Genomic DNA, 55850 nt, shown 5'->3' with positions numbered 1-55850 from the left:
AGCGGATCGGCCGCGCGTTCGGCGGGATCGTCCGCCGACGCCTGCACCGCCTGTTCGATCGCGCTCGCTTCGGCGCGCAGCGTCTTCACCATCGCCATCAGGTCGTCGAGCCGCGCGCGCATCGCGCGGGCGCTTGCCTGTTCCGCGGCGATCCGCTGCTCGGCCGCCTCGCGGCGGCTCGTGTGCAGCGCGAGCCGTTCGTCGCGCGCGGCCAGTGCTTCGCGCAGTTCGTGTACTTCGTCGCGCAATACGCTTTCGGCCGCCAACGGCTGCGCGTGCTGGCGCGCGGCGAGGGCATCCCGCTCCTGCAGCGCCGCGTCGCGCTGCGCGCTCATGTCGTGCAGGCGCACCTGCTGCCGCTCGAGCTTCGCGTGCAGCGCCGCATTCTCTTCCTCCAGCGCAACCAGCCGCCGGATATCGGCGCGATTGGCCGCGCCGACCAGGTGCGACAGCATGTGCAGGTCGCCGAACGCGGCCTGGCGCACGCCCATCGTCGTGCGCGGATGCGTCATCAGCGCCCAGTACGCGGGCGGAATGTCGCCGCTTGTCAGTGCATCTTTCCAGCGCGCGAGGAGTTCGTCCGCATCCTTCGCGCTGTCGAATGCGCGGATCGCGCCGGCATAACGCTCGTCGAGCGCCTTGTGCAAGGCCTTCGCGCCGGCCGTGCCGCCGATCGCGAGCTCGACGGCCGCGTGATGGATGTCGAGGTCGGTCGCGTGCTGGCGGTCGAGGTCGGTGAACTTCGGTACGAGCCTGCGCAGTTCATGCGTGGTCAGGCAGGTGCCGATGATCGAGCAGTGCAGGTTCGCATCGAGCTCGGACAGGCGCGCGCGGCGCTTCAGCTCGGTCAGTTGCGCGCGCGACGGCGCGCAGCATGCGTCGACCCGCGTGCCGGTTGCCGCGGGCAGGTTACCGCCGGGCGACGAGAGATCCGCCGTGCGGGCAAGGCGAAAGGGCGGAGCGTGCATGTTGACCTCTGTCCGGCGTGGTCGAGCCGGAGACGGATGCGCGAAAGATTCGCGAAATATACCACGGAATATAACGCACGAAATTCCGGGGAAATCACGGGGTAACGCGGCGTGGCGCGGTCAGCAGAGCGCGGTTGAATGGTCGGTGAGCGAGCGTACGGACGGGGCCTCGGGCGAAACGGGGAGCGACGCCGGCGCGTGACGCTCCATCACGTACTCGACGCACAGCCCGACGAACAGCAGGTCGACGCGCTCCAGCCCGGCGACCGCGTCGTGCATCGCGGCCGGGTCGTTGCTGAACGAATCGGAGAACACGTCGTCGCGCGTGCGTTCGAGACGGCGCGCGTGGCCGATCGCCCGTTCGAGTTCGGGCAGGCGCGTGAAGCGGGCGGCGCGGGCCTCGTCTTCGAGTGTCGACAGCAGTTCACGAAAGCCCAGGGCGGACAGCGCATCGTCCGGCGCGTCGTCGACGTGCGCGGCCGAGAACATCCGGATGAAGCGCACGACGCTGCCGCGCAGGCGCCGGAATGCGTCGACGACATCGGTGACCTGCTGCGCACGCGCGTCGCTCGACAGCGGCCTGAGCGCGCGGATCTTGCGCGCGAGCGGCTGTTCCCGTGCGGCGCGCTGCGGGGCGCGATCCGTCGGCGTGCGGGGCATGGTGAGTCTCCGGAAGTGCAGGTATCGATATATTCTACGGAATATATCGAATGCGGAGAAAAAGACGGCACCGCGGATGAGACACGGTGCCGTCAACGGCCTGAGCGGCCGACTGGTCAGTCGATGTTGCTCACGGCCGTTCCGAACGCGGCCATGAAGCGGCGGTACACGCTGTCGGGCACGAGGATGTGCACGGTGGCCGCGCACATCCGGCCCGCACGCGTGAACGCGTGCGCCTAATGCTGCCGCGTGACCGCCGCCGGCAGCACGGCGGCCCGGGCACTGGCCGTCTCGTCCATCGTCGTCCGGCCGCCGTCCCGAAAGAACGCCTGCTCGGCGGCATTGTTCATCACGAGGATGCTGATGCGGCGATTGGTCGGCTCGTCCGCCACATTCTTGTCGAGCGGCAGCACATCCGCGAGCCCGCGCACCTGGAGCAGCTTGTCTTCCCGCAATCCGCCCGCAACCAGCGCGCGCCGCGCGGCGTTCGCGCGATCGCTGGAGAGCTCCCAGTTCGAATAGCCCGTGGGGCCGTCGGGATACGGCGTCGAATCGGTATGCCCCGCGATCGACACGCGGTTCTCGACGTCGTCGAGTGCCGTACCGATCTGGGCGAGGATCGCAGTGGCATAGCTTTCGGGTTGCGCACTGCCCGACGCGAACATGGGGCGCTTGAGGGAATCGACGATCTCGATGCGCAAACCTTCGTGGGTGATCGCGATCCGGATCTGGTCCTGGTACGCGCGCAACGACGGGCTTTGCGCAATCACGGCGGTCAGCTTCGCCTTCAGGCGTTCGAGCTTTTGCGTATCGACGATCGCGGCGAGTGCGGCGGGCGCGCTGGCCGGCACCGGCTGCGCTTTCGAGTCGATCGCCGGCGCCGGGTCGGACAGGTCGCGGCCGCCCCCTTGCACGACGCTCGGACGCGGTGCCTGCGCATCCTTCCCACCGGACAGGAGTGTCGACAGCGGCGTGTTGAAGTAATCCTCGATCCCCTGCTTGTCGTACTTGGAAACGGAGCCGAGCAACCACATCAGCAGGAAGAACGCCATCATCGCCGTGACGAAATCGGCGTAGGCGATCTTCCATGCGCCGCCGTGGTGGGCGTCGTGGTCCTCGCCTTTCCTGCGGCGCACGACGACGAGCGGGGCCTGTTTCGACGGATTGGAGCGACTGTCGGCCATGGCGCCCCCGTTACGCGGCCTTGGGCGACTTCGTCGCGCGGACGGCCTCGTCGAGCTCCTTGAAGCTCGGGCGATCGGCCGTGAACAGCACCTTGCGGCCGAATTCCACCGCCACCGCCGGCGCGTAGCCGCTCATCGACGCGAGCAGCACGGCCTTCACGCACTGGAACGGCTTGGCCGCCGCGCGGCCCTTCGCATGGAGCAGATCCGCGAGCGGGCCGACGAAGCCATACGCGAGCAGGATGCCGAGGAAGGTGCCGACGAGCGCGCCGGCGATCATCTTGCCGAGCACGGCGGGCGGCGCGCCGACCGAGCCCATCGTATGCACGACCCCCATCACCGCGGCGACGATGCCGAATGCCGGCAGGCCGTCCGCCATCTTCTGGATCGCGTTGGCCGCGACCGATGCCTCCGCGTGGTGCGTATGCAGTTCTTCATCCATCAGGTCCTGCATTTCCAGCACGTTCACGTTGCCGCCCGACATCATCCGCAAGTAATCGACGATGAAGTCGAGCAGGTGATGGTCACCGAGCACGTGCGAATACTTCTGGAACAGCGGGCTTTGCTCGGGCGCGTCGACGTCGGCCTCGAGCGCCATCATGCCGTCCTTGCGGGCCTTCTGCAGCAGCTCGTACAACAGGGCGATCAACTCGACGTATTGCTGCTTCGTATAGCCGCCGCCCTTGAAACAGGTCGGCAGGCTCTTGATCGTCTTCTTCAGCGTCGTGACCGGATTGCTGACGACGAACGCGCCCAGTGCGGCGCCGAAAATGCATAGCAGCTCGAACGGTTGCAACAAGGCCGGCAAATGTCCGCCCACGCCGACAAAACTGCCGATCACCGACCCGATGACGACGATCCACCCGATGGCTACAAACATGATTCCCTCGTTCGCGACTTGCGCTGCTGCATGCGTTGTTCAAAAGCGAGCGGGAGGTCCGGCTATCCCGCTCCATGCCCGCGACGGCCCCGGGTCGCTGCGTGTCGGATGCGAACCGGGCCGTCGTCCCGATGCGCTGCAAAACGACGCCAATCGGCGGGTGTTGATGCAATAACGGCGATCGTCCGGACAACTGAAGCCGTGGTTCCACGTATCACGCACGGCGAATGCGTTGCATACGTTTGCGCGCGCCGATGTGCACGGTTTTCTTGATCGAGGTCAAAAAGTGCGCGGCCGTTGCGCGAGGTTCCATATGGATGCGACCCGGAAGCAGGACGGCGCATCACGTCGCCCTCTCCAAAAAGGTGCGTCGCGGAAATCCGGGGAGCGCGGCGCGCATCGGCGGCCGACCGGGGCTGGATCCGTGTGCCGGCAGGGTTTTCATCAGGACATCCGGGGCGCCGCACGATCCATCATGGTGAATGCACTGTCGCAGCCAACCGCAGGAGGGCACACCGTGGCTTCCGATCCCACTCCCTCGACCGCCTTCGTGTTCGCCGGCGGCGGCAGTCTTGGCGCGATCGAGGTCGGCATGCTCCGCGAGCTGGTCGCGAGCGGCGAACGGCCCGATTGCGTCGTCGGCGCGTCGGCGGGCGCGATCAATGCCGCCTATTTCGCCGGCCGGCCGGACGCGGACGGCGTCGCGATGCTCGCCGCGCTGTGGTGCAGGATTCGCCGTCAGGACGTCATGCCGTTCTCGTTGCGCAGCGTCATCGCGATGCTGCTGCGCAACCGGCCGCATCTGGTCGAGGCCGATGCGCTGCGCCGGCTGCTGGAAAAGAACCTGCCGTACCGGCGGATCGAGCAGGCCGCGCTGCCGCTCCACATCGTCGCCACCGACGTGCTGAACGGCCGCGAAGTCGTGCTGTCCGCCGGCTCGGTCGTGGATGCCGTGCAGGCCAGCGTGGCGATTCCCGGTGTGTTTCCGTCGGTCAGCATCGGCGGTGTGGAACTCGTCGACGGCGGCGTCGCGAACAATACGCCGATCTCGGTTGCGATCGCGCTCGGCGTCAAGCGGATCGTCGTGCTGCCGGCCGGGTTCGCCTGTGCGTTGCGTGTCCCGCCGCGCAGCCCGATCGCGCATGCGACGCACGCACTGACGCTCGTGATCGCGCGGCAACTGGTGCGCGATCTGGCGCTGTACGCGGCACGCGCGCAAATCCATGTGGTGCCGCCGCTCTGTCCGCTCGACGTCTCGTCATACGATTACTCACAGTGCGCGCAACTGATCGACAAGGCCGCGGAACGCACGCGCGCATGGATCGATGCGGGCGGGCTCGCGGAGTGTGCGATTCCTGGCGAGCTGCGCGAGCACGATCATGCCGTGGCGCGGTCGCATTGACGGTTGCGCACGCGCCGTGCAAACGCATGACCGACGAATGCCGATTGCCGGGCACGCGCCCTGAAACGCTGGGCAGAACCGCAAAAAAAACGGCACCGTGCGTGGGGCACGGTGCCGCCAACGGCCTGAACGGCCGCGCTGGTCAGTCGATCGCGCGCATCGCGTGGCGCAGTTCCTGATAGCTGCGCAGCCCTGCAACGCCGAGTTCGCGGCCGATGCCGCTGAGCCCGAAGCCGCCCCAGCACACGTGCGGGTAGATGAGCTGCGGCGCATTGATCCACACGAGCCCCGCGCGCACGCGCTGCTGGAATTGCTTCGCGATGGCCGCATCGCGCGTCACGACGGTCGCGACGAGCCCGTAGCGCGTGTCGTTCGCGAGCGCGATCGCTTCGTCGTCGGTGCGGAACGATTTCACGCACGCGACGGGGCCGAACACTTCGTCGGTCCACAGCGGGTTGTCGGCCGCCGGCTCGGCGATCACGACAGGCGCCATGAAGAAGCCGTCGCCGCCGGCATCCGTCACCCGGCCGCTGAAGGCGACGCGTGCGCCCGCATCGATGCCGTGCTGGAGCATCGCTTCGACGCGCGTACGCTGCGCGGCCGAGATCAGCGGCCCCATCGCGACCTGTTCCGCGGCCGGCGGCGCGACGACGAGTGCGCGCACGGCGGTCTCGAACGCCGCCATGAAGCTGCGGTACACGCTGTCGTGCACGAGGATGCGCGCGGTGGCCGAGCACATCTGGCCCGCGTTCGTGAAGGCGCCCGCGACCGCGAGCGACACCGCGACGTCGAGATCGGCGTCGTCGCGCACGATCAGCGACGACTTGCCGCCGAGTTCGAGCGTCACGCGCTTCATGTCGACGGCGGCGGCCTGCATGACCTTGCGGCCGGCCGCCGTGCTGCCGGTAAACGAGATCTTGTCGATCAGCGGATGCGCGGTCAGCGCCGCGCCGACCTCGGCGCCGCCGTTCACGACGTTGACCACGCCGGCCGGCACGCCGGCTTCGGCGACGATGGCGAGCAGCGCGTGTTCGGTGGGCGACGTCAGTTCGGACGGCTTCAGCACGACCGCACAGCCGGCCGCGAGCGCGGGCGCGAGCTTCCACGCGGTCGTGACCATCGGGAAGTTCCACGGCATGACGAGCGCCGCGACGCCGACGGAATCGTAGAAGCGTTCGGCCGTGACGGCGTCGCTCGGCAGCGCGACCGGTTCGGCCGCGAACAGCGCCGGGTCCTCGCACAGCTTCGCGTAGTACGCGAACGTCGCGGCGACGTCGCCGACATCGGCCTCGGCTTCGAACGGCGGCTTGCCGCTCACCTGCATCTGCAGCGCCGCAAGACGATCGCGCGACGCTTCGACGCGCTCGGCGATTTTGGCGAGAATCCGGCCGCGCTCGGCGGGCGGCGTATCGCGCCAGCCGGGGAACGCATCGCGCGCGGCGCGCACCGCGGCGTCGACGTGTGCGGGCGTCGCGAATTCCTGCCAGCCGATCGCGGCACCCGTCGACGCGTCGAAGATCGGTGCGCCGGGCGCGTCGGCCTGCGTGCGCACGGGCTGGCCGGCGATGTGCGCGGCGGGCAGCACGAACGTGGCGGTGGAACGGGAAAGCTCGGCAGTGGACATGACGGTCATCCTGTCGGTCGGGTTAGCGGTAGGCGACGCCCGGCATCACGCAGAGCATCTCGAACGCGAGGTTCGCGCCCGTGAGCGCGGTGGTGCCGGTCGGATCGTAGGGCGGCGCGACTTCGACGAGGTCTGCGCCGACGATGTTCAGGCCCTTCATCCCGCGCACGATCTCGAGGCCCTGCTGTACGGTGAGGCCGCCGATTTCGGGCGTGCCGGTGCCGGGTGCGAACGACGGATCGAGGCCGTCGATGTCGAAGCTCAGGTAGACCGGCGTGTCGCCGACGCGTTCGCGCACCTGCGCCATCAGCGGCGCGAGCGACTTGTTCCAGCATTCTTCGGCCTGCACGACGGTGAAGCCCTGCTGGCGGCACCAGTCGAAATCGTCCGCGTGGTAGCCGGTGCCGCGCAGGCCGATCTGCGTGACCTTGTCGCATTGCAGCAGCCCGTCTTCCACCGCGCGGCGGAACGGCGTGCCGTGCGCGATCTTCTCGCCGAACATCGTGTCGTTCACGTCCGCGTGCGCATCGACGTGCACGACGGCGACCTTGCCGTACTTCTTGTGCAGTGCGCGCAGGATCGGCCACGCGATCGTGTGGTCGCCGCCGAGCGTGATCGGCCGGCAGCCGTTCGCGACGATCTCGTCATAGGCTTCCTCGATGCGGCGCACCGAGTCCTTCAGGTCGTACGGGTTGGTCGCGACGTCGCCGATGTCGGCCACCTGCAGCGAATCGAACGGCGCCGCGCGCGTGGCCATGTTGTACGGGCGCAGCAGCACGGATTCGGTGCGGATCTGGCGCGGGCCGAAGCGCGAGCCCGAGCGATTCGACGTGCCGAGATCGAGCGGCACGCCGACGAAGCACACGTCGAGGCCGTCGGTCGTCGCGGCTTGCGGCAGCCGCATCATCGTGGCGATGCCGCCAAAGCGCGGCATCTCGTTGCCGCCCATCGGTTGATTCAGTTCGCGGGGCATGGGCCGTCTCCTTTCTTGTGAGGTCAAGCGATCGGCCGATGGTAGAGGAGAACGCCCGCGCGAAGATTTTGAAGTCGCAACGTTTACATCGACGGGCTTCGATGCAAGTAGCGCCGCCGCATCGACGCGGCGCAACCGAACGCGACCGCGCGGTGAGGCCGGGCGTGTCAGCGCGGGATGGCGGGCGGCGCGGCGCCGTCGTGCGGGCCGGTAGAAGGGAACGCGGTGGATGCCGAACCCCATGCGGCGAGCTCGCGCTTGGTGCGCACGCCGAGCTTCGAGAACGCGCGCTTCACGTACGACTCGGCCGACGCGACGCGCACGCCGAGGATTTCGGCCGTCTCCGGCACGGTCTTGCCGGAGAGCAGGTGCTTGCAGGTTTCGTATTCGCGCTTCGACAGCTTCACGCCGTCGGCCGCGATTCGCGTATCGAACTGCGCGAGCGGATGGACTTCGGGTGTCGGATGCGCGACGCGCCGCGCGGCCGTGGTCGACGCATGCAGTTCGAGCAGCGGGAACAGCATGTCGCTGATGCTGCGAAAGCGGTTCATCTCGGCGAGCGTGAACGGCGGCCGGTCGCGGCCGCGCTCCAGCGCGATCGAATGCTGCGCATAGCGCGTGCCGCGTGCGAGCACGCATTCGTGGCCGATATGCACGTCGTCGAACAGCCGCTGGCGGAATTCGCCGGGCGGGATCGCCGCAATGTCGCGAACAACCAGCATCGTGCCTGTCTTGCCGCGCAGCCCCGCGAACAGCGGGTCGCTGTCGAGAAAACGCTCGTAGTAGAGCGTCATCACGTCGGAGATTTCGGTGGATTCGGTATCGATGCCACTGCTGCCGATCCATTCGCATCGATAGCCGGTAGGCATCGAGCCGTCGACGCGCGAACGCTCGACATGCGCGACGTCGAGCGGCACCACGTCATTGAGCAGTTGCGTGAGGCGCGGCACGAAGTGCGGCGTGCCGACCGTCTCGATCAGCTCGCCCAGCGCCTTGAACGACACGTTGAAACGGTCGTCGTCGCGGTGGAAGGGGTTCACGTTGAGCAGCATGCGGTTCCCCGGGTGAAAGGCGGCGCGATTGTAGCGTTCGCAACCGAAAACGTCATTAAGGGGAAACACCGTCGGTTGTCCTGCCGACCCGTTTGCCCCGGAAAACACCGCTTGTCCCCCCCGGAGGGGGGCATACCGGGGCAGTGTAAATGAGTAACTTTGTCTCTGCTTTTTTCAATCAAGAGACGAAAGATTCAGATGACCAAACTGATCAAGGACATCCTGCCGCTCGGCGCAGGCATTGGCGAATTCACGAAGCTCGACTTCGGGATGGACGAAAGCGACTGGCGCGCGGCGGAAGGCAAGAGCGGCAACTACCTCATCGGCTGGTGGGAAGGGAAAGTCGGCTCGGTGGAGTTTCCGGAAACCGCGGCCGACGAAGCCGTGTGGCTCGTCGAGGGCCGGATCGCGCTGACCGACGTCGAAGGCAACCGCAAGGAATTCACGCCGGGCCAGGGCTACCTGCTGCCGGCCGGTTTCGCGGGCCGCTGGGAGACGATCGAGGACGCGAAGAAGTTCTACGTGCTGCTCGAGAAGTCGTGATGTCCGGAGCCGCCGCCGTGGTGTCGTCGTCCGTGTGACGCGCGCCCGGCGGCGGTTTCGCTTTTCGCGTGTGATGGCTGGGATCATGGAAATGGAAGTCAAAACAAGAGAGACTGCACCGGAGCAGGCGCAAGCCACGCGTGGCGCGCCGGTCGCATTGGGCGTCGAGGCGGCGCTCGCGAATACGAAGCTGTTCCCGTACTGGCTCGACAACCCGGCGGCGCCTGCGACCGAGCCGGAGCTCGTCGGCGACGTGACGGCCGACCTGCTGATCGTCGGCGGCGGCTTTACGGGGCTGTGGTCGGCGGTGCAGGCGAAGGAACAGATGCCGCACCTGAACGTGGTGCTGATCGAGGCCGGCAAGGTGGCGCACGGCGCATCGGGCCGCGCGGGCGGGATCATCTCGACGTCGGTGATGCACGGGCTGCCGAACGCGGTGCGCGTGTTCCCGAACGACATCGCGCAGCTCGAGGAATTCGGCCATCACAACCTCGACGGCTTCGAGGACACGCTGAAGCGCTACGACATCGACGCCGACATCGAGTGGAACGGCGAAATGACGGTGGCGGTCGACCCCGAGCACATCGCGCACCTGAAGGGCGACTACGACCTGCATCGCGAGTACGGCCACAACGTCGTGCTGCTGAACCGCGACGAAACGCTCGAACAACTGAATTCGCCGCTGTTCGCGGGTGCGCTGTGGTCGCGCAACCGCAGCGGCATCGTGCATCCGGCGAAGCTCGCGTGGGGGCTGAAGCGCGCGGCGCTGAAGCTCGGCGTGAAGCTGTACGAGCACACGCCGCTCGTGACCGTGACCGACGAAGGCAGCACGGTGTTCGTGAAGACGCCGAAGGGCAGCGTGCGTGCCCCGCGCGTCGTGTTCGGCAGCGGCACCGCGAAAGTCGGGATTCCCGATATCAACCGCCGTGTGATGCAGGTGCGCGACCACGTGCTCGCGACCGAGCCGCTCAGCGACGAGCAGCTTGCGCGGATCGGCTGGAAGAACCGCCAGGGCGTGTACGACACGCGCACGCAGCTCAACTATTTCCGCCTGACGAAGAACAACAACATCATCTTCGGCGGGCTGGTGAGCTATCACTTCGACGGCGACCCGGAGCCGCATCAGGACGGCCAGCGCGAAACGTACTACCGGCTCGCGGAAGCGTTCTACCGCACGTTCCCGCAACTGAGCGATGTGCGCTTCTCGCACGCGTGGGGCGGACCGATCGACTACTGCTCGCGCGGCTCGGTGTTCGCGAAGCGCTATCTCGGCGACAAGGCCGTGTTCGTCGCCGGCTATACGGGCTTCGGCGTCGCGGCGAGCCGGTTCGGCGCGTTCATGGGGCTGAACATCCTGTTCGATCGCGACAGCCCCGAGCGCAAGCTCGACATCGCGAACCAGAGCCCGAGCTACATCCCGCCGGAACCGATGCGCTGGATGGCCGCGAAGATCACGTTTCATGCATTCGACGGCGCGGATGCGGAAGGCGGCTGGAAGCGCGCGTGGATCAGCGGCATCAAGGCGATGGGCTTCCCGATGTAAGCGATGACGCGGTGGCACGGCACCACGCCGGGCCGCCGCCGTAGCGACACCAAAAACGATCCCCAGAGGAGACGGTCCGCACCGCGGACACGGAGAGAGACACCAGATGAATGTAGTCAACCTGCAGGATGAAGCGCGACAGGAAAGCGCGCTATTCGTCGTCGTGATGCTGCTGCTCGGCATGCTCGGGCCGACGGTCTTCCTCGGCCTGCCCGCGATCGTCGGGCAGGTCGAGCGTCATTGGGGCTTCGGCGAAGCGGCGCTCGGGCTGTCGAGTTTCATCGAGGTGCTCGGCGAATCGACGGGCACGCTGCTCGTCGCGTTCGTGCTCGGCCGCCAGCCGGTCCGCTGGGTGCTCGCGGGCGCGGTGACGCTCGCGGCCGGCGCGAACCTCGGCACGCTCGCGACGCACGGGCTGGTTGCGTATTCGGCGTTGCAGTTCATCGCGGGCGTCGGCTCGGGCGGGCTGAACGGCATCGCGCTGCGCTACCTGTCGTATTCGCGCGCGCCGGAACGCAATCTCGGGATCATGCTGATGGGGCAGGTGACGTGGAGCATGGTGTTGCTCGCCTACATCTTCCCGATGCTGAGCGACACATGGGGCGCGCACGGGGTGTTCGGCTTCGTCGCGTGCGTGCTCGGCATGTTCGTGCTCGCGACGCCGCTGTTTCGCCGCGGCGAGACGATGGCTGCACCGACGCCGGCCGGCGTCGCCGGTCGCATCGACCGCAAGGGCGCGATGCTCGTGCTGTGCGCGCAGCTCGCGCTGTACGGCGGCGTCGGCGTCGTGTGGACCTTCCTCGAGAAGATCGGTACGGCTGCGGGCCTGAGCGGCAAGTCGGTGTCGCTCGTGCTCGGTGCGGCGAACATCGCGAGCCTCGTGATCTGCGCGGCGATGCCGAAACTCGGCGCGGGCGCGGGCCTGCGCCGCTGGGCGCTCGTGAACCTCGGCGGCTGCGCGGTCGCGGCCGTGCTGCTCGCGCTGCCGGCATCGGCCGCGACGTTCACGCTCGGTGCGATCGTGTTCATCGGCTGCTGGACCGGCGGCGCGCTGCTGATCTACGCGACGATTCCGCAGTACGACCTGGTCGGAAAATCGGCCGCGCTGTCGCCGGGCTGCGTCGCGCTCGGCTACGGCGTCGGCTCGGTCGCGGGCGGTTCGCTGATCGAGAGCGCGGGCACGCAGTCGGCGCTGATCGCGGCGATCGTGCTGTGCGCGGTGGCGTTCCTCTGCTACCGGCGGCTGCGGCCGGCCGTGTTCGGCATGGAACGCGCGCTCGCGGTGGCATCTGAATGACGGTGGCGACGCGTGCGGCTGCCGATGGCGGCGCGCGTCCGGTTCGGTTCATCGGCGAAGGCGGCCGGCGTGGCGTGCGATGCGCGACGTGCTGGCCGGCCGGGTAACGCGCACACGCGCAGCGGCTTGAAGCATGTTCTCGAATACTTCCGATCTCGATCTCCGGCTCATCCGGGTCTTTCTGGCCGTCGTCGACGCACGCGGCATCACGGCTGCCGAGGCGTCGCTCGGCGTGCGGCAGTCGACGATCAGCACGCAGCTGTCGGCGCTCGAAGCGCGCGTCGGCTTCAAGCTGTGCGATCGCGGGCGCGGCGGCTTTCGCCTGACGTCGAAGGGCGAACGCTTCGCGGCCACCGCCCGCACGCTCGTCGCGGCGACCTCCGAATTCGTCGCGCGGGTGCGCGACATCGACCGCAAGCTGGTCGGCACGCTGTCGATCGGCCTGATCGGCCAGGCGCCGCTCGTCGAGAACGCGCGCGTGGCCGATGCGATCGGCGCGTTCCGCAAGCGCGACCAGGCCGTCACGTTCGCGATGAAGGTCGCATCGCCGCAGGAGCTCGAGGAAAGCCTCGTCAACAACCAGCTCGATCTCGCGATCGGTTATTTCTGGCATCGCGTGCCGGGGCTGCTCTATACGCCGCTCTTTACCGAGCAGCAGGTGATCTACTGCGGGCGCGGGCATCCGCTGTTCCATGCGTCGCGGCCCGTGACGGCGGACGACCTGCAGCTTCACGACTGGGTCTGGCGCACCTATCCGGTGCCGGAGGAGCAGTATCCGCTGCCCGAGCGGCGCGTGACCGCGAGCGCGGACAGCATCGAGGCCGCGACGATCCTGATCCTGTCGGGCGGCCATCTCGGCTACCTGCCCGCGCACTACGCGGAGCCGTTCGAGCAGCGCGGGCTCGTGAAGGCCGTCGGCCGCACGACGTTCAGCTTCGACGTGCCGCTGCATCTCGCGATGAAGCGCAGCGCGAGCGACAAGCCGATCGTCGACGCGTTCTGCGAGGACCTGCTGCGCGCGTTCAACATCAAGGCGGCCGCGCTGGCCGCATAAGCCCGCGCCGCGCGTTCAGCAGTCGACCAGCACCCAGTCGAACAGCTCGCGGCGCGTGCGCACGCCGAGCTTTGCGAACGCGCGCTTCACATACGACTCGGCCGTCGACAGCTTCACGTCGAGCTGCTGCGCGGCCTCGGGCACCGAGCGCCCGCACAGCATCAGCCGGCAGATCTCGTGCTCGCGGCGCGACAACTGCACGTCCTGCCGTTCCAAGCGCGCGTCGAAGCTCGCCTGCGACGTGGCATTCACCGTCCCCGACGCCACGCGCCGCGCCGCGCAGCTACGCGCATGCAGCTCGAACATCGGGAACAGCAGGTCCACCATCTGCCTGAAGTGGAACAGCTCGTCCATCGTGAACGCGGGCCGCCCGACGGTGCGCGCAAGCCCGAGTGCGTATTGCAGGTGCGCGCTGCCGTGCACGAGCATGCATTCCTGCGCGATGCCCGGCTCATCGAAGATCCGGCGGCGGAACTCGCCTTGCGCGATCCCTTCCACGTGACGCTGCACCAGCAGCGTGCCGGCCTTGCCGCGCAGCGGCGCGACCAGCGGATCGACCTGACAGTAGTCCTGGTAGTAGACATCCATCACGCGCAACGTATCGGCCGCGAAGCGCAGGCTGCCGCTGCCGAGCCATTCGACGACGAAACCCGACGTGCTGCCCGTATCGGCGCGCCAGCGTTCGAGGTGCACGGCGTCGGCGTCGATGCTGTCGTTGACGAACTCCGTGACCGCGCCGACGAAATCCGGCGTGCCGACTGCGCGCAGCGTCGCGCCGAGCGTGTCGGGGCGCACGCCGATCAGGTAGTGGCCGCGGGCGGCCGGGTCGGGCTGGAGAAGTCGCATGGTCGGGCGTGGGCGGTCAGGGGACAGTGCGACGTTACGCGAACGCCGCATGCGCGTCAGCCGGGAAATCACCGGATTCGCGCTGCGCATTTCACACGTTGTCCCCAAAACGACGACAAGAACGGGCGCGCTGTGGCCGGAATGCGCCCGAGCCCCCGCAGCGGGGGGGCATACCCGCACGAATCGTCTGCCTATAGTGAAAGCACTTCGAAAACCTGATCAACAGAAAGGACAGGCCATGCAGATGCAACCGACGCCCGCCGCCAAGGATTCGACGCCGGCGGATTTCGTTCTCACCAACGCGAAGGTCTACACCGTCGACCCGCACAAGCCCTGGGCGCAGGCCGTCGCCGTGCGCGACGGCCGGATCGTCCACGTCGGCGATACGGCGGCCGTGCAGGCGTACGTCGGTGCGGACACGAAGGTCGTCGACGCGGCCGGCCGGCTCGTGCTGCCGGGCTTCGTCGAATCGCACTGGCACTTCGAGACGACCGCGTTCGCGTTCCAGGCGTTCGTGAACTACGAGGATCCGCAGAAGGTGCTCGGTGCGCTGCGCGATTACGTCGAATCGCATCCGGACGAGCCGGCGATCACCGGGATGGGCTGGGTGCAGGCGACGATTCCGCCGGCGCTGCTGCGCAAGGAGACGCTCGACGCGATCTGCGCGGATCGCCCGGTGTGCCTGCTGTCGACCGATTTCCATTCGATGTGGGTGAACTCGAAGGCGCTGGAGATCGCCGGCATCGATGCATCGACGCCGCCCGTGCAGGAGGGCGCGAGCTGGTTCGAGAAGGATGCGGTGACGGGCGAGCCGACCGGCCTGATCGTCGACGGCGCCGCGTATTCGTTGCTGATGCAGCGGATCAGCGCGGCCGGCCTGCTGCCGACCGGCATCGACCTGTACCTGAAGTCGATCCCGCCGTGGCAGAAGAAACTGTGCGCGGCCGGCGTGACGACCGTGTTCGACGCGGGCTTCTTCGATCCGAGCGGCGACCAGTCGCTCCTGTACGAGACGCTGCAGACGATGGAGCGCGCGGGCGACCTGAAGCTGCGCGTGGTGGGCAGCGTCGCGGTGATCGGCGAGATCGACGATCCGGTCGGCACGCTCGTCAAATACCGCGAGCAGTACGATTCGCCGCTCGTGAAGGCGCGTGCGCTGAAGCTGTTCCTCGACGGCACCGAGGCGAACCACACCGCCTACCTGCTCGAGCCGTACGCGGATCGCCCCGATACCTGCGGCGCGCCGACGATGCCGGCCGACACGTTCAACCGCTACCTGGTCGAAGCCGATCGCGTGAGCGCGAACGTGATGGTCCACTGCGTCGGCGACGCGGCCGTGCGGATGGCGCTTGACGGCTTCGACGCGGTCAACCGCACGAACCCGCCGCGCGACCGCCGCCACGTGATCACGCACGCGTTCCTCACGCATCCGGACGACATCCCGCGCTTCCGCCGCGCGGGCGTGATGGCGAACACGCAGCTGCAGTGGGGCGTGGTCGACGCGTACACCGAGCAGTTGCGCGATCACTACGGCCACGCGCGCTGGAGCAACATGTACAAGTTCCGCACGTTCCTCGACGAAGGCGTGACGGTGTCGATCGGCATGGACGGCCTCGCGTGCCAGTGCCGCTGCCAGCACAAGCCGCTCGAACACATCGAGTCGGGCCATACGCGCCAGCTCGCGGGCGAGCCCGATGCACCGGTATTTCCGGATATCGCCGAGCGCCTGAGCATTCCGCAGCTGATCGCCGCGTACACGATCCACGGCGCGTACCAGCTCGGGATGGAGCACGAGGTCGGCTCGCTCACGCCCGGCAAGCGCGCGGACCTGGTCGTGCTGGAAAACGACCTGTTCGAAGTCGGCCAGTACGACATCGGCCGCATCGACGTCGCGCTGACGATGATGGACGGCCGCATCACGCACGTGGGCGAGGACTTCGGCGTGCGCATGGACGTGCAGGCATCCTGAGCGATCCTGGGCTGACCTGACGAAGCGATGACGAATGCTTTCAAATCGCTTCCGTGTTGTGCCGATCGGGGCCTCCGTCCGGAACCGGATGCCCCGATTGTGCAGCGTGTCCCCCTATTGGCAGGGCAGACCGGCCAATTTCCTCTGGCTACATTTTTCCGGACCGAAGCACACACCGTTCATCGCGAGCGGATCATGATATCGACGGAGGAAACCATGGCAGGGGATTGGAACAAGCATCTGAGAACGGCATGCGCGGCGCTCGCGCTGGGCGGCGTCCTGTGGGCCGGCGTGCCGGTCGCGCACGCGGCGGATGTCGTCAACGTGTACAACTGGGGCAACTCGATCGGCAAGGCGACGATCGCGAACTTCGAGAAGGCGACCGGCATCAAGGTGGTCTACCAGGAGTTCGATTCGAACGAGACGCTGCAGGCGAAGCTGCTGTCGGGCACGTCGGGCTACGACGTCGTCGTGCCGTCCGACATCTTCTGGGCGCGGCAGCTGCAGGCCGGCATCTACCGCAAGATCGACAAGAGCCAGGTGCCGAACTACGGGCTGCTCGATCCGGAAATCATGAAGGTGCTCGCGAAGGACGATCCGGGCAACCAGTTCGGCCTTCCGTGGACATGGGGCACCGACGGGCTCGGGATGAACGTCGAGAAGGTGAAGGCTGCGCTCGGCAACGACGCGCCGCTCGACAGCTGGGCGCTGCTGTTCGATCCGAAGTATGCGCAGAAGCTGAAGCACTGCGGCATTTCGGTGCTCGATTCGCCGGTCGATGCGTTCGGGATGGCGTTCGTCTACCTGAAGAAGGACCCGAACACGACGAACCCGGCCGACTACCAGGCCGCATACGAGCTGCTGAAGACGGTACGGCCGTACATCACGCAGTTCAATTCGAGCAGCTACATCAACGATCTCGCGGGCGGCGACATCTGCCTCGCGCTCGGCTGGTCGGGCGACGTGAACTCCGCGCGGATCGCGGCCGCTTCCGCGAAGAAGCCGTATCACATCAAGTACGTGATCCCCACCGAGGGCAGCGCGATGTGGTTCGACATGATGGCGGTGCCGAAGGATGCGCCGCATCCGGACGCCGCGCTGAAGTTCGTCAACTTCGTGCTGTCGGAGAAGGAGAGCGCGAACCTGACCAACGACACGTCGTACCCGTCGGCCGTGCCGTCGTCGAAGCGTCTCGTGCGCGCCGAAGTGACGAGCGATCCGGCCGTGTTCCCGCCCGCCGACGTGATCCGCAAGCTGAGCCTCAGCAAGCCGGTTCCGCCTGAGCTGATGCGTCTGCAGAACCGTCTCTGGACGAAGCTGAAGACCGAGTAAGCCGGCCCCTCTTTCCCGCCTACCTTTCGCGCGCCCCGCCGCTCATCGCGGCGGGCGGGGGCGCGCTCGTCCCGACGACCACCCACCCCATGAAAATCAAACACATGACGGCGCTGTGCCTGCTTGCGTTCGAAGCAGCCTCGGCATTCGCGCACACGCCGCAGGCGACCGATGCGAGCAAGATGAAGGCGCTGCAGGCGCAGGTCACCGCGCTGCAGCAGCAGGTGAACGAGCTGCGCTCGAGCATGCTGGCGGCGAAGCCTGCCGGCGCGGCAACGACTGCGACTGCCAATGCCGCCTCGGGCGGCGCGAAGATCGGTTCGATCAACACGGCAGCGGCCGCCACGCCGGCCGCCGATTCGACACCTGCATTCACGAACGACGACCTGCAGCAGATGCGCGAGCAGATCGCGAACGCGTCGCTGAAGGTCGACTCGCTGCAGGAAGCGGCGACCACCGGCCCGCTCGCGGGCCTGAGCATCACCGGCTATGTCGATCCCGTGTACCTGTTCAACCGCGCGCAGCGCACGTCCGGCTTCCAGTTCCTGAACCACGACCCGGGCGCGTACGACTACTACAACAGCACGATCGGCGACCTCTATCTCGACATCAAGAAGACCTTCGGCGTCGGCCCGATGGCGCCAGCGGCGGAGATCGTGATCCAGCCGAACCGCGGCTTCGGCAACGTGTTCAGCAATTCGCACGGCGGCATCGGCAACAACATCGTCACGCAGGCGGTGGTCACGGTGCCGCTCAGCACGACGCGCACCTTCGAGATCGGGATGATGCCGAGCCTAGCCGGCTACGAAGTGCAGCCGTCGAACCAGATGCTGACGCTCACGCACGGGCTGCTGTACGACTTCAGCGAGCCGGGCAACCTGATCGGCGTCGGGCTGAAGGGTTCCAACGCGGCGATGACGCGCTTCTGGCAGGTCGTGATCGGCAACGAGGTGCTGCGCACGGCCGGCGCGATCGCGAACGCGGCGAACAACACGACGAAGACCAACTGGACGCCGACGATCACCGCGCGCTTCGACAACGCGACGTCGACCGCCTTCGACTTCGGCATCTCCGGGATGCTCGGCCGGCAGTCGCTGTTCTCGCCGTGCGCGCAGGCGGGCGGCTACGGCTACCAGTGCAACGGTTCGTCGCCGACCGGCCTCTACAAGTACGTGGAAGCCGACGTGACCTATACGCACGACAAGACGCAGGTCAACGCGCAGGTCGACTACGGCGAGTTGCAGAAGGGCGCATGGAACGGCGGCACCGCGCGCTGGTACGGGATGTCGTTGCTCGGCCATACGAAGTGGACGACGTCGTGGGTCGGCCGCATGGGCGCGACGCTGCGCGTCGACTACCTGAACAACACGTCGAACGGCGGTGGCGGCACGAACATCCAGTACGGGCTCGCGGGCGGCAATCCGTCGGTGAACGGGTCGAGCGGCTTCGGCATCGATCCGGCGTGCTTCCGGGGCTCGTCGACGAACGGCACCGAGTGCAAGGGCGCGCAGCGCTACGCGATCACGGCCGACCTGCTGTTCTATCCGACGCAGCAGATCACCGTGAAGGTCGAATACCGCCACGACGCGGCGAACCATCCCGTGTTCCTGAAGAGCAACGGCACGTACGCGCGCAGTAACGACCTGGCCGGGATGCAGTTCATCTATTCGTTCTGATCATTCTGATCGTGCTCGCCGTTCCGGCCGGTGTGCGTGCCGGCCGATCGGCTGCGCGACGCATCACGTTCCGGGCCGCGCGGGCCCGGAACTTTCAACACAGGAGAGTTGACCTTGAAGCTGCACACCTTCGTGACCGACATCACCGATCCGCGCGAGCGCGGCCGCCTGATCGGCGAGCGCTTCGCGCCGGAGATCCGCGAGACGGTCGCGCTGTATCTCGCGTTCTTCCCGAAGCTCGGCATCGCGCCGCAGCGCGCGCGGGAGATTGGCGAAGCGAGCCTGGCCGCGCTCGGCGCGTGGTGCCCGCGTCTCGCCGCCGAAGTCGAGGCGATCGCCGATGGCGTCGACCTGCCGCGCTGGCAGCTCGCATGCCTGAACGCGCGCACCGAGATTCTCGCGACCGCGCCTGCGTCGACCGAAGGCGAGTGCTCGACGACGGTCTACGCGCCGGCCGGCCCGCACGCGCCGCGCACGCTGCAGACGTGGGACTGGCACGACAGCCTCGCGCCGCAGGGGCTGCTGATGCAGGTCGCGACGCCGCACGGCCGCACCGTCAAGCTGTTCTCCGAATTCGGGATGCTGGCGAAGCTCGGCGTGAACAGCGCGGGCCTCGGGCTGCACTTCAACATCCTGCATCACGCGAGCGACAACGACAGCGCCGGGGTACCGGTGCATGCGATCGCGCGTCGCCTGCTCGAAGATGCGACGACGGTGCAGGAAGCGATCGACATTGCCCGCACCGCGCGCGTGAGTGCATCGACGGTGCTGACCGTGTTCACACGACATGACGCGAATCCGCGCGCGGCGAGCATCGAGCTGAGCCCGTCAGGTGTCGGCGTGGTGGTACCGCGTCCGGACGGCTGGCTGCTGCATACGAATCACTTCCTCGATCGCGCGCTGAGCGGTGGCGAGTGCATGCCCGACAGCTCGACCACGCGTGAGCGCTTTGCGCACCTGAACGATGTCGTGAGCGGGATGACCAGCGCCGATGTGCGCGAGCGCGCGGCGGCGATGTGCGGGGCGGCCGGCGACCAGGCCGTCGTGTGTTTCCATCCGGACCTGTCGATGCCCGACACCGAGCGCTGGGAAACGCTGCTGAGCGTGGGCATCGATACCGATGCGTGCGCGCTCGACTACGTGGCCGGCAATCCGCACGATCTCGCGCGCGACGGGGCTCAGAGGTTCTGACGCGACGCGCGACGCGCGGGCCGCGGTAGCGGTAAAGCAGGGCGGCACGCGCGTGCCGCCCTCGCGACGCTTATGCGTCGATGCGCTCGACCTTTCCTACGAGCAGCCCGTACGACAGGCTGCCGGCGAGCGCCATTGCCGCGATGTAGGTGATCGCGCGCGAGAAGTCCGCGCCGTTCACCAGCAGCCCGATCACGATCGGCGTCGCGATCGCGGACAGGTTGCCGATCAGGTTGAACACGCCGCCGGTGAGGCCGAGCAGCCGCGCGGGCGCGAGCCCCGACACGAGCGACCACGTGATCGACGCGAAGCCGTTGCCGAAGAATGCGATCGTCATGAACGCGATCACCCAGCCGGTCGACGTGACGTAGTTCGCGCCGATGATGCAGGTCGAGATCAGCAGCCCCGAGATGATCGGCAGCTTGCGCGCGAAGCCCTGCGATGCGCCGCGGCGCATCAGCCAGTCCGACAGCACGCCCGAGCACAGCACGCCGACGAACGCGGCGAGGAACGGCAGCGACGCGAGGAAGCCCGACTTGATGAAATCCATGCCTCGATACTTGACGAGGTAGGTCGGGAACCACGTGAGGAAGAACCACAGCGTCGAGTTCAGCGCGAACTGGCCGAGATAGATGCCCCACAGCTTGCGCCGGCCGAGCACGACGCCGAGGTCGCGCCACGTCGACGGCGCGCGTTCGGTGCGCGCCGCGATGCGGTCTTCGAGATCGACGAGGCCGCCGCCGTCGCGGATCAGCGCGATCTCGGCCGCGTTGACGCCGCGAAACGCGCGCGGCTCGCGATACACCGCATACCAGATCGCGGCCCACGCGATGCCGGCGAGGCCGGTCGCGACGAACACCATGTGCCAGCCGAGATGCACCTGCAGCCATGCGAGCACCGGCGTGAGGAATGCGAGGCCGACGAACTGGCCCGACGTGTAGCCGCCGATCGCGCTTGCGCGTTCGCGGGTCGGGAACCACGTCGTCACCACGCGGTTGTTGATCGGGTAGGCCGGCGCCTCGAGCGCGCCGACCGCGAGACGCAGCACGATCAGCCCGACGAACGAGCCCGCGAAACCGAGCAGCAGCGTCGCGGCCGACCACAGCGCCAGCGCACCCGCATACAGCACGCGCGGCGACACCTTGTCGACGAGCCAGCCGCCCGGGATCTGCATCAGCGCGTAGGTCCAGCCGAACGCGGAGAACACGAGGCCCGCGCGCACCGGATCGATGTTCAGCTCCTTGAACAGCGCGGGCGCGGCGATCGACAGGTTGCTGCGGTCGAGATAGTTGATCACGACCGTGATGAACAGCAGCGCGAGGATCAGCAGCCGCTTGCGGCTCGGTGGCGTTGCCTGCGCCGCCGCTGCACGGGCGGCGGGATCGGATGCGATGCCGGCGCGCGCGGGCTGGTGTTCCTGCGGGTTGGCGTGGGTGCGCGACGCGGAATGGGCCACGGTTGTCTCCTGTGTTCTGTGCCCGGCCGTCGCCCGCGAGCGGGGCGGCCGAATCGAATGGCGTTGGGGCGAACGTTAGAGCCGTGGCGCGCGGCGCGTCAACATTTGAACAGGTATCCCTATTAATGGGACGTGATGCGCTCAATATGTGGGAAAGAGCGGCGACCGCTTCGCCGCGTGCATCAGTTGCCCGTCACTTCCTTCGCGCTGCCCCAGCCTTGCACCGCGCCCGCATGCGGATTGCGATACCGCACCTTCAGCCACTGGAAATTGACGCTCGCGTCGATCAGCTCCAACGTGTCGCCCGCGACGACGTAGCGGCGAGTGGGCGCGTCGGTCATCGCGTCGTGCAGCGGCAGGCGCGCCGGGTGCACCTTGAACGTGACGGTGCCGCCGACGTAGGCGTCGGGGCGGCGCGACACGCGTTTGCCTTGCGCGTCGTAGGTCAGCAGCATCGACGACGGGCCGGAATCGACATCGATCGCGACGCGCAGGTCGTCCGGTATCGCTTCGCCGGACGGGGCGTGAGCGGGACCGACGTGCCCGGACTTTGCCGGGTAGTCACGATACCGGTACCTTTGCTGGCCTTGTTCGGGATCGGCGCGGTTGCAAGAATGGCCGCTCCATTCCTGCTCGCTGGTGAGATTGACGATGAAGACATTCAAGCCCGGTTTCGCCCTGTGTGCCGCCATGATCGCTGTCGGGACGGCGAGGGCCGGTGATTTCTCGATCGAAAGCGCGGAGCTCGCTGGCGGCGCGTTCGATCACGCGCAGGTATCGAGCAGCTTTGGCTGCCACGGCCAGAACATTTCGCCATCCATAAGATGGACGGATGCGCCGGCGGGCACGCAAAGCTACCTGCTGACGATGTTCGATGCCGACGCACCGACGGGCTCAGGGTTCTGGCACTGGGTCGTTGCCGACATACCGGCGTCGGCCCGTGGCATCGCGCCCGGCTCGGGCAATGACGTTGCCCGGCTGCCGGCGGGTGCTGTCCCGATGAAGAACGACACCGGCCACGCCGGCTATCTCGGCCCGTGCCCGGCGCAAGGCGAGACACATCGCTACGTCATCACGCTGACCGCGCTCAAGGTGGCGAAGCTGCCGGTCGAGCGTGACGCGACGCCGGCGGTCGTCGGCTTCATCGCGCACGACCAGGCCATCGCGAAGGCGACGATGACCGTGCGATTGAGCCGTTAGCCGCGCGTGCTGTCGTCCTGAAAGCCGTTCTTGCCGACGAAGATCTCCTTCAGCGCAGCGCGCAGCGCGACCGGATCGTATTGACCGGGCGCGAGATGGATCACGTAGCGCGTCTGGCCGTCGAGACGCGCGGCGAGGGCGGGTTCGATCTCGACGTCGATCGTGTCGTCCGTCAGGCGCACCGACAGATCCTTGACGCGCACGTTGATCTGGTCGCGCACCATCACTTCGATCAGCGCGTCGTCCGGGAAGCGTGACAACGCGAAGCAATAGTCCTGCTCGGCGTCGTGACAGTAGATGTTGGCGAAGCTCTCGTCGTCGTCGAGATCGGACGTCGCCGCGCCGATGGTGGCGTGAAGTTCCATGAACGGGGTTCCTGCGTAGGGTGGTAGGGGTTATCGAGTTGAATGAAGGGCCGTTTCGATCGCGGCTGCCGCGCCGGGTGTCACGCCGGTATCGCACGACGCGTCGGCATCGCGCGCCTTCAGCCACAGCCCGAATTCGCGCATTACTTCGACGACGGGCCGCAGCCGGTCGCCGTCGGCGGTCAGATCGTACTCGACCCGCACCGGCACTTCCGGGTAGACGGTGCGCCGCACGAGCCCGGCGTCTTCGAGTGCGCGCAGGTCGAGCGTCAGCATGCGCTGCGAGATGCCGGGCATGTCGCGCCGCAGGTCGCTGAAGCGCCGCGGCCCGTCGAGCAGATACGACACCAGCAGCAGCCGCCAGCGGCCGCCGAGCAGGCGCATCGCTTCTTCAACGGAACATCCTGTCGCACTCGTTTTCATCGTGCCGAATCCTGGTCGGTAAATTTTTTGTGACTACGGCACAAACGACTGCCGTCTTCTCAGCCCTGCGCCGATGCGAGATATTAGCGCCCGCGTCGCGGCGAATCGATACATGGACAACACATCAAGGAAACGCATGAAGCTCTATCACGCTCCCGGAAGCTGTTCGCAGGCCATCTGCATCGTGCTGCGCGAAGGCGGCATCGACGCGGAGATCATCAAGGTCGACGCGCGCAAGCATGTCATTGAAGACGGGCGCAATTACTACGATGTGACCGAACTCGGCTACGTGCCGCTGCTCGAACTCGACGACGGCACGCTGCTGCGCGAAGGGCCGGTGATCGCGCAGTATCTCGCGGATTTGCGTCCGGATGCGGGGCTCGCGCCCGCCTACGGCACGCTCGCGCGCTATCGGCTGATGGAGTGGCTCAACTTCCTCGGCACCGAGATCCACAAGGGCTTCATCCCGCTGCTGTATGCGGTGCAGGCGGGGAAATACGTCGACCCGGCGAGAACGAAGCTCGACAGCCGTTTCGCCTGGATCGACCGTCAGCTTGAAGGCAACGCGTTCGTCACGGGCGACACGTTCACGGTCGCCGATGCGTACCTGTTCGCGCTGACGGGGTGGGGCAAGGCCGAATGGATGCGCTCGGTGTACCACGCGGATATCGACCTGACCCGGTATGCGCATCTGCGTGCGTGGTACGAGCGGGTGCGGGCGCGGCCGGCGGTGCGGGCAGTGCTGGAGGCGGAGGGGCTGGCGCGGTAGCAGGCGGCGGCGGTCGCGGAGTCGGCGCGTCTTTCCGCTTCATCGACGCGCCGCCACACAGCAAATCCCCGCGCTATAATCCCCGCCATGAAATTCCTCCGGACCATCATCCTGCTGCTGCTCTGCGCGGTGCTGCCCATCAGCGGGCTGGCAGCCAGCGGCCTGGCCGGGGAATGTCCGATGATGCAGCAGGGCATGTCGATGTCGATGTCGATGGACATGGACGCCGGCATGTCAGCCGACATGCCGGGCTGCGATTCGATGATGAAGTCGCCGGCCGGCAAGTCCCATGCGAAAGCGAAGGGCATGGCCTGCAAGCTGACGGCGCAATGCCAGTTCGGCAGTCTTTATCATCCGGCCGCTCGTGCCGAAGTCAGTCGTCCCGCTGCATTCGCCAGCACCGTCGCGTTCCACTACGCGCAACTCCTCCCGGTCCGCGACCCGAACGGGTTGTGGCGCCCTCCACGCATCAGCTGATCCCGATCCGATAGGTTCGCCGCATTCGCGGTGAGGTTCGTCCTGTATCAGGACGTGGAATCCCTATGGGGTTCCGCCGTTGGGGTTAAGCCATGTCATTCCATTCCAGCACGCCGCTCGCGCGGCGTGCGCGTCGGCGCGCGCCCATGCTTTGGGCGGCGCTGCTGGTTGCGGGCGCGGTTCACGCGCAGCCATCTCCTTTCACGCTGGACGCCGCGCTGCAGTCCGCCACCGATCATTCCGCTTCGATGCAGGCCGCGCAGGCGTCGGTGCGCGCCAGCTCGGAGGCGGCCGTGAAGGCCGGCCAGCTGCCCGACCCGATGCTCAAGGCCGGCATCGACAACCTGCCGGTCAACGGCGGCCAGCGCTTCACCGTCGGCCAGGACTTCATGACGATGCGCCGCATCGGCATCGAGCAGGAGTGGGTGTCCGGCGACAAGCGGCGCTTGCGGTCGGCGCTCGCCAACGAGCAGGTCGGGCGCGAGCGCGCCGGTTATCTCGCGCAGCTCGCGAGCGTGCGCCAGCAAACCGCGACGGCCTGGCTGAACGCCGTCTACGCGAAGCAGGCGCTCGCGCTGCAGCAGGCGTTGCTCGATCACATGAACCATGAACTCGACGCGACGAAGGCGTCGTATCGCGGCGCGAAGGCGAGCGCGGCCGATGTCGTCCAGGCGCGGGCCATGCTCGCGCAGACGCAGGATCAACTGCTGAAGGCGGAGCAGGTCTACCAGACTTCACTCATTGCGTTGTCGCGCTGGACCGCCGTGCCCGTCGACGACGTCACGGGCGCGCCGCCCGCGCCGGAGTCGTTCGTGTCGTCGCTGCCGCCGGACGAGTTGCGGCTGTCGCAACCGGCGCTGATCACCGCCGCCGACGATATCGCCGTCGCCGAAGCCGAAACGGCCGTCGCGAACAGCGAACGCAGCCCGAACTGGACGTGGGAAGTCGCGTACCAGCAGCGCGGCGGCGCGTATTCGAACATGGTGTCGGTTGGCGTCACGATCCCGCTGCCGATCAATCGCAAGAACCGCCAGAACCGCGACGTCGCCGAGAAGGCCGCGCTCGCGACGAAAGCACGCCTGATGTACGAGGACACGCTGCGCCAGGTGCAGGCCGATATCCGCACGCAGTCCGCGACGCTCGCGAGCGGTCGGGCGCGCATCGCGAATCTCGGCGACGCACTGCTGCCCGCCGCCGACCAGCGCGTGCAACTGGCGAACGCCGCGTACCGCGCCGGTACGGGCTCGCTCGCCGATACGTTCGCTGCGCGCCGCGCGCAACTGGATGCGCAACTGCAGGTGCTCGATCTCCGGCGCGAGGTCTCGCAGACCTGGGCGCAGCTCGAATACCAGGTCGTGCCGTCGACGCTGGCCGCCGCGCAATAAAGGAGAACGACATGACGAAGCAAACACTGGCCCGTGCGGCCTTGCTGGCGTTCGCCGGTGCTGCGCTGCTCGGCGCGGGCTATGTTGCGGGCGCACGCCACGCGGCGACGGCCGCGACGGCAATGGATACCACCGCAGCGGCATCCTCCTCGCCCGACAAAACCGACCCGAAGACCGGCCGCAAGGTGCTGTACTGGCACGACCCGATGGTGCCGAATCAGCACTTCGACAAACCGGGCAAGTCGCCGTTCATGGACATGCAGCTGCAGCCCGTCTATGCGGACGAAGGTGGTGGCGCATCCGGCGTCCGGATCGATCCGGGCCTGCAGCAGAACCTCGGCATCCGCTATGCGACCGCGCGCCGGCAGCAGACGGCGGCCGGATTCGACGCGGTGGGCACCACACAGTTCGACGAATCGCGCGCGGACGTCGTCCAGTCGCGCGTCACCGGCTACATCGACCGTCTCTATGCGCGCGCACCGATGCAGCGCATCGCGAAGGGTGCGCCGGTCGCGTCGCTGTTCGTGCCGGACTGGCTCGCGCCGCAGGAGGAATACCTCGCGCTGAAGCGCGGCGGGATGGACGGCAGCCTGCTCGACGCGTCGCGCGCGCGGATGCGGGCGCTGTCGATCCCTGACGGCATGATCGCGAGCCTCGACCGTACCGGCAAGGCCCAAACGCATGTCGTGCTGACCGCGCCGGAAACCGGCGTCGTCAGCGAGCTGAACGTGCGGGACGGCGCGATGGTCGCGCCCGGGCAGACGCTCGCGAAGATCGCGGGACTATCGACGCTGTGGCTCATCGTCGAGGTGCCGGAAGCGCTTGCGTTGAACGTGCAGCCGGGGATGCCGGTCGACGCGACGTTCGCGGGCGATCCGGCGCAGCATTTCACGGGGCGTATCCGCGAAGTGCTGCCCGGCATCAGCACGAGCAGCCGCACGCTGCAGGCGCGTGTGGAGATCGACAACGCCGCGCTGAAGCTCACGCCCGGCATGCTGATGCGCGTGCGGGTCGCTGCACGACAAACCGTGTCGCGCCTGCTCGTGCCGTCCGAAGCGGTGATCGCGACCGGCAAGCGCTCGATCGTGATCGTGAAGAACCGCGATGGCCGGCTTCAGCCCGTGACCGTGACGGTGGGCAACGACGTCGGCAGCGACACCGAAGTGCTCGGCGGACTGAACGAAGGCGATACGGTCGTCGCATCGGGGCAGTTCCTGATCGATTCCGAGGCGAGCCTGAAAAGCGTGCTGCCGCGGCTGGAAAGCGGCACCGCCGCAAGCGGGGCGGGGGCGATGCCCGCGTCGACACCGAAGGCGGCGGCACCAATCTACGAAACCACCGGCAAGGTCGAGCAGGTCACGGCCGACGACATCACGTTCTCGCATCAGCCCGTTCCGGCGCTCGGCTGGGGCGCGATGACGATGGCGTTCGGCAAGCCGTCGGCCACCGCGTTCCCGGATGTGAAGCCGGGCCAGACGGTGCGCTTCGCGTTCACGCAGAGCGACGACGGCTACCGGCTGACGAAGGTCGAACCGCAGGGAGGCGAACGATGATCGCGCGCATCATTCGCTGGTCGGTCCACAACCGCTTCCTCGTGCTGCTGGCCACCGTGCTGATTGCCGCATGGGGCGTTCATTCGCTGCAGCAGACGCCGCTCGATGCATTGCCCGACCTGTCGGATACGCAGGTGATCGTGAAGGCGTCGTATCCGGGCAAGGCGCCGCAGATCGTCGAGGATCAGGTGACTTATCCGTTGACGACCACGCTGCTCGGCGTGCCCGGCGCGAAAACCGTCCGCGCGTACTCGTCGTTCGGCGACGCGTTCGTCTACGTGCTGTTCGACGACCGCACCGATCCGTACTGGGCGCGCTCGCGCGTGCTCGAATACCTGAGCCAGGTGCAGAGCCGGCTGCCTGCCGGCGCGACGGTCTCGCTCGGGCCGGATGCGACCGGTGTCGGCTGGGTGTACGAGTACGCGCTCGTCGATCGCACCGGCCGTCACGATCTCGGGCAACTGCGCGCGCTCAACGACTGGTTCCTGAAGTTCGAGCTGAAGGCCGTGCCGGACGTGTCGGAAGTCGCGAGCATCGGCGGCATGGTGCAGCAGTACCAGGTCGTGCTCGATCCGGACAAGCTGCGCGCGTACGGCATCACGCAGGCGGAAGTCGCGAACGCGCTCGGCAATGCGAACCAGGCGTCCGGCGGCTCGGTCGTCGAGCTGGCCGAGTCGGAGTACATGGTGCGCTCGACCGGCTACCTGCGCACGCTCGACGATTTCCGGCACGTGGTGCTGCGCACGAACGACACCGGTACGCCGGTGCTGCTCGGCGACGTCGCGCGCATCCAGGTCGGCCCCGCGATGCGGCGCGGGATCGCGGAGCTGAACGGGCAGGGCGAGGTGACGGGCGGCGTCGTCGTGATGCGTTCGGGCAAGAACGCGCTGACCACGATCGAGGGCGTGAAGGCGAAGCTCGCCGACCTCAAGCGTTCGCTGCCGCCCGGCGTCGAGATCGTCACGACCTACGATCGCTCGCAGCTGATCGAGCGCGCGGTGGGCAACCTGAAGGACAAGCTGATCGAGGAGTTCGTGATCGTCGGGCTCGTCTGCGCGGTGTTCCTGTTCCACCTGCGCAGCGCGTTCGTCGCGATCCTGTCGCTGCCGCTCGGCGTGCTGGCCGCGTTCATCGTGATGCGCTACCAGGGCGTGAATGCGAACCTGATGTCGCTCGGCGGGATCGCGATCGCGATCGGCGCGATGATCGACGCGGCGATCGTGATGATCGAGAACGCGCACAAGCATCTCGAAGCGTACGACCACGCGCATCCCGGCGAACCGATCACGCCGGCCAGACGATGGGAGCTCGTCGCGACGTCGGCCGCGGAAGTCGGGCCCGCGCTGTTTTTCTCGCTGCTGATCATCACGCTGTCGTTCATCCCGGTGTTTTCGCTGGAGGGGCAGGAGGGCAAGCTGTTCGCGCCGCTGGCATTCACGAAGACCTACACGATCGCCGCCGCCGCCGGGTTGTCGGTGACGCTGGTGCCGGTGCTGATGGGCTATCTCGTGCGCGGCCGCATTCCGCACGAGCACGCGAACCCGATCAACCGCGTGCTGATCCGCGCGTACCGTCCGCTGCTCGAAGCGACGCTCAGGCGCCCGTGGCTTGCGATCGGCGTCGCGGTCGTCGCGCTGGTGCTGACGGCCGTGCCGGTGTCGCGGCTCGGCGGCGAATTCATGCCGCCGCTCGACGAAGGCGACCTGCTGTACATGCCGACCGCGCTGCCGGGCATCTCGGCCGACAAGGCGAGCGAGCTGCTGCAGCAGACCGACCGACTGATCAAGACGGTGCCCGAGGTCGACACGGTGTTCGGCAAATCGGGCCGCGCCGATACCGCGACCGATCCCGCACCGCTCGAGATGTTCGAGACGACGATCCGGTTCAAGCCGCGCAGCGCATGGCGGCCCGGCATGACGCCGGAGAAGCTCGTCGACGAACTCGACCGCACGGTGAAGGTGCCGGGCCTGTCGAACGTGTGGGTGCCGCCGATCCGCAACCGGCTCGACATGCTGTCCACCGGCATCAAGACGCCGGTCGGCGTGAAGATCTCCGGGCCGGACCTCGCCGGGATCGACGCGATCGCGAAGCAGGTCGAGGCCGCGGTGAAGCCTGTGCCGGGCGTCACGTCCGCGCTCGCGGAACGGCTGAACGGCGGCCGCTACATCGACGTCGACATCGACCGGCTCGCGGCCGCGCGCTACGGGCTGTCGGTGGCCGACATCCAGTCGGTCGTGTCGTCGGCGGTCGGCGGCGACGACGTCGGCGAAGTGATCGCGGGGCGCGAGCGCTTCCCGATCAACATCCGCTACCCGCGCGAGGTGCGCGATTCGGTCGAGAACCTGCGGCAATTGCCGGTCGTTACCGCGCGCGGCGCGCAGATCCGCCTGGGAGACGTCGCGCGCATCGCAATCGCCGACGGGCCGCCGATGATCCGCAGCGAGAACGCGCGACTGTCCGGCTACGTGTACGTCGACATCCGCGGCACCGATCTGCAGAGCGCCGTGCGCGCGATGCAGCAGGCCGTTGCGCAACAGGTCGCGTTGCCGCCCGGCTATTCGATCGCGTGGTCGGGGCAGTTCGAGTATCTCGAGCGCGCGGCGGCCAAGCTGCGCACCGTCGTGCCGGTGACGCTCGTGGTGATCTTCGTGCTGCTGTTCCTCACGTTCGGCTCGGCGGCCGATGCGCTGCTGCTGATGTCGACGGTGCCGTTCGCGCTGGTCGGCGGCTTCTGGCTCGTGTGGGCGCTTGGCCATGCGGTGTCCGTCGCGACGTCGGTGGGCTTCATCGCGCTCGCGGGCGTGGCCGCCGAATTCGGGGTCGTGATGCTGCTGTACCTGAAGGGTGCGCTGCAGCGCCGGCTCGATGCCGGCGAACCGCTGACCGATGCGCTGTTGCTCGACGCGATCCGCGAAGGCGCGGTGCTGCGCGTGCGGCCCAAGGCGATGACGGTGGCCGTCGTGCTCGCCGGCCTCGTGCCGATCATGGTCGGGCACGGCGCCGGGTCAGAAGTCATGCAGCGCATCGCCGCGCCGATGGTCGGCGGCATGGTCACGGCGCCGCTGCTGTCGATGTTCGTCATTCCCGCCGCATGGCTCCTGCTTCAGCGCCGTCGTGCGCGAAGCATGGGCCACGCGCGGCATGCCAATGCAGTTCCTCACGGCACGCACGTGCCATCCATCCCAACCGGAGAATCCCGATGAAGAAGTTGATTACCGTCACCGTTGCTGCTGCCGCCGTTCTTGCTGTCGGCACGGTCGCCACCCCCGCCTTTGCCGCGGGCGACATGGCCGGCATGGACATGTCCGGCATGAAGATGTCGTCGGGCGGCGCGGGCGAGTCGAATGCCGCGCTGACCGACGCCGAAGTGAAGAAGGTCGATGCCGCGAGCGGCAAGATCACGCTGAAGCACGGTGCGCTCGAGAACGTCGGCATGCCGCCGATGACGATGGCGTTCAAGGCGAAGGACGCGATGATGCTCGAGCACGCGCATGCGGGCGACAAGGTCAAGGTGCGGATCGAGAAGGTCGACGGCACGCTGACGATCGTCAAGCTGATGAAGGCGTCCTGATCCGAGGATGCGCCGGTGCATCGCCTGCCCGTGAACCGGGACGGCGGTTGCACCGGCGCCGCGCATGTCGAGCCGGAAGCGGCTCGTGCGGCGGCGTTTGACGGTGCACGACGGGTTGGATACAGGTCGGCAGGGGATCGGCTTCGATATTTAAACAATACTTGAAATATCGAAATGATGGCGCTATCCTTCGCGCCATGGACTCCAATCTCGTCGTGCGCGCGTTGGGCGCGCTTGCTCATGAAGCGCGCCTGGCCATCTTCCGCGCGCTGGTCGTGGCCGGGCCCGAAGGGCTGCCGGCCGGCGCGATCGCGCAGCAGATCGGGCTGTCGCCGTCGAGCCTGTCGTTTCATCTGAAGGATTTGTCGCACGCCGACCTGGTCACTGCGCGCCAGGAAGGCCGGTTCATCTACTACGCGGCGAATTTCGAATCGATGAGCGGGCTCATCGGGTTCCTGACCGAGAACTGCTGCGCCGGCGCTGCCTGTGGCGTACCGGCCGCGCCCGATTGCTGCGGTGATCGCACATGACCGGCTCGAACGTTGCCCCATCGCAAGCCGTGGCGGCGCAGCCCGCCATCGGCTTCTTCGAGCGCTACCTGACCGTGTGGGTAGCGCTGTGCATCGTGCTCGGCATCGCGCTGGGCCTGGCGCTGCCGGAACTCTTTCAGCACATCGGCCGCATGGAATACGCACAGGTCAACCTGCCCGTCGGGCTGTTGATCTGGGTGATGATCGTGCCGATGCTCGTCAAGGTCGACTTCGGCGCGTTGCATGAGGTTCGGCAGCACGTGCGGGGAATCGGCGTCACGCTCGTCGTGAACTGGCTCGTCAAGCCGTTTTCGATGGCGTTGCTCGGCTGGCTGTTCATCCGGCAGCTGTTCGCGCCGATGCTGCCCGCCGACCAGATCGACAGCTATATCGCCGGCCTGATCCTGCTGGCCGCCGCGCCATGCACGGCGATGGTGTTTGTATGGAGCCGGCTGACGGGCGGCGATCCGCTGTTCACGCTGTCGCAGGTCGCGCTCAACGACAGCATCATGGTGATCGCGTTCGCGCCGCTGGTCGGCCTGTTGCTGGGGATGTCCGCGATCACGGTGCCGTGGGCGACGCTGCTCACGTCCGTCGTGCTTTACATCGTCGTCCCGGTGATCCTCGCGCAAGCGTGGCGCAGGCTGTTGCTCGCCAGGGGGCAGGCGGCGTTCGACCGCGCGATGGCGAAGATCGGCCCGTGGTCCATCGCCGCGCTGCTGGCCACGCTGGTGCTGCTGTTCGCGTTCCAGGGCGAGGCGATCCTGAAGCAGCCGCTGGTGATCGCGCTGCTCGCGGTGCCGATCCTGATCCAGGTGTTCTTCAACGCGGCGCTCGCGTACGGGCTCAATCGCGTCGTCGGCGAGAAACACAGCATCGCTTGCCCTTCGGCGTTGATCGGTGCGTCCAATTTCTTCGAGCTTGCAGTCGCGGCTGCCATCAGCCTGTTCGGCTTCCACTCCGGCGCGGCGCTTGCAACCGTCGTCGGCGTGCTGATCGAAGTGCCGGTCATGCTGCTCGTCGTGCGTGTCGTCAACCGGTCGAAGGGCTGGTACGAGCGCGCGTGAAATCATTCAGGAATCCGGATATGACCGACATCACGATCTATCACAACCCCGATTGCGGCACGTCGCGCAATACGCTGGCCCTGATTCGCAACTCGGGCGTCGAGCCTCGCGTCGTGCTTTATCTGGAAACGCCGCCGAGCCAGGATGAATTGCGCGCGCTGATCGCTGCGATGGGCATCCCCGTGCGCGACGTGATGCGTCGCAAGGGGACACCGTATGAAGCGCTCGATCTCGACAATCCGAAATGGAGCGACGACGACCTGATCGGCTTCATGGTCGCCCATCCGATCCTGATCAATCGCCCGATCGTCGTGACGCCACTCGGCACGCGGCTGTGCCGCCCGTCCGAGCAGGTGCTCGATATCCTGCCCGATCCGCAGCAACGGCCGTTTGCGAAGGAAGACGGCGAAATCGTGATCGATGCGGAGGGCAAGCGTGTCTGACAGCCTGAACGCTCTGCCGCAACTCGATGCCACGCTTTTCAGCGTACCGGACGCGAGCCGGCTGCAGCCCGCGCAACCGTCGACGCATCCGCCTCGAATCGTGCTTCTCTACGGGTCATTGCGCACGCGCTCGTTCAGCCGGCTGCTGGTCGAGGAGGCGGCGCGGCTGCTGACGGCCATGGGCGCCGAAGCAAGGATTTTCAATCCGGCCGGCTTGCCGCTGCCCGACGATGCGCCGGAGCACCACCCGAAAGTGGCGGAGCTGCGCGAGCTCGTGCAATGGTCGGAGGGCATGGTGTGGTGCTCGCCCGAGCGGCACGGCGCGATGACCGGCGTGATGAAATCGCAGATCGACTGGATTCCGTTGTCGGTCGGCGCGATACGGCCGACGCAGGGCAAGACGCTGGCGGTCATGCAGGTCAGCGGCGGATCGCAATCGTTCAATGCGGTCAACCAGATGCGGGTGCTCGGGCGCTGGATGCGCATGCTGACCATTCCGAACCAGTCGTCCGTTGCGAAGGCGTTCATGGAATTCGGCGACGACGACAGGATGAAACCGTCCGCGTATTTCGATCGGGTCGTCGACGTCATGGAGGAACTGGTCAAGTTCACGCTGCTGACGCGCGACGTCGGCGTGTATCTGACGGACCGCTACAGCGAGCGCAAGGAAAGCGCCGAACAACTGTCGCAGCGCGTGAACCAGACGCGCATCTGAATCGCTCGGGGGCGGGCGGCGCGGTGGTGCATCGTTCGCGCCGGGGCAGCGGCGTCGTGCCCGGCGCGTCCGGTGAGCAAGATCAGCGCGCCAGCGTGAGGAACAGATACCCCGCATAACCCGCCCCGTTCGCCAGCAACGCCCAGATCGCGAGCCCGCGCGTGCGCGCATTGAAGCGCAGCCACGCCGCCGCCGTGAGCGTGATGATCACGCCGGTCAGCACTTCGGGGCGCGGCTCCCACGGCGTCAGCATGATGCCAATCGCCGGCAGCAGCGTGCCCTGGAACACCATCGCGCCGGTGATGTTGCCGAACGCGAGCGTGTCCTTCTTGCGGCGGATCCACAGCACGCTGTTGACCTTCTCCGGCAATTCCGTCGCGATCGGCACGATGATCAGCGACAGCAGCAGTGCCGATACGCCGAGTACGTGCGACACGCCCTCCACGCCGTGAATGAAGCCCTTCGCCCCGCCGACCAGCAGCGCGAGGCCGATGAGCAACTGCAGCGCGATCGTCGCGAGGTTGGTCGGCAGGCCCGTGCGTGACAGGAACATCTTGTGTGGCGCTTCGGTGCCGTGCCCGGCATCGACGAGCTGGTTCGACGCACGGAACGTCATCACGACGTACATCACGTAGATGCCGACCAGCATCGCCGCGAGCAGCACGCGCACGGCCCAGTTGTGATGCGGGACGAACATCGCGGCGGTGGCCAGCGAGAACGCGGCGAGGAAGTAGTTCAGGTCGCGCACGAAGCCCGTGCGTTCGGGCGCGATCGTACCGCGCAGTCCGCGCGAGCGGATCACGGCGAGCGTCATCAGGAAGGTGGTGAGCGTCGCGAGCATCAGCGGTGCGCCGAGAATCGCGCCGACACCGATCTCCTCGTTCACGGCCTGGTTCGCCGTGCCGCCGGCCAGTGCGAGCAGCGGCACCATCGTTTCGGGCAGCGCGGTGCCGACGGCCGCGAACAGCGACCCGGTGACGCCTTCGGAAATCTTCAGGCGTTCGCCGAGATGTTCGAGCGCATTGGTGAAGACCTCGGCGGCGATGAGGATGACGACCAGCATGAACGCCAGTTCGATGAACATGAAGGTCATGCGGCACCTCCGCGGGCATGCGCGCGGACGGCGGCGGAACGCGGGGAAAAGGCGGTGGGGAACATGGGGACTCCGTGGTCGGACGCTGACGAACCATGGCGCATCCGACGACGTCCGACCAGGAACGACGTGATGCGCCCATGGTCTCGCCAAGCCGATCAGGCTGAACGCGCCACGGCCGCAGGCCGAGTGTGTTGACGCGTTCGCTTTCCGGGACGGAAAGCAGGCTACTCCCCAAAGACGAAGGGCAGTCTAGCCGAGCAGATTTCTTTCGACAAGCCTTCATCTCAAAAAAATATACCCCTCTCCCCTATAGGGGAAGCCTTCGGGATATATACTCCCCCTCCCTATGCAGGAGTCCGTCATCGATGAGTCATACCGTTCGTGAAAAACAGAAGTTGCTGAACCGAGTGCGCCGTATCAAGGGCCAGGTCGAGGCGATCGAGCGCGCGCTCGGGGACGAGCGCGGCTGCAACGAGGTACTGCAATTGATCACGAGCTGTCGCGGCGCGATGAACGGGCTGCTGGCCGTCGTGCTGGAAGACCACATTCGCGAGCACATGGTCGATGCACACGGGCCGGATGAGCACGCAGGCAGCGCGACCGAGCAGCTGATCGACGTGGTGCACAGCTATTTCAAGTAATCGGGGCGGAACATGAGCAATTTCACGAATGACGCGTTCGGCGCGGGGCACGACCATATCTTCCTCGGCGCCGCGCACGAGCAGAACGAACGGAAGACATGGATGGTCATCGGCCTGTGCGCGGCGATGATGGTGGCCGAGATCGTCGGCGGCACGATGTTCGGATCGCTGGCGCTCGTCGCCGACGGGCTGCACATGTCGACGCACGCAGGCGCGATGCTGATCGCCGCGCTGGCCTACACCTATGCGCGCAGGCATGCCGACGATCCGCGCTTCGTGTTCGGCACCGGCAAGCTGGGCGACCTGGCCGGGTTCACGAGCGCGATCGTGCTCGCGATGATCGCGATCCTGATCGGTTACGAGGCCGTCGCGCGATTCCTGTCGCCGGTGCCCATTCATTTTGGCGAGGCGATTCCGATCGCGGTGCTCGGCCTCGCGGTCAACCTGGCGAGCGTGTGGCTGCTGAGCGGCGGCCATCACGGGCATGATCACGGCCACCATCACGGGCATGGCCATGGGCATGGACATGGGCACGCACACGACGATCACGCGGACGAAGCCATGAGGGTCTTCTCGACAGCCGGCGTGTTCGACGTATCGGTGTACGAAGACGGCGTGCCGCCGGTGTTCCGGATTGCGCCCGCAACCGGCGAATCGAGCCTCGACGGGGTGTCCGTCTCGATCACGACCATCCGTCCCGACCAGTCGCGACAGCATTTCACGATGGTCGCGCGCAACGGGTTCCTGGAATCGCGCGAGACCATTCCCGAGCCGCATGCGTTCGATGCGATCGTGACGCTGAACGGCATCGAGCACGCGCTGACGTTCGTCGAACACGATCATCACGAAGGTGCGCACGCTGCCACCACCCGCGATCACAACATCCGGTCGGCCTACGTTCACGTGATTGCCGATGCCGCAGTGTCGGTGCTGGCGATCATCGGGCTGCTGCTCGCACGTGCATTCGGCTGGGTCTGGATGGACCCTGTCGCGGGCATCATCGGCGCGCTCGTCATTGCGAACTGGTCGTACGGGCTGATGCGCGATACGGGCGGCATCCTGCTCGACGTCAACGTCGATCGCAAGCTGGCGGAGCGCGTGCGCCATGCGATCGAGGTGCTGGGCGACAAGGTCAACGACCTTCACGTGTGGCGCGTCGGCCCGGGCCACATGAGCGCGATCGTGTCGGTCGAGACCGCCGACGCGGCGCGTGACGCGCGCTTCTACCATGCGCTCGTCGCGCGCTTTGACGGCGTTTCCCACGTGACCGTCGAAGTGATGGCGCCGGCGAAGGCGGCCTGACCGTGGCCGTGAAATCGCCGTGTACCGAGCTGTGCGCGTTCGACGGTCGCACCGGATTCTGCGTGGGCTGCCTGCGCACGCGCGACGAGGCGCGCGACTGGAAGAAGATGACCGACCATCGCCGGCACCAGATACTGAACGACCGCAATCGTCGTCAAGCGAAGATCCGGCGCGAGCCGGGGGAGTGAAGGGCGCGCGGGGCAGGGGCCCGACAACTCGCGCGTGCGGTATGTCCTGCTGCGAGCGGTAGTATGACCGGCGTCCCGTGCCACGATTCGACGATCGAGAGCGACCCATGCAGACCGGATCATCGACCCGCATTCTCCGTCAGATTCCACGCAGCGTCTGGGTGCTGGGCTGCGTCAGCCTGCTGATGGACGTGTCGTCGGAAATCATCCACAGCCTGTTGCCGATGTTCCTGATGGCAGGGCTCGGCGCGAGCGCGACCGCGATCGGCGTCATCGAGGGGATCGCCGAGGCCACTGCGCCGGTCGTCAAGGTGTTCTCCGGCACGCTGAGCGACTACCTGCGCAATCGCAAATGGCTGGCGGTCGCCGGATACGGGCTCGGCGCGCTCAGCAAGCCGCTGTTCGCGATCGCGCCGACTATCGGTCTCGTCGTGACGGCGCGGATCGTCGACCGGATCGGCAAGGGGATTCGCGGCGCGCCGCGCGATGCGCTGGTGGCCGATGTCACGCCGGTTCACCTGCGCGGCGCCGCCTATGGGCTGCGGCAGTCGCTCGATACGGTGGGCGCGTTCCTCGGGCCGCTGCTGGCCGTCATCATCATGCTGGTGTGGCACGACGACTTCCGCCTCGCATTCTGGCTGGCCGTGGTCCCCGGCGTGCTGGCCGTGGCGCTGCTCGCGTTCGGTATCGACGAGCCGGCGCGTGCGCCGGGCGAGCCGCGCGTCAACCCGATCCGTCGCGATGTCGTTGCGCAACTCGGCGCCCGCTACTGGTGGGTCGTCGCCGTGGGCGCCGTGTTCGCGTTGGCCCGCTTCAGCGAGGCATTTCTGGTACTGCGCGCGATGGGTAGCGGCGTACCCGTCGCGCTCGTGCCGCTCGTGATGGTGGCGATGAACGTCGTGTACGCGTTGTCGGCCTATCCGTTCGGCAAGCTCGCCGACACGACGAGCCACACGAAGCTGATGGCGGCCGGGCTCGTGCTGTTGATGGCGGCCGATCTCGTGCTCGCACACGGCACGCACTGGGGAACCGTACTCGTCGGCGTCGCACTGTGGGGGCTCCATATGGGGATGACGCAGGGGCTGCTCGCGACGATGGTCGCGCATGCCGCGCCGGCCGAGTTGAGAGGCACGGCATTCGGCGTGTTCAACCTGGTCGGCGGTGTCGTGACGCTCGTGTCGAGTGTCGTCGCGGGCATCCTGTGGGATCGGGTGGGCGCAGCGGCGACGTTCTACGCAGGGGCCGTGTTCAGCACGGCGACCATCGTGCTGCTCGTCTGCATTCGAACGTCGTTCGGCGCCGCGCAGGATCGTTAGCCGGAGCGCAGCGAGCGGTCTAGCTGTCCGTGCCGCGCGGAAAATAAAGCGCGAACGTCGTGCGCCCGTCGCGGCTCGCGACCTCGACCTTGCCGCGATGAAGCTCCATGATCGACTTCACGATCGCGAGCCCGAGCCCCGCGTTGCGCGCCGCGCCGTGCCGCGACGAATCGATGCGGTAGAAGCGTTCGAAGATCCGTTCGACCTGTTCGGGCGGAATCGCGGCGCCACGATTAGTAACTTCGACAACCGCGTAGCTGCCTTGCGCCGAAACGGCCAGCTCGATCGTCGACGCGGCTTCCGCATGTTCGAGCGCGTTCGACGCGAGGTTGCTGACGGCGCGCCGGAACAGCGTCGCATCCGCGACGACCGGCGCTTCGCCGTGCACGTCGATGCGCACGCCGGCTTCGTCGGCCAGCGCCTGGAAATACGACGCGAGCCGGCGCAGCTCGCTGCCCGCGTCGAGTTCGGCGGTCTTCAGGTGCTGTCGCGCGTTGTCGGTGCGCGCGAGAAACAGCATGTTCTCGATCATCCGCTGCAGCCGTTCGCATTCCTCGATGTTCGAATCGATCAGCGCTTCGTATTCCTCGGTCGTGCGCGCGCGCGACAGCGTGACCTGCGACGAGCTGATCACGTTGGCGAGCGGCGTGCGCATGTCGTGCGCGAGATCGGACGAGAACTGCGACAGCCGCACGAACGCGCGTTCGAGGCGGTCGAGCATCCGGTTGACCGACGTCGCGAGTTCACGCAGCTCGACCGGGCCGCCGCGCGCGTCGAGCCGCGCGTTCAGGTTGTGTGCCTCGATGCGCGACGTCTGCCGGCCGAGGCTCTCGACCGGGCGCAGGCCGCGCGACGCGACCGCGTAGCCGAGCGCACCGACGAGCAGCGCGCCCACGGCCGCCGCGAGCCAGATGTCGACGCGATAGCTTTCGAGCAGCGAGTGGCGATCGGTCGCCGTGCGCGCAAGCGCGACCTGGATCGCATCGCCCGATGGCAGCGTGGCGCGTGCATACACGCAACGTGACGTGCCGATGCCGGGCGGCGAACAGGTGAACGGCCCGCTGGCTCTGCCGGCGGGGTGCTGCGCCGAGATGACCGACGCCAGCGTATTGCCGGCTTCGTCGGAATGCTCGACGATCGCGCGGTTCTGCGCATCGTAGATACCGAGATACACGCCCGGGTGCGACAGCAGCACCTCGTGGAACACGGCCGGATCGGCACGCAGCGCGGCGATCGATCCGCTCGCGCGCGCGAGTTGCAGGAACTGGTTGAGCTTGCCGGAGATCTCGATGTCGTCGCGCCGCGTCAGCTCGGCGGACAGCGAGCGATAGAGGTACGCGCCGGTCAGCGCGAACACGAGCGCGGCGACGACCGCGAACGCGAGTGTCAGGCGCCGCAGCAGCGAATACGAGGCCGGGCTCGCGGTCACGAGCGATCCTCGAGCACGTAGCCCATTCCGCGGATCGTGTGGATCAGCTTCTTCTCATGGGCGTTGTCGATCTTCGCGCGCAGGCGCTTGATCGCTGCATCGACGACGTTCGTGTCGCTGTCGAAATTCATGTCCCAGATCTGCGACGTGATGAAGGTGCGCGTCAGCACTTCGCCCTCGCGCTCGGCGAGCAACTGCAGCAGCGCGAATTCCTGCGCGGTCAGGTCGATGCGGGTGTCGGCGCGCCGCACGCGGCGGCGGATCAGGTCGACTTCGAGATCAGCGACATGCAGGATGTCGCGCACGTTGCGCGGCGCGCGCCGCAGCAGCGAGCGGATGCGCGCGAGGAACTCGGCATACGCGAACGGCTTGAGCAGGTAGTCGTCGGCGCCCAGTTCGAGCCCGGCGACCTTGTCCTCGATCGCCTCGCGCGCCGTGAGCAGCAGCACGGGTGTCTGCTTCTGCGCACGCAGCCGCTTGAGCACCTCGAAGCCATCCATTTCCGGCAGCATCACATCGAGCACGACGAGATCGAAATCCTCGTGCAGCGCGAGGAACAGCCCGTCCTTGCCGTTTTCCGCGACGTCGACCGTATAGCTCGCCTCCATCAGCCCTTTCCGGAGGTACGACGCCATCTTGGGTTCGTCTTCGACTATCAGTATCCGCATGGTGAGGCAGGCTGTCCGTGATTCATCCGTGATTCCAGCCGGTCAGTGTAACGCGTGAGCTTACGGCGCCGCGCGTGCGCGAAGGATGACCACCGGATGACGGAATTGTCATGAAACGCCGGTCATGTTTCGGCCATGTCGTCGTCACCGCGGCGGCGATAAGCTGCGGCCGTCTTGTCCCCGGAGCGCGCCGTCGCGGCGCCGCGCCGGCCCATCCGGTCGTTGCCTGCCTGATTCCGCATCCATGTCGTACTGGCGCAAATTCGTCCTCGTCGTGCTGCTGGCGCTGAGCCTGCCGATCCAGTCGTTCGCGACCGTGTCGATGGCATGCGCGGGCACGGGCGCAGTCGTCGCCATGCCGCACGTGGAAGGAGGGGCAAGCGCTGACGATTCGGCAGCGCCGCACGCGGTGCCGGGCGCGAACGGTGGCCAGCATAGGCATCAGCACGAGCAAGACGATCATGCGCGCCACGCCCAGCCGTGCTCCGCGTGCGCGTCCTGCTGCCTCGGCATCGGCATGGCGGATCTCTCCGCGGTGTCCGTTGCGTCGGGTATCGGTATCGCGCTCGTCTCTTTCGCGCCGACGCCGGTCGTCGTGTCGTTCCTGACCGGCGGCATCGACCGGCCGCCGCGCCGGCTTCTCGTCTAGCCCCTGCCCGCGGCTCCGACCTGCCGCGCTCTGCAAACCGTTCCGGCGGCGGCATCACGCCAGCCGGACGACTCACGACGAGACTCATTCATGCGATTGATTACTGCGGCGCTGCTTGGCGCGGCGGCCCTCGTGCCGTCGCTCGCGCCTGCGCAAACCCCGCTGCCCGATCCGGCGGATGCCGCCGCGGCGGTGCCGGATGTCACCGTGACGTCCGCATTCGACGGCTACCGGCCGTATCGGGACGACGAAGGCCCGGGCTGGAAACAACTGAACCGGGACGTGATGGAGCGGCCCGCGAAAGGACGTGCGACGGGCGGTGCGGCCGGAAACGGCACTGCGCATTCGAAGCACGGAGGCGCCGCGCCATGACGATGCTTGCGATATCGCCGAGGATCGGCGCGGCCGCTGCCGTGCTGGCGTTCCTCGCGGGCTGCACGACGTTTTCGAAGGACGGCGGGTTCGACGCGGTGTCGTCCGCCGCGTCGGAGCGCATCGGAAAAGACGCGATCGTGGTCAGGACCGACGCCGACCGCGAAGCCGTCGACAAGCGCACGAAGGAGCTGCTTGCCAAGCCGCTGTCGATGGACGACGCGGTGCAGGTCGCGCTGCTGAACAACCGTGGCCTGCAGGCGTCGTACGCGGAACTGGGGCTGTCGGAGGCCGATCTCGTGCAGGCCGGCCGGCTGCCGAACCCGCGCTTCGCGTTCAGCCGCACGCGTGCCGGCGACGGCGAGCTGACGCTCGGCCGCACGTTCTCGGCGAACGTGTTCGCGCTGCTGACGATGCCGCTCGCGACGAACATCGAACGCCGTCGCTTCGAGCAGACCAAGCTCGAAACGGCCGACGCGATGCTGAAGGCGGCAGCCGACGCACGCCGCGCATACGTCGAGGCCGTTGCCGCCGAGCAGGCCGCGAACTACGCGCAACAGGTGCGCGAGGCCGCGAGCGCGGCCGCCGAACTCGCGCTGCGCATGCGGCAGGCCGGCAACTTCAGCCGCCTCGATTACGCACGCGAACAGGCGTTCCATGCCGATGCGGTTGCGCAGCACGCGAAGGCGCGCCAGCAGGCGGTGGCCGCGCGCGAGAAGCTCACACGCGCGATGGGCCTGTGGGGCGAGCGCACGCAGTACACGCTGCCCGAGCGCTTGCCCGACCTGCCGAAAGCGCGGCCGAACCTGCCTGATCTCGAACGGTTCGCGATGAGCAACCGCTTCGACATCCAGGCTGCGAAGCTGCAGACGCAGGGCGTCGCGTCGTCGCTTGGCCTTAGCAAAGCGACACGCTTCGTCAATGCGGTCGATCTCGGCTACGTGAACAACTACGAGACCGGCAAGGGACACGAGCACGGCTACGAGATCAGCGTCGAGATTCCGCTGTTCGACTGGGGCGGCGCGAAGGTTGCGCGGGCCGAGGCCGTCTACATGCAGTCGGCGAACCGGCTCGCGAAGACCGCTATCGATGCGCGCTCCGACGTGCGCGAATCGTATGCGGCATACGTGACGAGCTACGACGTCGCGACCCACTATCGCGACGAAGTCGTGCCGCTGCGCAAGACGATCTCCGACGAGCTGCTGCTGCGCTACAACGGGATGCTCGCGAGCGTGTTCGAGCTGCTGACGGATGCGCGTGAACAGGTCGGCGCGGTCAACGGCTACATCGATGCGCTGAAGGACTACTGGCTCGCCGAAACCGATCTGCAGATGGCCGTCGGGGGCCGGTTGCCGTCGCCGGGCGCCACGCCGCGCGCGACGCAATCCCCCCAGCCCGAAGCCACTTCAAACGCCGACGCTGCGCCGCAGCCGGCGTCCACCCCCGCGGCGCAACCGGCGCCCGCGACGCAACCGCATCCGGAAGGTCATTGACATGGTGTCCCGTCGACAATTTCTCAGCGGCTCGGGTGCCGCGCTGCTGGGCGCCGCGATGGTCAGCAAGGCCGGCGCCGCATCGCTGCCCGAAGCGCCCACGATGGCGAAAGCCGCTACGCAGCCGCCGCTCGTGCCGCCGAATGGCCGCCCGTACACGCCCGTCGCGACGCTGAACGGCTGGACGCTGCCGTGGCGGATGAAGAACGGCTGGAAGGAATTCCACCTGACGGCCGAGCCCGTCGTGCGCGAGATGGCGCCCGGCATGAACGCGAACCTGTGGGGCTACAACGGCCAGTCGCCGGGCCCGACGATCGAGGCCGTCGAAGGCGACAAGGTGCGCATCTTCGTGACCAACCGGCTGCCCGAGCACACGACGATCCACTGGCACGGGCTGCGGCTGCCGAACGGGATGGACGGCGTCGGCGGCCTCACGCAGCCGCATATCCCGCCCGGCAAGACCTTCGTCTACGAGTTCCAGCTGGAAGCGCACGGCACCTTCATGTATCACCCGCACGCCGACGAGATGGTGCAGATGGCGATGGGAATGATGGGCATGTTCATCGTGCACCCGAAGGACCGCGGCACGATGCCGGTCGATCGCGATTTCGTGTTCCTGCTGTCTGCCTACGACATCGATCCGGGCAGCTACACGCCGCGCGTGAACGAGATGACCGACTTCAACATGTGGACGTTCAACTCGCGCGTGTTCCCGGGCATCGATCCGCTGCCGGTGCGCGCGGGCGACCGCGTGCGGATTCGTTTCGGCAACCTGACGATGACGAATCACCCGATCCATCTGCACGGCTACAGCTTCGAAGTCGCGGGCACCGACGGCGGCTGGATTCCGCCGGCCGCGCGCTGGCCGGAAGTGACGGCCGATGTCGCGGTGGGCCAGATGCGCGCGATCGAGTTCACCGCCGATCGTCCGGGCGACTGGGCGTTCCATTGCCACAAGTCGCATCACACGATGAATGCGATGGGCCACCAGGTGCCGAACCTGATCGGCGTGCCGCAGAAGGATCTCGCGAAGCGCATCGGCAAGCTCGTGCCCGACTACATGGCGATGGGCAGCACGGGCGGCGCGATGGGCGGCATGGAGATGCCGCTGCCCGACAACACGCTGCCGATGATGACTGGCACGGGCCCGTTCGGGCCGCTGGAGATGGGCGGCATGTTCACGGTCTGCAAGGTGCGGCAGGGGCTCGGCCGCAACGACTATCGCGATCCGGGCTGGTTCAGGCATCCGAAGGGCACCGTCGCGTACGAGTACACCGGCGAACTGCCGGACGGCTGAGCAGCAGCATGCGGCGGCTGCGCGCAGGCGGGCCGCCGGTTTCATTTCATTCACTGGGAGTCGACACGATGAAGAAGGGACTGGTTTCGATGGCAATGGGGTGTGCACTGGCGTTTTCCGCGGCGTCTTACGCGGCCGGCGACATGGCGGGCATGGACATGAGCGGTGGTGCGAAGCAGGAAGCCACGGCGCAGCAGGGAATGTCGCACGGCGAAATCCGCAAGGTCGACACGGCCGCCGGCAAGCTGACGATCAAGCACGGCCCGCTGGACAACCTCGGGATGGACGCGATGACGATGGTGTTCAAGGTGAAGGACCCGGCGATGCTGTCGCGGGTGAAGGCGGGCGACAAGATCGACTTCGTTGCCGAGGACGTGGACGGTGCGCTGACCGTCGTCGAGCTGAAGAAGCCGTGACGCGGAGCGTGACCATGAAGATCCCGAACCTCGCGCGGCTGGCCGCGTTTGCCGTGGCCGGCGCGATCGTTGCGGCCGCACCGGTTGCGGCGTCGGCGCACGGCAAGCTGGAAAGCGCCGCACCGGCCACGGGCAGCACGGTCGATACGGCGCCCGACACGTTGCGGCTCACCTTCAACGAAGACCTCGAACCGGCGTTCAGCTCGGTGAAGGTAGCGGATGCGAACGGCAATGCCGTCACGCAGGAAAAAGCGAAGGTCGATGCGGCGAACCCGCGTGTGATGACGCTCGCGATGCCGAAGCTCGCGCCCGGCGCGTACACGGTGCAGTGGGCGGCGATGACGGCCGACGCGCATCGCACGAAGGGCACCTATACGTTCAGGGTGAAGGGATGAACGACGACCTTGTCGGCCTCCTGCGGCTCGTGTCGGTGGCGATCCAGAACGCCGGGTTCGCCGTCGTCGTCGGCGCGCTGCTCGGCAGCCACTGGCTCGCGCGCGGCGCGTCGGCGTGGCAGCACGGCATCGGGCGGCGGCTCGTCGCGACGCTGCGTATCGCGTCCGTCGTATCGCTCGCCGCGAGCATCACCGCGTTCTGGGCGCATTGCGCGCTGATGAGCGAGGTGTCGTTGCTCGAAGCGGGGCCGTCCGTCCGCGCGATGCTCGCGGGTACCGGGTTCGGTCATGCGTGGCTGGCTGGTGCGGTGTTCATGCTCGTCGTCGTGGCGCTGTCGTTCGTCAGGCGCGCGAACGATACGCGCTTGCCGTTCGCGATGTGGGCCGCGCTCGCCTGCGTCGCGCTCGCACGCAGCAATGGCGGGCATCCGGTGGATGCGGGATGGTTCAGCGTGCCGGTGTGGATCGACTGGCTGCATCTGCTGGCGATCAGCGCATGGGCCGGGCTCGTGTTCGTGACGGCGTTCGACGTGATGCCACGTTTGACCGGCATGCCCGCGAGCGAACGCACGATCGGCGCATCGTTCGTGCAATCGCTGTCCGATGCGTCGACCTACGCATTGATCGTGCTGTTCGCGACCGGCGCGTACAACGGCTGGCGCGGCGTCGATACGCCCGCCAATCTGCTCGCATCGACGTACGGGCAGATCCTGCTGCTGAAGCTTGCGCTCGTGCTGATCGCGGCGGTGCTCGGTGGACACAACCGATTCTTCGGGATGCCGAATCTGCTGGCCGCGCTGAAGGATCCGGCAGCATCGATGCCGTCCAGTTCGTTGCAACGGTTCGGCACGGTGTTGCGGATCGAGGCGGTGGTGCTCGGCGGCGTGCTGATGGTCGCGGCCGTGCTCGTGTCGAGCGCGCTGCCGGGCACGGTGTAGCGCGACGGCGAGGCGCCGCGGCGGCGAAGGCATGCGGGGCAATCGTCACGGGCGCGGCCGGTTTTCATCAGACGATTTCCCCGCTTTTTCAGGCGTAAACGCGCGCTCGACGGCAATCGCAGCGCGATAACGACAATTACATCAGCCTGTCTTTCGATTACCAAAAACTGTCATTGAGCGCCGCTAAGCTTTCGCCACCCTCACAACCGGGATTCCCCGACATGCGCTCGACAATCCGTCTCATCACTCCGCTATTGCTGCTCCCGACGCTCGCCGCGCCGGTTTTCGCCGCCACCGCCGCGCCCGTCAGCCCGAACTGCGGCGGCAGCACGACGCCGATCGCCGATATCCAGGGGCCGGGCGCGCCGTCGCCGCTCGCCGGCCAGAACGTGTCGATCGAAGCCGTCGTCACCGCCGATTTCGGCGGCACGGACGGCTTTGGCGGCTTCTTCGTCCAGCAGGCCGATGCGCAGCGCCGCAACCAGCCGGGCGTGTCCGAAGGCCTGTTCGTCTACGCACCGAAAGTGCGTGCGAAAGCCGGCGACCTCGTGCACGTGACGGGCAAGGTCGAGGAAAAATACGGGCAGACGCAGCTCACGCAGTCGGGTGCGATCGCGGTGTGCGCGAACAACCAGACCGTCACGCCCGCGACGCTCACGCTGCCGGTCGACAGCCCGAACACGTTCGCCGCGTATGAAGGGATGCTCGTGCGCCTGCCGCAGACGCTGAACGTGACCGACAACTACGAGCTCGGCCGCTACGGCAGCGTGATGCTCAGCAACGGCCGCCTGCGCACGCCGACGAGCGTTGTGCCGCCCGCGCAGGCGCAGACGCAGATCGATGCGAACGCACGCAACCGCCTGATCCTCGACGACGGCTCGAACAAGCAGAACCCCGCGACCGTGCCGTACCCGGCGCCGGGCCTGTCGGCCGCGAATACGCTGCGTGCGGGCTACACGGTGCGCGACATCGAAGGCGTGCTCGAAGTGCGTTACGGCGCCTGGCGCGTGCAGCCGCTGCCGGGTGCCGCCGTGCCGGCATTCGAAGCGCGCACGAACCCGCGCACCAACGCCCCGGCGCGCGATCCGAAATCGAACCTGCGCGTCGCGTCGTTCAACGTCCTCAACTACTTCAACGGCAACGGTCTCGGCGGCGGCTTCGACGATCCGAACAACCGCGGCGCGAAGAACTACCAGGAATTCCAGCGCCAGGAAGCGAAGATCGTCAGCGCGCTGAAGGCGATCGACGCCGACGTGATCGGCCTGATGGAAGTCCAGAACAACGGCTACGGCGAACTGAGCGCGGTGCGCCAGCTCGCGGCGAAGCTCGGCAGCAACTGGCGCGTCGTCGATCCGGGCGTGTCGCGCCTCGGCGGCGATGCGATCACGGTCGCGATGATCTACGACAGCCGCAAGGTCGAACCGGTCGGCCGCACGGCCACGCTCGCGATCGACGACAAGAACCGCCAGCCGCTCGCGCAGTCGTTCCGGCTGATCGGCGGCAACAAGCAATCGCTGACGGTCGCGGTCAACCACCTGAAGTCGAAGAACTGCCCGGACGCCGCGAACGACGATCTCGACCAGGGCGACGGCCAGGGCTGCTGGAACCCGACGCGCACGCGCGCGGCGGCGAAGGTCGCCGACTGGCTTGCCGGCAACCCGACGGGTGTCGCGGGCCAGGGCGTGCTGCTGATCGGCGACTTCAACAGCTACACGTATGAAGACCCGATCCGCACGCTCGAAACGCGCGGCTATCGCAACCTCGTCGCGCGCTTGATCGGCGCGAATGCGTACAGCTACGTGTACAACGGCGAAGCCGGCTATCTCGATCACGCGCTCGCGACGCTGCCGCTCGCCTCGCACGTGAAGGCCGTGCACGAATGGCACATCAACGCGGACGAGCCGCTCGCGCTGCAATACACGCTCGCGTACAAATCGGCGGAGCAACAGAAGACGTTCTACTCGCCGGATGCGTATCGCTCGTCGGATCACGATCCGGTGCTGATCGATATCGCCATGCCGGGCGGCGGGAAGTGATGGCGGATTGAACGCGAATTGACCGTGGTTGAGGGGCGCGGCGTGCGGCGAGGCTGCACGCCGCGCTTCATTTTCACCGCACAAACCGGCTGGATTACGGGTAAATAATTCCGCTGAAATTTTCGCGAATTAGCGAAATCGGTATTTTATGGATGGCGTGATGCGGATAAGCGCGTCAATTGAAGAATGGTTGACGTGACTCGAATCATAGAATGACGGTCTATGCGTGATGTCGTGCTGAATTAATCGATCGAAGATAATTAAAATGAAAGAATAATTCTGTCGATCTGAAGGCTTCCGAGGCGCGGAGTCAACGCCAGTAAAGGACGCCTGGTTTTGCGAGAAAAGCGGCAGATTCGGCGGATTATTTCCGGCAAAGCGCGCAATGCACAAATAATCCCGCTTTCTTTCAATTGCCAGACACTGTCCGCCGTTAGCATCATTGCGGGATTTTTAATATCCGAATGATCTTTGACAACGCGGCGCAGCACCGCCTATTTTTGTGTTGTCGTAAATTTTGGTCATATAAAAGTTGTTCAAACTGCAGGGGGCGTCCGAGCACCATTCTCGCCAGCAGTTTGCTGTGTCTGTATCAAGTTCAGTCTCTTAGAAGTCCAATCCCCAACCGCCGACTGCCGACCGTGCAACGCGAGTGGCGGGTCGGTCTGCGCGTTTCGCAGGCGTTGGCGGCCTTTGTGAAGCGGTATCCGTACCAAAGGACAGAGATGAAACCAGACAGGAGCTGTACCGGCAGCCGCCGTGGCCGTCACGGCCGGTTGGCCGGGCTAGGTGCATTGACCGTCTTGACCTTGGCGCTCGCGGCCTGCGGCGGCGACGATTCGTCGTCCGTCGGTGCGTCGAGCCTCGCGCAGGCCACCGCGAGCCAGCAGGCCAGCGCGCAACAAGCGGCCGGCCAGACGCCGGCCAACCAGCCTTACGTCGACCCGGTCGCGTATTCGATGAATGCGACCGACGGCCTTGCCCCCGGGCAGGTGTCCGAGAAAACGGCCGTCATGCATTACCAGTGGAAAAACGGCGGCACGACCGTCAACTACACGACGACCACGGGCCACCTGACCGCGCAGGACGCGAACGGCAATGCGGAAGCGTCGATGTCGTATGTCGCGTACACCGCGCCGAGCACGAACGGCAAGCCGCGCCCCGTCACGTTCGTCTATAACGGCGGCCCCGGCTCGTCGTCGATCTGGCTGCGGCTCGGCTCGTTCGCGCCGACCCGCGTCGCCACGCCCGATCCGCTGTTCGGCAGCAACTGGCCGAACTATCCGCTCGTCGACAACGCCGAAAGCCTGATCGACACCACCGACCTCGTGTTCATCGACCCGCCCGGGACCGGGCTGTCGGAAGCCGTGTTGCCGAACACCAACCAGAAGTACTGGGGTTCCGATGCGGACGTGAACATCATGCGCGACTTCATCCAGCGCTACCTGAACGTCAACAGCCGCAGCACGTCGCCGATCTACCTGTACGGCGAATCGTACGGCACGCCGCGTACCGACATGCTCGCGCTGGCGCTCGAATCGGCCGGCGTGCACCTGACGGGCATCGTGCTGCAGTCGGCGATCCTGAACTACTTCGCGGATGCGGTGGAAGCCGTGGCGATCACGCAGTCGACGGAGGGGCTGCTGCTCGAAACCGATACCGTGGCCGGGTACCTGCCGGGCTACGCGGCGGTCGCGGCGTACTTCAACCAGGTTTCGCCGGCACCGGTGAACCCGGGTCTGTACGCACTGCAGACGGAACTGTTCACGACGCTGATCTACAACCAGCTGCAGAAGTATTCGCAGTCTTGGGTGCTGAGCCAGCTCGGCATTCCGGATGCGCTCGGCACGCCGGTGTTCCCGAGCGATGCGACGCTCAAGTTGTGGTCGATCCCGTCGAGCCTCACGCAACAGGCGCTGAGCGGCTACTTCAACGCGAATCCGTTCGGCACGAGCCTCTTGCCTGGGACGACGATCGGCCGGTATGACGGGCGCGTGTCGTTGCCGAACTCCGATCCGCGCCTGCAGAACGACGGCGACCCGTCCGACATCCTGATTTCGCAGCCGTTCACGAACGCGCTCGCGACGCAGATGCCGGATTACCTCGGCTACACCGCACCGAACGCGACGTACCTGCCGCTGAACGACAACATCATCGGCGTCTGGGACTTCACGCACGACGGCCAGCCGATGCCCGACACGATCCCCGATCTGCTCGGTGCGCTGCAGCTCAACCCGAAGCTTCGCGTGCTCGCGGAGAACGGCTTCCACGATCTCGCGACGCCGTTCTTCAACACCGAGAAGCAACTCGCGCGGCTGCAGACGGTGAAGGGCTTCAATCCGAAGCTGCAGGTGAACTTCTTCCAGGGCGGCCACATGATCTACCTGGACGACGTCGCCCGTCCGCAGATGAAGCGGGACCTGAAGACGTTCTACAAGGGCGCGCGGATTCCGACGGCGCTGACGCTGCACACGCTGCCGCCGCCGTGGCCGGATGAAAACCCGCCGAGCGTACCGACCGGCAGCATCCCGGGCGCAACGGCCGCGACGACGCTGGCGGCGGCGCCCTGAGCGCCCCCGAGCGACGGACTCCTTGTCAAAGGAACCCTCTATTCATCCATTGAATGCGAGTGATCATGTCCCTAATCAATTTGATGCGGCGTATGTCTCCGTTGATCGTCCTCGGTGCCGTGATGAGCAGTGCCTACGCGTTGCCGCCGCAGGCGGTGGCGCCGGTGAAGCTGCCGCACGGCGGGCACGGTGTCGACGGTCCGTTCTTTCCTGCCACGAAAGTGGCGCCGGTGTTGCCGTCGACCGGCGCGACACTGCAGCAGCAGGCGCAGCAGCGTGTCGATGCGCGGCTCGGTGCCAATACGGTGCTGAGCAACGGCGCGGCCGTGACGAAGGCGCAGGCGCAGAGCAGCGGTCTCGGCTTCGTGTCGAAGCACTTCGACGAGATCGATGCGAAGCACACCGGCCGCGTGACGATGAGCGATGTGCGGCAGTTCATCCAGCAGCGGCAGGTGCAGGCGCAGCAGGAACAGCAGGACGAGTGACGTAGCAGGCAGGGCGGCGGCCGGGGCGGATTCCTTCGCACCGGCCACCGGAAGGTGAGCGACTGAGTGAACGACAGGCGCTAGAGGGCCTGGCGTGCGTAGCGCTTCGCGGTGGCCGAGGGCAGTTCGCCGAACATCGCGCGATAGTCCTGCGCAAAACTGCTCAGGTGCCAGAAGCCCCATTTGGTGGCCGCGGACGTCACGGAGTCGCCGAGCCGAAGCTCGCGGCGCACGTGATTCAGCCGCACGGCCCGCAGGTACGCGATCGGGTTCAGGTTCAACGTATCCTGGAACGCGTATTGCGCGGTGCGCCGGCTGACGCCGAGTTCCACGCAGAGTTCGGCGATCGACAGCGGGCAGGTCGATGCGTCCTGCAGCCGCTCCCGCACCGCATTGACCAGCGACCAGTATTTCGTCGGGCGCACGATCTGTGCGCCGGCGTCCGGCGTCGCGACCGTCATCACTTCCGAGATCGCGTACAGCACGGTGCGTTCGAGCAGTTCGATCCGCTCCTGCGTCGTCACGTCGTCGACGCGCGTGCTTTTTGCCGCGGCGGCGAGCGTCTGGCGCAGCAGGTCGCGCAGATGGTCGGCCACGCCGGTCGCCATCGGGATCACCGGCGCATGGGTTTGGGCGCGCAGCGACGCGGCAACCGTGCGCAGCGCCTGCGTCGACAGTTTCTCGGGCTCGATCTCGACATTCACGAGCAGATGGCGGTCGGGCGAATAGAACTCGAATTCCGGCTGGCTCGAGAACACGTGCAGGCTGTCGCGCCCGCTCTTCTCGCCGCACAGGCGCGCGTGGCCTTCCAGTTCCAGCGGCACGGCCACGGCGATCCGCTCCGACGGCACCGCGCCTTGTTGCAGGATCACCTTGTCGAGATCCTCGACCAGCAGCTTGATGCCGCCCAGCGACATGATCGACGACGAGCCGTGAAACAGCCCGCCCGAGATCTGCGTGTAGTTCATGTTCCAGCCGTCGAACGAGCGTGCCTGTTCCTCCACGTCGGTGAACGCGCAGAACGCAACGGTTCGCGCGAACAGCGGGTCGCCGGAGAAATCGCTCGGGTGGGCAGGCGGCGTCATCGAGGGCGGGAAGGGGCGGGCCGGATCGATTCATTGTAGCCGCTCGCCGCGCCGGTCAAAAAGCGTCGGACGGGTGCCGCCTCGTCAAAACCCTAACTTGCCGAAATCCGATAGTGGAAAACCTTTCGGCACCTTACCGTTGGCACCAATACGACGCTGGAGAGACGGTGATGGAACTTCCCCGTGGCGGATTCTGGAGAAACTGGGTCGGCAATCAGTCGTGCGTGGCCGCGCACCTGGCGTCGCCGGCGAGCGAGGCCGAGATCGCGGAGCTGGTGCATACGGCGACGCGGCAAGGAAAGCATGTGCGGTGCGCGGGCTCGGGGCACTCGTTCACGCCCGTGGTGGCCACCAGTGGCCTGCTGCTGTCGCTGCAGGACTACCAGGGCATCGTGGACGTCGACGAAGCGCGCAAGCGCGTGACCGTCAAGGCCGGCACCAAAATCAATGCGGTGACGCGGCACCTGAAGGAGCGCGGCCTGTCGCTCGTCAACCAGGGCGACATCGATTCGCAGGCGATTGCCGGCGCATTGGCCACCGGCACGCACGGCACCGGGACGACGCTCGGCAACCTGTCGTCGCAGGTCGTCGGGATGCGCATCGTGCGCCCGGATGGCTCGATCATGAAGGTAAGCGACCGGCAGGACCTCGACCTGCTGCATGCGACGCAGGTGAACATCGGGATGTTCGGCGTGGTGTCGGAGCTGACGCTGCAGGTGACCGATGCGTTCTGGCTGCACGACCGGGTGTGGCGCGAAGACTTCGACGCGCTGATGGAGCAATACGACGAGCTGGCCGCGAAGCACCGGCATTTCGGTTTCTTCTGGTGCCCGACGCCCGCCAGCCGCGATCTCTACTGCCTGCCCGACACCACGAAGGTGTCGAACTCGAAGAAGGACTACGACGTGTGCGAGATCAAGGTGATGGATATCACCGACGCGCGCACGTTCCATGAAGGCGAGCACGAGAAGATCGCGTACAGCTCCGAGGTGTACGCGATCCACTACGTGCCGAACTTCCACGAGCTCGAGTACGCGGTGCCCGCGCAACACGGTAAGGAAGCGCTGCGCCGGGTGCGCGAGCTCATCCTCACGAAACACCGCGACTGCATTTTCCCGGTCGAGTACCGCTTCACGAAGGGCGATCCGGCGTGGATCAGCCCGTTCAATCACCAGGACAGCGTCACCATTTCATGCTCGGGCGGGCCGAACGGCGTCGACTACTGGCCGTTCCTGAAGGACGTCGACACGATCCTGCGCGACTACGGCTCGCGTCCGCACTGGGGCAAGCTGCATTTCACGAACCGCGACGACGTCGATCGCTGGTTCCCCAAGGCCGAAGCGTTCCGCGCGCTGCGCCGCAGCGTGGACCCCGAAGGCTACTTCCTCAACGATCACCTGCGGACGCTGTTCAGTTGAGCAGACCGAACGAACCAGACTGGAGAAAGACACATGAATGTCAAGATTGACGGCCGCCTGGCCGGCAAGGTCGCCATCGTGAGCGGCGGCGCCGGTGGCTGCGGCGGCGCGGCGTCCGAACTGTTCGCCGCACAGGGCGCGAAGGTCGCGATCATCGACCGCGACGGCGACGCCGCCGAAACGCTCGCATCCCGGCTGCGCGACGCGGGCCTGCAGGCGATCGGCCTCGGCGCCGACGTGTCGAAACAGGCGGAAGTCCAGCAGGCCGTGAGCGCCGCGCGTGAGCAGTACGGCAACGCGGACATCCTGTTCAATCACGCCGGCACGCTGATCGTCAAACCGTTCCTCGACATCGAGGAGTCGGAATGGGACTGGCTGATGGGCGTGAACGTGAAGAGCATGTTCCTGATGACGAAGGCGGTGCTGCCGCAGATGCTGGAGAAGGGGCGGGGCAGCATCGTCTGCACGTCGTCGATTTCCGCGGTGTGCGCGACGCCGGGCGAGGTGCTGTACGACGCGACCAAGGGCGCGTGCCACATGTTCGCGCGGGCGATTGCGGTCGAGTATCGCGATCGCGGCATTCGGTGCAACGCGCTCGCGCCGGGGTTCATCCGCACGCCGCACGGGATGCGCGAACTCAGGGATCTGCAGGCGATGGGTGTCGATGCGACCGAGGCAGCGATCGCGGTTCAGCAAGGCCGGTTGTGCGAGCCGTCGGAAGTCGCGGCGGCCGCGCTGTTCCTCGCGTCCGACGAGTCGAGCTTCGTCAACGGTACGCATCTGTTCGTCGACAACTGCTTCTCCGCCGTCTGATTGTTGTTGCTCGCAAGAAGCTGAAGGGCAGGCCTCACGCCTGCCCGGCCGGCAAGTTCCGTCGAAGGTGTCGCAGCGATGCGACCCTTCGATTTTTTTTGCGTGCCCGGCGCGCGGTGCGTCCTAGCGGATTGTCGCAATCCTTCTATCGGCACGGGAGCGTGTCTGGTGGAATGCGAAGGCCGAAACACCATGCAGCCGGCAAGCCGCGGTCAGTCATTCACTCTCAACTGGTCAATCATCATGTTCAACCGCACCACCAGCACCGTTGCCAACGTCGATCCGGAACTTTTTGCCGCGATCGAGCAGGAAAACCGTCGCCAGGAAGATCACATCGAGCTGATCGCGTCGGAAAACTACACGAGCCCGGCCGTAATGGCCGCGCAGGGCTCGCAACTCACGAACAAGTACGCGGAAGGGTATCCGGGCAAGCGCTACTACGGCGGCTGCGAATACGTTGATGTGGTCGAGCAGCTGGCGATCGACCGCGTGAAGCAGCTGTTCGGCGCGGAAAGCGCGAACGTGCAGCCGAACTCGGGTTCGCAGGCGAACCAGGGCGTGTTCTTCGCGATGCTCAAGCCGGGCGACACGATCATGGGCATGAGCCTCGCGCACGGCGGCCACCTGACGCACGGCTCGCCCGTGAACATGTCGGGCAAGTGGTTCAACGTGGTGAGCTACGGCCTGAACGAAAACGAAGACATTGACTACGAAGCAGCCGAGAAGCTCGCGCAGGAACACAAGCCGAAGCTGATCGTCGCGGGCGCGTCGGCGTTCTCGCTGAAGATCGATTTCGAGCGTCTGGCGAAGATCGCGAAGTCGGTCGGCGCGTACCTGATGGTCGACATGGCCCACTATGCGGGCCTGATCGCGGCAGGCGTGTACCCGAACCCGGTGCCGCACGCGGACTTCGTGACGACGACGACGCACAAGAGCCTGCGCGGCCCGCGCGGCGGCGTGATCCTGATGAAGGCCGAGTACGAGAAGCCGATCAACTCGGCAATCTTCCCGGGCATCCAGGGCGGCCCGCTGATGCACGTGATCGCGGGCAAGGCGGTGGCGTTCAAGGAAGCGCTGTCGCCGGAGTTCAAGGCG

Annotated in this window: 52 protein-coding genes, 1 pseudogene and 1 riboswitch (2 of these 54 only partly in view); of the genes and pseudogenes, 37 read left to right on the top strand and 16 right to left on the bottom strand. The window is 66.8% G+C overall.

The annotated features are described in order from the left end of the window. The 4 genes from LGN19_RS28920 to motA all read right to left on the bottom strand — a co-directional run. Nucleotides 1–968 carry the 5' portion of a DUF2325 domain-containing protein gene (locus LGN19_RS28920; RefSeq protein ID WP_226218512.1) on the bottom strand. It extends 379 nt beyond the left edge of the window, so the window shows 968 of its 1347 coding nt (coding positions 1–968); its start codon is at nucleotides 966–968; its stop codon lies beyond the left edge, outside the window. Between the two features lie 120 nt (nucleotides 969–1088). Continuing rightward, nucleotides 1089–1628 carry a hypothetical protein gene (locus tag LGN19_RS28915; protein WP_226218510.1) on the bottom strand — a complete coding sequence of 180 codons (540 nt, stop codon included), beginning with the start codon at nucleotides 1626–1628 and terminating at the stop codon, nucleotides 1089–1091. Nucleotides 1629–1864: 236 nt separating this feature from the next. Beyond that, nucleotides 1865–2812, bottom strand: a complete 948-nt coding sequence (gene motB / locus LGN19_RS28910; RefSeq protein WP_226218509.1) for a flagellar motor protein MotB — start codon at nucleotides 2810–2812, stop codon at nucleotides 1865–1867. 10 nt (nucleotides 2813–2822) lie between these two features. Next, on the bottom strand, nucleotides 2823–3692 hold the full coding sequence (gene motA, locus LGN19_RS28905; protein ID WP_122948689.1) for a flagellar motor stator protein MotA: 870 nt from the start codon (nucleotides 3690–3692) through the stop codon (nucleotides 2823–2825). A 517-nt stretch (nucleotides 3693–4209) separates the two neighbouring features. On the opposite strand from motA, the gene LGN19_RS28900 reads away from it, so the two are divergent. Further along, nucleotides 4210–5094 carry a patatin-like phospholipase family protein gene (locus tag LGN19_RS28900; RefSeq protein WP_226218507.1) on the top strand — a complete coding sequence of 295 codons (885 nt, stop codon included), beginning with the start codon at nucleotides 4210–4212 and terminating at the stop codon, nucleotides 5092–5094. 142 nt (nucleotides 5095–5236) lie between these two features. Here the strand turns inward: LGN19_RS28900 and LGN19_RS28895 are convergent, their stop codons facing one another. The 3 genes from LGN19_RS28895 to LGN19_RS28885 form a co-directional block, all read right to left on the bottom strand. After that, complete coding sequence (locus LGN19_RS28895; RefSeq protein ID WP_226218506.1) at nucleotides 5237–6718, bottom strand: aldehyde dehydrogenase family protein; 1482 nt, start codon at nucleotides 6716–6718, stop codon at nucleotides 5237–5239. 22 nt (nucleotides 6719–6740) lie between these two features. After that, nucleotides 6741–7691: an agmatinase gene (speB, locus tag LGN19_RS28890; RefSeq protein WP_043178716.1), complete on the bottom strand. Its 951-nt coding sequence runs from the start codon at nucleotides 7689–7691 to the stop codon at nucleotides 6741–6743. 167 nt (nucleotides 7692–7858) lie between these two features. Continuing rightward, complete coding sequence (locus LGN19_RS28885) at nucleotides 7859–8743, bottom strand: helix-turn-helix transcriptional regulator (protein WP_122948690.1); 885 nt, start codon at nucleotides 8741–8743, stop codon at nucleotides 7859–7861. 198 nt (nucleotides 8744–8941) lie between these two features. On the opposite strand from LGN19_RS28885, the gene LGN19_RS28880 reads away from it, so the two are divergent. The 4 genes from LGN19_RS28880 (at nucleotide 8942) to LGN19_RS28865 (ending at nucleotide 13180) form a co-directional block, all read left to right on the top strand. Continuing rightward, nucleotides 8942–9286, top strand: coding sequence for a cupin domain-containing protein (locus tag LGN19_RS28880; RefSeq protein ID WP_027789860.1), 345 nt, complete (start codon nucleotides 8942–8944; stop codon nucleotides 9284–9286). Between the two features lie 85 nt (nucleotides 9287–9371). Beyond that, complete coding sequence (locus tag LGN19_RS28875) at nucleotides 9372–10829, top strand: NAD(P)/FAD-dependent oxidoreductase (RefSeq protein ID WP_226218504.1); 1458 nt, start codon at nucleotides 9372–9374, stop codon at nucleotides 10827–10829. Nucleotides 10830–10935: 106 nt separating this feature from the next. Beyond that, nucleotides 10936–12126: an MFS transporter gene (locus LGN19_RS28870; RefSeq protein WP_226218502.1), complete on the top strand. Its 1191-nt coding sequence runs from the start codon at nucleotides 10936–10938 to the stop codon at nucleotides 12124–12126. Nucleotides 12127–12259: 133 nt separating this feature from the next. Then, nucleotides 12260–13180: a LysR family transcriptional regulator gene (locus LGN19_RS28865; RefSeq protein WP_039353976.1), complete on the top strand. Its 921-nt coding sequence runs from the start codon at nucleotides 12260–12262 to the stop codon at nucleotides 13178–13180. A 15-nt stretch (nucleotides 13181–13195) separates the two neighbouring features. On the opposite strand, the gene LGN19_RS28860 is transcribed toward LGN19_RS28865, so the two are convergent. Then, on the bottom strand, nucleotides 13196–14026 hold the full coding sequence (locus LGN19_RS28860; protein WP_226218501.1) for a helix-turn-helix transcriptional regulator: 831 nt from the start codon (nucleotides 14024–14026) through the stop codon (nucleotides 13196–13198). 238 nt (nucleotides 14027–14264) lie between these two features. Here LGN19_RS28860 and LGN19_RS28855 point away from each other — a divergent pair, with 238 nt between their 5' ends. From LGN19_RS28855 to LGN19_RS28840, 4 genes are all read left to right on the top strand, one after another. Then, on the top strand, nucleotides 14265–15995 hold the full coding sequence (locus tag LGN19_RS28855) for an amidohydrolase (protein WP_226218499.1): 1731 nt from the start codon (nucleotides 14265–14267) through the stop codon (nucleotides 15993–15995). Nucleotides 15996–16211: 216 nt separating this feature from the next. Further along, a complete protein-coding gene (locus LGN19_RS28850; protein ID WP_226218498.1) occupies nucleotides 16212–17327 on the top strand; it encodes a polyamine ABC transporter substrate-binding protein in 1116 nt (371 codons plus the stop codon). An 89-nt stretch (nucleotides 17328–17416) separates the two neighbouring features. Further along, entirely contained in the window at nucleotides 17417–19003 is a 1587-nt protein-coding gene (locus LGN19_RS28845; RefSeq protein WP_226218496.1) for a DUF3138 family protein, read from the top strand. Nucleotides 19004–19117: 114 nt separating this feature from the next. Beyond that, the gene (locus LGN19_RS28840) at nucleotides 19118–20194 is read left to right on the top strand and encodes a C45 family autoproteolytic acyltransferase/hydolase (protein WP_226218494.1); all 1077 of its coding nucleotides are present in this window, start codon (nucleotides 19118–19120) and stop codon (nucleotides 20192–20194) included. A gap of 70 nt (nucleotides 20195–20264) precedes the next feature. Here LGN19_RS28840 and LGN19_RS28835 read toward each other — a convergent pair whose 3' ends face one another. Beyond that, nucleotides 20265–21650, bottom strand: a complete 1386-nt coding sequence (locus tag LGN19_RS28835; protein ID WP_226218493.1) for an MFS transporter — start codon at nucleotides 21648–21650, stop codon at nucleotides 20265–20267. Between the two features lie 182 nt (nucleotides 21651–21832). Further along, nucleotides 21833–22168: pseudogene (locus tag LGN19_RS28830) on the bottom strand (hypothetical protein); the annotation flags it as partial. Nucleotides 22169–22301: 133 nt separating this feature from the next. Here LGN19_RS28830 and LGN19_RS28825 point away from each other — a divergent pair. Next, nucleotides 22302–22850 (top strand): YbhB/YbcL family Raf kinase inhibitor-like protein, encoded by a 549-nt coding sequence (locus LGN19_RS28825; protein WP_226218489.1) that lies wholly within the window; start codon nucleotides 22302–22304, stop codon nucleotides 22848–22850. Here LGN19_RS28825 and LGN19_RS28820 read toward each other — a convergent pair. Next, a complete protein-coding gene (locus LGN19_RS28820) occupies nucleotides 22847–23215 on the bottom strand; it encodes a hypothetical protein (protein WP_122948700.1) in 369 nt (122 codons plus the stop codon). The two genes, LGN19_RS28825 and LGN19_RS28820, sit on opposite strands and share 4 nt — an antisense overlap. A 30-nt stretch (nucleotides 23216–23245) precedes the next feature. Continuing rightward, entirely contained in the window at nucleotides 23246–23638 is a 393-nt protein-coding gene (locus LGN19_RS28815; RefSeq protein ID WP_122948701.1) for a winged helix-turn-helix transcriptional regulator, read from the bottom strand. A 136-nt stretch (nucleotides 23639–23774) separates the two neighbouring features. Here LGN19_RS28815 and gstA point away from each other — a divergent pair, with 136 nt between their 5' ends. The 10 genes from gstA to arsH all read left to right on the top strand — a co-directional run bounded on the left by gstA (nucleotide 23775) and on the right by arsH (nucleotide 34148). Next, on the top strand, nucleotides 23775–24407 hold the full coding sequence (gstA, locus tag LGN19_RS28810) for a glutathione transferase GstA (protein WP_226218487.1): 633 nt from the start codon (nucleotides 23775–23777) through the stop codon (nucleotides 24405–24407). A gap of 87 nt (nucleotides 24408–24494) precedes the next feature. After that, nucleotides 24495–24884 (top strand): hypothetical protein, encoded by a 390-nt coding sequence (locus tag LGN19_RS28805; protein ID WP_226218486.1) that lies wholly within the window; start codon nucleotides 24495–24497, stop codon nucleotides 24882–24884. Between the two features lie 92 nt (nucleotides 24885–24976). Further along, nucleotides 24977–26269, top strand: a complete 1293-nt coding sequence (locus tag LGN19_RS28800; protein WP_226218484.1) for a TolC family protein — start codon at nucleotides 24977–24979, stop codon at nucleotides 26267–26269. Nucleotides 26270–26280: 11 nt separating this feature from the next. Next, the gene (locus LGN19_RS28795; RefSeq protein WP_226218482.1) at nucleotides 26281–27822 is read left to right on the top strand and encodes an efflux RND transporter periplasmic adaptor subunit; all 1542 of its coding nucleotides are present in this window, start codon (nucleotides 26281–26283) and stop codon (nucleotides 27820–27822) included. Next, the gene (locus LGN19_RS28790; protein ID WP_226218481.1) at nucleotides 27819–31025 is read left to right on the top strand and encodes an efflux RND transporter permease subunit; all 3207 of its coding nucleotides are present in this window, start codon (nucleotides 27819–27821) and stop codon (nucleotides 31023–31025) included. The genes LGN19_RS28795 and LGN19_RS28790 overlap by 4 nt, the downstream gene beginning before the upstream one ends. Next, complete coding sequence (locus tag LGN19_RS28785; protein ID WP_226218479.1) at nucleotides 31022–31393, top strand: copper-binding protein; 372 nt, start codon at nucleotides 31022–31024, stop codon at nucleotides 31391–31393. Before LGN19_RS28790 ends, LGN19_RS28785 begins: the two co-directional genes overlap by 4 nt. 197 nt (nucleotides 31394–31590) lie before the next feature. Beyond that, nucleotides 31591–31923, top strand: coding sequence for an ArsR/SmtB family transcription factor (locus LGN19_RS28780; protein ID WP_226218478.1), 333 nt, complete (start codon nucleotides 31591–31593; stop codon nucleotides 31921–31923). Further along, nucleotides 31920–32990, top strand: a complete 1071-nt coding sequence (gene arsB / locus LGN19_RS28775) for an ACR3 family arsenite efflux transporter (protein WP_226218476.1) — start codon at nucleotides 31920–31922, stop codon at nucleotides 32988–32990. The genes LGN19_RS28780 and arsB overlap by 4 nt, the downstream gene beginning before the upstream one ends. A gap of 20 nt (nucleotides 32991–33010) precedes the next feature. Continuing rightward, on the top strand, nucleotides 33011–33433 hold the full coding sequence (gene arsC / locus LGN19_RS28770; RefSeq protein WP_226218475.1) for an arsenate reductase (glutaredoxin): 423 nt from the start codon (nucleotides 33011–33013) through the stop codon (nucleotides 33431–33433). Continuing rightward, nucleotides 33411–34148, top strand: coding sequence for an arsenical resistance protein ArsH (arsH, locus tag LGN19_RS28765; protein WP_226218473.1), 738 nt, complete (start codon nucleotides 33411–33413; stop codon nucleotides 34146–34148). Before arsC ends, arsH begins: the two co-directional genes overlap by 23 nt. Nucleotides 34149–34230: 82 nt before the next feature. Here the strand turns inward: arsH and LGN19_RS28760 are convergent, their stop codons facing one another. Next, nucleotides 34231–35241, bottom strand: a complete 1011-nt coding sequence (locus LGN19_RS28760) for a sodium:calcium antiporter (protein WP_226218472.1) — start codon at nucleotides 35239–35241, stop codon at nucleotides 34231–34233. Between the two features lie 81 nt (nucleotides 35242–35322). Beyond that, a riboswitch (yybP-ykoY riboswitch) is annotated at nucleotides 35323–35489 on the bottom strand. Nucleotides 35490–35609: 120 nt separating this feature from the next. Between LGN19_RS28760 and LGN19_RS28755 the strand changes: the two genes are divergently transcribed. From LGN19_RS28755 to LGN19_RS28740, 4 genes are all read left to right on the top strand, one after another. Continuing rightward, a complete protein-coding gene (locus LGN19_RS28755; RefSeq protein ID WP_226218470.1) occupies nucleotides 35610–35885 on the top strand; it encodes a metal/formaldehyde-sensitive transcriptional repressor in 276 nt (91 codons plus the stop codon). 12 nt (nucleotides 35886–35897) lie between these two features. Beyond that, nucleotides 35898–37187 (top strand): CDF family Co(II)/Ni(II) efflux transporter DmeF, encoded by a 1290-nt coding sequence (gene dmeF / locus LGN19_RS28750; RefSeq protein ID WP_226218468.1) that lies wholly within the window; start codon nucleotides 35898–35900, stop codon nucleotides 37185–37187. A 2-nt stretch (nucleotides 37188–37189) separates the two neighbouring features. Continuing rightward, nucleotides 37190–37375 carry a DUF1289 domain-containing protein gene (locus LGN19_RS28745; RefSeq protein ID WP_122948714.1) on the top strand — a complete coding sequence of 62 codons (186 nt, stop codon included), beginning with the start codon at nucleotides 37190–37192 and terminating at the stop codon, nucleotides 37373–37375. A 107-nt stretch (nucleotides 37376–37482) separates the two neighbouring features. Then, entirely contained in the window at nucleotides 37483–38691 is a 1209-nt protein-coding gene (locus LGN19_RS28740) for an MFS transporter (RefSeq protein ID WP_122948715.1), read from the top strand. A 19-nt stretch (nucleotides 38692–38710) separates the two neighbouring features. On the opposite strand, the gene LGN19_RS28735 is transcribed toward LGN19_RS28740, so the two are convergent. Both LGN19_RS28735 and LGN19_RS28730 read right to left on the bottom strand, forming a co-directional pair. Next, complete coding sequence (locus tag LGN19_RS28735) at nucleotides 38711–40120, bottom strand: heavy metal sensor histidine kinase (RefSeq protein ID WP_226218467.1); 1410 nt, start codon at nucleotides 40118–40120, stop codon at nucleotides 38711–38713. Further along, a complete protein-coding gene (locus tag LGN19_RS28730) occupies nucleotides 40117–40788 on the bottom strand; it encodes a heavy metal response regulator transcription factor (RefSeq protein ID WP_166955107.1) in 672 nt (223 codons plus the stop codon). The genes LGN19_RS28735 and LGN19_RS28730 overlap by 4 nt, the downstream gene beginning before the upstream one ends. Nucleotides 40789–41032: 244 nt before the next feature. On the opposite strand from LGN19_RS28730, the gene LGN19_RS28725 reads away from it, so the two are divergent. The 10 genes from LGN19_RS28725 to LGN19_RS28680 all read left to right on the top strand — a co-directional run bounded on the left by LGN19_RS28725 (nucleotide 41033) and on the right by LGN19_RS28680 (nucleotide 51439). Next, nucleotides 41033–41437: a hypothetical protein gene (locus LGN19_RS28725; RefSeq protein ID WP_226218465.1), complete on the top strand. Its 405-nt coding sequence runs from the start codon at nucleotides 41033–41035 to the stop codon at nucleotides 41435–41437. Nucleotides 41438–41527: 90 nt separating this feature from the next. Beyond that, nucleotides 41528–41809, top strand: a complete 282-nt coding sequence (locus LGN19_RS28720) for a hypothetical protein (RefSeq protein WP_175219088.1) — start codon at nucleotides 41528–41530, stop codon at nucleotides 41807–41809. Further along, nucleotides 41806–43302, top strand: coding sequence for a TolC family protein (locus LGN19_RS28715; RefSeq protein ID WP_122948720.1), 1497 nt, complete (start codon nucleotides 41806–41808; stop codon nucleotides 43300–43302). The genes LGN19_RS28720 and LGN19_RS28715 overlap by 4 nt, the downstream gene beginning before the upstream one ends. A 1-nt stretch (nucleotide 43303) precedes the next feature. Beyond that, complete coding sequence (locus tag LGN19_RS28710; RefSeq protein ID WP_226218464.1) at nucleotides 43304–44599, top strand: multicopper oxidase family protein; 1296 nt, start codon at nucleotides 43304–43306, stop codon at nucleotides 44597–44599. A gap of 68 nt (nucleotides 44600–44667) precedes the next feature. Then, complete coding sequence (locus LGN19_RS28705; protein WP_226218462.1) at nucleotides 44668–45015, top strand: copper-binding protein; 348 nt, start codon at nucleotides 44668–44670, stop codon at nucleotides 45013–45015. A gap of 14 nt (nucleotides 45016–45029) precedes the next feature. Then, complete coding sequence (gene copC / locus LGN19_RS28700) at nucleotides 45030–45410, top strand: copper homeostasis periplasmic binding protein CopC (RefSeq protein ID WP_174958997.1); 381 nt, start codon at nucleotides 45030–45032, stop codon at nucleotides 45408–45410. Then, on the top strand, nucleotides 45407–46348 hold the full coding sequence (locus LGN19_RS28695) for a copper resistance D family protein (protein WP_226218460.1): 942 nt from the start codon (nucleotides 45407–45409) through the stop codon (nucleotides 46346–46348). The genes copC and LGN19_RS28695 overlap by 4 nt, the downstream gene beginning before the upstream one ends. 221 nt (nucleotides 46349–46569) lie before the next feature. After that, nucleotides 46570–48384, top strand: coding sequence for an ExeM/NucH family extracellular endonuclease (locus LGN19_RS28690; RefSeq protein ID WP_226218458.1), 1815 nt, complete (start codon nucleotides 46570–46572; stop codon nucleotides 48382–48384). 725 nt (nucleotides 48385–49109) lie between these two features. After that, a complete protein-coding gene (locus tag LGN19_RS28685) occupies nucleotides 49110–50954 on the top strand; it encodes a S10 family serine carboxypeptidase-like protein (RefSeq protein WP_122948726.1) in 1845 nt (614 codons plus the stop codon). A 53-nt stretch (nucleotides 50955–51007) separates the two neighbouring features. Beyond that, a complete protein-coding gene (locus LGN19_RS28680) occupies nucleotides 51008–51439 on the top strand; it encodes a 2-oxoglutarate dehydrogenase (protein WP_122948727.1) in 432 nt (143 codons plus the stop codon). Between the two features lie 80 nt (nucleotides 51440–51519). Here the strand turns inward: LGN19_RS28680 and LGN19_RS28675 are convergent, their stop codons facing one another. Then, on the bottom strand, nucleotides 51520–52524 hold the full coding sequence (locus tag LGN19_RS28675; protein WP_175219103.1) for a helix-turn-helix domain-containing protein: 1005 nt from the start codon (nucleotides 52522–52524) through the stop codon (nucleotides 51520–51522). A 170-nt stretch (nucleotides 52525–52694) separates the two neighbouring features. Here LGN19_RS28675 and LGN19_RS28670 point away from each other — a divergent pair, with 170 nt between their 5' ends. From LGN19_RS28670 to glyA, 3 genes are all read left to right on the top strand, one after another. Further along, entirely contained in the window at nucleotides 52695–53942 is a 1248-nt protein-coding gene (locus LGN19_RS28670) for a D-arabinono-1,4-lactone oxidase (RefSeq protein ID WP_226218457.1), read from the top strand. 33 nt (nucleotides 53943–53975) lie between these two features. Further along, on the top strand, nucleotides 53976–54755 hold the full coding sequence (locus tag LGN19_RS28665) for an SDR family NAD(P)-dependent oxidoreductase (protein ID WP_046549150.1): 780 nt from the start codon (nucleotides 53976–53978) through the stop codon (nucleotides 54753–54755). Between the two features lie 243 nt (nucleotides 54756–54998). Further along, nucleotides 54999–55850, top strand: the 5' portion of a protein-coding gene (glyA, locus tag LGN19_RS28660; RefSeq protein WP_226218455.1) for a serine hydroxymethyltransferase. The gene runs 396 nt beyond the window's last position; the window shows 852 of its 1248 coding nt (coding positions 1–852); its start codon is at nucleotides 54999–55001; the stop codon falls past the right edge of the window.

The organism is Burkholderia sp. AU30198, assembly GCF_020419825.1.
Taxonomy (GTDB): domain Bacteria; phylum Pseudomonadota; class Gammaproteobacteria; order Burkholderiales; family Burkholderiaceae; genus Burkholderia.
This window is presented reverse-complemented; position numbering and strand designations above follow the sequence as displayed.

What these genes read in the sequence shown, in the direction of transcription:
- speB (WP_043178716.1), bottom strand. Translation starts at nt 7,691, where the DNA reads ATGCCCCGCGAACTGAATCAACCGATGGGCGGCAACGAGATGCCGCGC.
- LGN19_RS28670 (WP_226218457.1), top strand. Translation starts at nt 52,695, where the DNA reads ATGGAACTTCCCCGTGGCGGATTCTGGAGAAACTGGGTCGGCAATCAG.
- LGN19_RS28915 (WP_226218510.1), bottom strand. Translation starts at nt 1,628, where the DNA reads ATGCCCCGCACGCCGACGGATCGCGCCCCGCAGCGCGCCGCACGGGAA.
- LGN19_RS28855 (WP_226218499.1), top strand. Translation starts at nt 14,265, where the DNA reads ATGCAGATGCAACCGACGCCCGCCGCCAAGGATTCGACGCCGGCGGAT.
- LGN19_RS28785 (WP_226218479.1), top strand. Translation starts at nt 31,022, where the DNA reads ATGAAGAAGTTGATTACCGTCACCGTTGCTGCTGCCGCCGTTCTTGCT.
- LGN19_RS28720 (WP_175219088.1), top strand. Translation starts at nt 41,528, where the DNA reads ATGCGATTGATTACTGCGGCGCTGCTTGGCGCGGCGGCCCTCGTGCCG.
- arsB (WP_226218476.1), top strand. Translation starts at nt 31,920, where the DNA reads ATGACCGGCTCGAACGTTGCCCCATCGCAAGCCGTGGCGGCGCAGCCC.
- LGN19_RS28860 (WP_226218501.1), bottom strand. Translation starts at nt 14,026, where the DNA reads ATGCGACTTCTCCAGCCCGACCCGGCCGCCCGCGGCCACTACCTGATC.
- LGN19_RS28675 (WP_175219103.1), bottom strand. Translation starts at nt 52,524, where the DNA reads ATGACGCCGCCTGCCCACCCGAGCGATTTCTCCGGCGACCCGCTGTTC.
- LGN19_RS28730 (WP_166955107.1), bottom strand. Translation starts at nt 40,788, where the DNA reads ATGCGGATACTGATAGTCGAAGACGAACCCAAGATGGCGTCGTACCTC.
- arsC (WP_226218475.1), top strand. Translation starts at nt 33,011, where the DNA reads ATGACCGACATCACGATCTATCACAACCCCGATTGCGGCACGTCGCGC.
- LGN19_RS28690 (WP_226218458.1), top strand. Translation starts at nt 46,570, where the DNA reads ATGCGCTCGACAATCCGTCTCATCACTCCGCTATTGCTGCTCCCGACG.
- LGN19_RS28895 (WP_226218506.1), bottom strand. Translation starts at nt 6,718, where the DNA reads ATGTCCACTGCCGAGCTTTCCCGTTCCACCGCCACGTTCGTGCTGCCC.
- LGN19_RS28665 (WP_046549150.1), top strand. Translation starts at nt 53,976, where the DNA reads ATGAATGTCAAGATTGACGGCCGCCTGGCCGGCAAGGTCGCCATCGTG.
- LGN19_RS28760 (WP_226218472.1), bottom strand. Translation starts at nt 35,241, where the DNA reads ATGACCTTCATGTTCATCGAACTGGCGTTCATGCTGGTCGTCATCCTC.
- LGN19_RS28880 (WP_027789860.1), top strand. Translation starts at nt 8,942, where the DNA reads ATGACCAAACTGATCAAGGACATCCTGCCGCTCGGCGCAGGCATTGGC.
- LGN19_RS28865 (WP_039353976.1), top strand. Translation starts at nt 12,260, where the DNA reads ATGTTCTCGAATACTTCCGATCTCGATCTCCGGCTCATCCGGGTCTTT.
- LGN19_RS28800 (WP_226218484.1), top strand. Translation starts at nt 24,977, where the DNA reads ATGTCATTCCATTCCAGCACGCCGCTCGCGCGGCGTGCGCGTCGGCGC.
- motA (WP_122948689.1), bottom strand. Translation starts at nt 3,692, where the DNA reads ATGTTTGTAGCCATCGGGTGGATCGTCGTCATCGGGTCGGTGATCGGC.
- LGN19_RS28820 (WP_122948700.1), bottom strand. Translation starts at nt 23,215, where the DNA reads ATGGAACTTCACGCCACCATCGGCGCGGCGACGTCCGATCTCGACGAC.
- LGN19_RS28715 (WP_122948720.1), top strand. Translation starts at nt 41,806, where the DNA reads ATGACGATGCTTGCGATATCGCCGAGGATCGGCGCGGCCGCTGCCGTG.
- LGN19_RS28680 (WP_122948727.1), top strand. Translation starts at nt 51,008, where the DNA reads ATGCGAGTGATCATGTCCCTAATCAATTTGATGCGGCGTATGTCTCCG.
- LGN19_RS28875 (WP_226218504.1), top strand. Translation starts at nt 9,372, where the DNA reads ATGGAAATGGAAGTCAAAACAAGAGAGACTGCACCGGAGCAGGCGCAA.
- motB (WP_226218509.1), bottom strand. Translation starts at nt 2,812, where the DNA reads ATGGCCGACAGTCGCTCCAATCCGTCGAAACAGGCCCCGCTCGTCGTC.
- LGN19_RS28845 (WP_226218496.1), top strand. Translation starts at nt 17,417, where the DNA reads ATGAAAATCAAACACATGACGGCGCTGTGCCTGCTTGCGTTCGAAGCA.
- LGN19_RS28815 (WP_122948701.1), bottom strand. Translation starts at nt 23,638, where the DNA reads ATGAAAACGAGTGCGACAGGATGTTCCGTTGAAGAAGCGATGCGCCTG.
- LGN19_RS28805 (WP_226218486.1), top strand. Translation starts at nt 24,495, where the DNA reads ATGAAATTCCTCCGGACCATCATCCTGCTGCTGCTCTGCGCGGTGCTG.
- gstA (WP_226218487.1), top strand. Translation starts at nt 23,775, where the DNA reads ATGAAGCTCTATCACGCTCCCGGAAGCTGTTCGCAGGCCATCTGCATC.
- LGN19_RS28725 (WP_226218465.1), top strand. Translation starts at nt 41,033, where the DNA reads ATGTCGTACTGGCGCAAATTCGTCCTCGTCGTGCTGCTGGCGCTGAGC.
- LGN19_RS28710 (WP_226218464.1), top strand. Translation starts at nt 43,304, where the DNA reads ATGGTGTCCCGTCGACAATTTCTCAGCGGCTCGGGTGCCGCGCTGCTG.
- LGN19_RS28885 (WP_122948690.1), bottom strand. Translation starts at nt 8,743, where the DNA reads ATGCTGCTCAACGTGAACCCCTTCCACCGCGACGACGACCGTTTCAAC.
- LGN19_RS28795 (WP_226218482.1), top strand. Translation starts at nt 26,281, where the DNA reads ATGACGAAGCAAACACTGGCCCGTGCGGCCTTGCTGGCGTTCGCCGGT.
- LGN19_RS28790 (WP_226218481.1), top strand. Translation starts at nt 27,819, where the DNA reads ATGATCGCGCGCATCATTCGCTGGTCGGTCCACAACCGCTTCCTCGTG.
- LGN19_RS28825 (WP_226218489.1), top strand. Translation starts at nt 22,302, where the DNA reads ATGAAGACATTCAAGCCCGGTTTCGCCCTGTGTGCCGCCATGATCGCT.
- LGN19_RS28870 (WP_226218502.1), top strand. Translation starts at nt 10,936, where the DNA reads ATGAATGTAGTCAACCTGCAGGATGAAGCGCGACAGGAAAGCGCGCTA.
- arsH (WP_226218473.1), top strand. Translation starts at nt 33,411, where the DNA reads ATGCGGAGGGCAAGCGTGTCTGACAGCCTGAACGCTCTGCCGCAACTC.
- LGN19_RS28850 (WP_226218498.1), top strand. Translation starts at nt 16,212, where the DNA reads ATGGCAGGGGATTGGAACAAGCATCTGAGAACGGCATGCGCGGCGCTC.
- dmeF (WP_226218468.1), top strand. Translation starts at nt 35,898, where the DNA reads ATGAGCAATTTCACGAATGACGCGTTCGGCGCGGGGCACGACCATATC.
- LGN19_RS28685 (WP_122948726.1), top strand. Translation starts at nt 49,110, where the DNA reads ATGAAACCAGACAGGAGCTGTACCGGCAGCCGCCGTGGCCGTCACGGC.
- LGN19_RS28755 (WP_226218470.1), top strand. Translation starts at nt 35,610, where the DNA reads ATGAGTCATACCGTTCGTGAAAAACAGAAGTTGCTGAACCGAGTGCGC.
- LGN19_RS28780 (WP_226218478.1), top strand. Translation starts at nt 31,591, where the DNA reads ATGGACTCCAATCTCGTCGTGCGCGCGTTGGGCGCGCTTGCTCATGAA.
- LGN19_RS28705 (WP_226218462.1), top strand. Translation starts at nt 44,668, where the DNA reads ATGAAGAAGGGACTGGTTTCGATGGCAATGGGGTGTGCACTGGCGTTT.
- copC (WP_174958997.1), top strand. Translation starts at nt 45,030, where the DNA reads ATGAAGATCCCGAACCTCGCGCGGCTGGCCGCGTTTGCCGTGGCCGGC.
- LGN19_RS28740 (WP_122948715.1), top strand. Translation starts at nt 37,483, where the DNA reads ATGCAGACCGGATCATCGACCCGCATTCTCCGTCAGATTCCACGCAGC.
- LGN19_RS28695 (WP_226218460.1), top strand. Translation starts at nt 45,407, where the DNA reads ATGAACGACGACCTTGTCGGCCTCCTGCGGCTCGTGTCGGTGGCGATC.